The organism is Rhodococcus ruber NBRC 15591 (genome assembly GCF_001894945.1).
Classification (GTDB): Bacteria; Actinomycetota; Actinomycetes; order Mycobacteriales; family Mycobacteriaceae; genus Rhodococcus; species Rhodococcus ruber.
Genome location: NZ_BCXE01000002.1, coordinates 55,794 through 113,330, shown reverse-complemented (window position 1 = coordinate 113,330; position 57,537 = coordinate 55,794). Strand labels below are relative to the sequence as shown.

At 67.8% G+C, this 57,537-nt stretch carries 51 protein-coding genes and 1 pseudogene (2 of these 52 running past the window's edge); 27 read left to right on the top strand and 25 right to left on the bottom strand.

The features are described from left to right. The 5 genes from RR3_RS03325 to RR3_RS03305 form a co-directional block, all read right to left on the bottom strand. Positions 1-524: the 5' portion of an ESX secretion-associated protein EspG gene (locus RR3_RS03325; RefSeq protein ID WP_010595712.1), read on the bottom strand. Its footprint begins 235 nt before the window's first position; only the first 524 of its 759 coding nucleotides appear in the window; the start codon lies at positions 522-524; its stop codon lies beyond the left edge, outside the window. Then, a complete protein-coding gene (locus tag RR3_RS03320) occupies positions 521-1,816 on the bottom strand; it encodes a WXG100 family type VII secretion target (RefSeq protein WP_234420134.1) in 1,296 nt (431 codons plus the stop codon). The genes RR3_RS03325 and RR3_RS03320 overlap by 4 nt, the downstream gene beginning before the upstream one ends. A gap of 283 nt (positions 1,817-2,099) precedes the next feature. Further along, positions 2,100-2,426: a hypothetical protein gene (locus tag RR3_RS03315; RefSeq protein WP_010595710.1), complete on the bottom strand. Its 327-nt coding sequence runs from the start codon at positions 2,424-2,426 to the stop codon at positions 2,100-2,102. Positions 2,427-2,440: 14 nt separating this feature from the next. Beyond that, on the bottom strand, positions 2,441-3,013 hold the full coding sequence (locus RR3_RS03310) for a DUF3558 domain-containing protein (RefSeq protein WP_064066444.1): 573 nt from the start codon (positions 3,011-3,013) through the stop codon (positions 2,441-2,443). Between the two features lie 169 nt (positions 3,014-3,182). After that, positions 3,183-3,785 (bottom strand): TetR/AcrR family transcriptional regulator, encoded by a 603-nt coding sequence (locus RR3_RS03305; RefSeq protein WP_010595708.1) that lies wholly within the window; start codon positions 3,783-3,785, stop codon positions 3,183-3,185. Positions 3,786-3,894: 109 nt separating this feature from the next. Here RR3_RS03305 and RR3_RS03300 point away from each other — a divergent pair, with 109 nt between their 5' ends. The 4 genes from RR3_RS03300 to fabG all read left to right on the top strand — a co-directional run bounded on the left by RR3_RS03300 (position 3,895) and on the right by fabG (position 7,993). Further along, positions 3,895-5,040 (top strand): acyl-CoA dehydrogenase family protein, encoded by a 1,146-nt coding sequence (locus RR3_RS03300; RefSeq protein ID WP_003934461.1) that lies wholly within the window; start codon positions 3,895-3,897, stop codon positions 5,038-5,040. A 36-nt stretch (positions 5,041-5,076) separates the two neighbouring features. Beyond that, entirely contained in the window at positions 5,077-6,294 is a 1,218-nt protein-coding gene (locus RR3_RS03295; RefSeq protein ID WP_026137538.1) for an acetyl-CoA C-acetyltransferase, read from the top strand. Positions 6,295-6,442: 148 nt separating this feature from the next. Further along, on the top strand, positions 6,443-7,204 hold the full coding sequence (locus RR3_RS03290; protein ID WP_017679736.1) for an SDR family NAD(P)-dependent oxidoreductase: 762 nt from the start codon (positions 6,443-6,445) through the stop codon (positions 7,202-7,204). Between the two features lie 27 nt (positions 7,205-7,231). Then, positions 7,232-7,993 carry a 3-oxoacyl-ACP reductase FabG gene (fabG, locus tag RR3_RS03285; protein WP_064066443.1) on the top strand — a complete coding sequence of 254 codons (762 nt, stop codon included), beginning with the start codon at positions 7,232-7,234 and terminating at the stop codon, positions 7,991-7,993. Positions 7,994-8,074: 81 nt separating this feature from the next. On the opposite strand, the gene RR3_RS03280 is transcribed toward fabG, so the two are convergent. The 3 genes from RR3_RS03280 to RR3_RS03270 all read right to left on the bottom strand — a co-directional run bounded on the left by RR3_RS03280 (position 8,075) and on the right by RR3_RS03270 (position 11,461). After that, a complete protein-coding gene (locus RR3_RS03280; protein WP_064066442.1) occupies positions 8,075-9,484 on the bottom strand; it encodes an amino acid permease in 1,410 nt (469 codons plus the stop codon). After that, positions 9,477-10,742, bottom strand: coding sequence for a Glu/Leu/Phe/Val dehydrogenase dimerization domain-containing protein (locus RR3_RS03275; protein WP_010595703.1), 1,266 nt, complete (start codon positions 10,740-10,742; stop codon positions 9,477-9,479). The genes RR3_RS03280 and RR3_RS03275 overlap by 8 nt, the downstream gene beginning before the upstream one ends. 209 nt (positions 10,743-10,951) lie before the next feature. Beyond that, positions 10,952-11,461 (bottom strand): Lrp/AsnC family transcriptional regulator, encoded by a 510-nt coding sequence (locus tag RR3_RS03270; RefSeq protein WP_017679733.1) that lies wholly within the window; start codon positions 11,459-11,461, stop codon positions 10,952-10,954. A 184-nt stretch (positions 11,462-11,645) separates the two neighbouring features. On the opposite strand from RR3_RS03270, the gene hppD reads away from it, so the two are divergent. Beyond that, the gene (gene hppD / locus RR3_RS03265) at positions 11,646-12,851 is read left to right on the top strand and encodes a 4-hydroxyphenylpyruvate dioxygenase (protein WP_010595701.1); all 1,206 of its coding nucleotides are present in this window, start codon (positions 11,646-11,648) and stop codon (positions 12,849-12,851) included. Between the two features lie 47 nt (positions 12,852-12,898). Here the strand turns inward: hppD and RR3_RS03260 are convergent, their stop codons facing one another. Both RR3_RS03260 and RR3_RS03255 read right to left on the bottom strand, forming a co-directional pair. Then, positions 12,899-13,342, bottom strand: coding sequence for an SRPBCC family protein (locus RR3_RS03260; RefSeq protein ID WP_017679732.1), 444 nt, complete (start codon positions 13,340-13,342; stop codon positions 12,899-12,901). Positions 13,343-13,481: 139 nt separating this feature from the next. Continuing rightward, complete coding sequence (locus RR3_RS03255) at positions 13,482-13,925, bottom strand: SRPBCC family protein (RefSeq protein ID WP_010595699.1); 444 nt, start codon at positions 13,923-13,925, stop codon at positions 13,482-13,484. Between the two features lie 142 nt (positions 13,926-14,067). Here RR3_RS03255 and RR3_RS03250 point away from each other — a divergent pair, with 142 nt between their 5' ends. Further along, positions 14,068-15,195 carry an NDMA-dependent alcohol dehydrogenase gene (locus tag RR3_RS03250; protein ID WP_040274655.1) on the top strand — a complete coding sequence of 376 codons (1,128 nt, stop codon included), beginning with the start codon at positions 14,068-14,070 and terminating at the stop codon, positions 15,193-15,195. 250 nt (positions 15,196-15,445) lie between these two features. On the opposite strand, the gene RR3_RS03245 is transcribed toward RR3_RS03250, so the two are convergent. Together RR3_RS03245 and RR3_RS03240 are read right to left on the bottom strand one after the other, a co-directional pair. Then, entirely contained in the window at positions 15,446-16,510 is a 1,065-nt protein-coding gene (locus RR3_RS03245; protein ID WP_064066440.1) for a cation diffusion facilitator family transporter, read from the bottom strand. Further along, positions 16,507-16,917: an ArsR/SmtB family transcription factor gene (locus RR3_RS03240; protein WP_051009397.1), complete on the bottom strand. Its 411-nt coding sequence runs from the start codon at positions 16,915-16,917 to the stop codon at positions 16,507-16,509. The genes RR3_RS03245 and RR3_RS03240 overlap by 4 nt, the downstream gene beginning before the upstream one ends. Positions 16,918-17,036: 119 nt before the next feature. Between RR3_RS03240 and RR3_RS03235 the strand changes: the two genes are divergently transcribed. From RR3_RS03235 to RR3_RS03220, 4 genes are all read left to right on the top strand, one after another. Next, positions 17,037-17,657, top strand: a complete 621-nt coding sequence (locus tag RR3_RS03235; protein WP_010595695.1) for a TetR/AcrR family transcriptional regulator — start codon at positions 17,037-17,039, stop codon at positions 17,655-17,657. Between the two features lie 189 nt (positions 17,658-17,846). Beyond that, positions 17,847-19,064 (top strand): acyl-CoA dehydrogenase family protein, encoded by a 1,218-nt coding sequence (locus RR3_RS03230; protein ID WP_017679729.1) that lies wholly within the window; start codon positions 17,847-17,849, stop codon positions 19,062-19,064. Further along, positions 19,061-20,092 carry a phosphotransferase family protein gene (locus tag RR3_RS03225; protein WP_064066439.1) on the top strand — a complete coding sequence of 344 codons (1,032 nt, stop codon included), beginning with the start codon at positions 19,061-19,063 and terminating at the stop codon, positions 20,090-20,092. The genes RR3_RS03230 and RR3_RS03225 overlap by 4 nt, the downstream gene beginning before the upstream one ends. Then, positions 20,089-20,841 carry an SDR family NAD(P)-dependent oxidoreductase gene (locus tag RR3_RS03220; RefSeq protein WP_010595691.1) on the top strand — a complete coding sequence of 251 codons (753 nt, stop codon included), beginning with the start codon at positions 20,089-20,091 and terminating at the stop codon, positions 20,839-20,841. Before RR3_RS03225 ends, RR3_RS03220 begins: the two co-directional genes overlap by 4 nt. A gap of 4 nt (positions 20,842-20,845) precedes the next feature. On the opposite strand, the pseudogene RR3_RS03215 reads toward RR3_RS03220, so the two are convergent. After that, positions 20,846-22,122 (bottom strand): annotated as a pseudogene (locus tag RR3_RS03215) (GAF domain-containing protein). Positions 22,123-22,342: 220 nt separating this feature from the next. Here RR3_RS03215 and RR3_RS03210 point away from each other — a divergent pair. Next, complete coding sequence (locus tag RR3_RS03210; RefSeq protein ID WP_010595688.1) at positions 22,343-23,398, top strand: 2,3-butanediol dehydrogenase; 1,056 nt, start codon at positions 22,343-22,345, stop codon at positions 23,396-23,398. A 359-nt stretch (positions 23,399-23,757) separates the two neighbouring features. Here the strand turns inward: RR3_RS03210 and RR3_RS03205 are convergent, their stop codons facing one another. From RR3_RS03205 to RR3_RS03185, 5 genes are all read right to left on the bottom strand, one after another. Further along, complete coding sequence (locus RR3_RS03205) at positions 23,758-24,696, bottom strand: 3-carboxyethylcatechol 2,3-dioxygenase (protein WP_064066809.1); 939 nt, start codon at positions 24,694-24,696, stop codon at positions 23,758-23,760. A 135-nt stretch (positions 24,697-24,831) separates the two neighbouring features. Continuing rightward, positions 24,832-25,701: an alpha/beta fold hydrolase gene (locus RR3_RS03200; protein ID WP_040274628.1), complete on the bottom strand. Its 870-nt coding sequence runs from the start codon at positions 25,699-25,701 to the stop codon at positions 24,832-24,834. Then, positions 25,698-27,599 (bottom strand): FAD-dependent monooxygenase, encoded by a 1,902-nt coding sequence (locus RR3_RS03195; protein WP_064066098.1) that lies wholly within the window; start codon positions 27,597-27,599, stop codon positions 25,698-25,700. Before RR3_RS03195 ends, RR3_RS03200 begins: the two co-directional genes overlap by 4 nt. Before the next feature lie 4 nt (positions 27,600-27,603). After that, complete coding sequence (locus RR3_RS03190; RefSeq protein ID WP_052455342.1) at positions 27,604-28,980, bottom strand: MFS transporter; 1,377 nt, start codon at positions 28,978-28,980, stop codon at positions 27,604-27,606. A 627-nt stretch (positions 28,981-29,607) separates the two neighbouring features. After that, entirely contained in the window at positions 29,608-30,342 is a 735-nt protein-coding gene (locus tag RR3_RS03185; RefSeq protein WP_052455343.1) for a GntR family transcriptional regulator, read from the bottom strand. 342 nt (positions 30,343-30,684) lie between these two features. On the opposite strand from RR3_RS03185, the gene RR3_RS03180 reads away from it, so the two are divergent. The 3 genes from RR3_RS03180 to RR3_RS03170 all read left to right on the top strand — a co-directional run bounded on the left by RR3_RS03180 (position 30,685) and on the right by RR3_RS03170 (position 33,037). Further along, positions 30,685-31,185, top strand: a complete 501-nt coding sequence (locus tag RR3_RS03180; RefSeq protein WP_064066093.1) for an LLM class flavin-dependent oxidoreductase — start codon at positions 30,685-30,687, stop codon at positions 31,183-31,185. A 26-nt stretch (positions 31,186-31,211) separates the two neighbouring features. Further along, entirely contained in the window at positions 31,212-31,829 is a 618-nt protein-coding gene (locus tag RR3_RS03175) for a cysteine hydrolase family protein (protein WP_064066092.1), read from the top strand. Between the two features lie 98 nt (positions 31,830-31,927). Continuing rightward, on the top strand, positions 31,928-33,037 hold the full coding sequence (locus RR3_RS03170; RefSeq protein WP_040274634.1) for an alcohol dehydrogenase catalytic domain-containing protein: 1,110 nt from the start codon (positions 31,928-31,930) through the stop codon (positions 33,035-33,037). A 230-nt stretch (positions 33,038-33,267) separates the two neighbouring features. Here RR3_RS03170 and RR3_RS03165 read toward each other — a convergent pair whose 3' ends face one another. Genes RR3_RS03165 through RR3_RS03155 form a run of 3 tightly spaced genes read right to left on the bottom strand, consistent with a single transcriptional unit; the run spans position 33,268 to position 35,945 of the window. Then, positions 33,268-33,816: a flavin reductase family protein gene (locus RR3_RS03165; protein ID WP_064066091.1), complete on the bottom strand. Its 549-nt coding sequence runs from the start codon at positions 33,814-33,816 to the stop codon at positions 33,268-33,270. Positions 33,817-33,873: 57 nt separating this feature from the next. Continuing rightward, on the bottom strand, positions 33,874-34,677 hold the full coding sequence (locus tag RR3_RS03160) for an alpha/beta fold hydrolase (RefSeq protein WP_064066090.1): 804 nt from the start codon (positions 34,675-34,677) through the stop codon (positions 33,874-33,876). After that, the gene (locus RR3_RS03155) at positions 34,674-35,945 is read right to left on the bottom strand and encodes an LLM class flavin-dependent oxidoreductase (protein WP_040274637.1); all 1,272 of its coding nucleotides are present in this window, start codon (positions 35,943-35,945) and stop codon (positions 34,674-34,676) included. Before RR3_RS03155 ends, RR3_RS03160 begins: the two co-directional genes overlap by 4 nt. Before the next feature lie 193 nt (positions 35,946-36,138). Between RR3_RS03155 and RR3_RS03150 the strand changes: the two genes are divergently transcribed. Then, the gene (locus RR3_RS03150) at positions 36,139-37,080 is read left to right on the top strand and encodes a LysR family transcriptional regulator (RefSeq protein ID WP_052455346.1); all 942 of its coding nucleotides are present in this window, start codon (positions 36,139-36,141) and stop codon (positions 37,078-37,080) included. A gap of 175 nt (positions 37,081-37,255) precedes the next feature. Here RR3_RS03150 and RR3_RS03145 read toward each other — a convergent pair whose 3' ends face one another. Further along, the gene (locus RR3_RS03145) at positions 37,256-37,888 is read right to left on the bottom strand and encodes a hypothetical protein (RefSeq protein WP_064066089.1); all 633 of its coding nucleotides are present in this window, start codon (positions 37,886-37,888) and stop codon (positions 37,256-37,258) included. Positions 37,889-38,198: 310 nt separating this feature from the next. Here RR3_RS03145 and RR3_RS03140 point away from each other — a divergent pair, with 310 nt between their 5' ends. Next, positions 38,199-38,657, top strand: a complete 459-nt coding sequence (locus tag RR3_RS03140; RefSeq protein ID WP_048771527.1) for a hypothetical protein — start codon at positions 38,199-38,201, stop codon at positions 38,655-38,657. A gap of 48 nt (positions 38,658-38,705) precedes the next feature. Here the strand turns inward: RR3_RS03140 and RR3_RS03135 are convergent, their stop codons facing one another. Both RR3_RS03135 and RR3_RS03130 read right to left on the bottom strand, forming a co-directional pair. Beyond that, a complete protein-coding gene (locus RR3_RS03135) occupies positions 38,706-39,014 on the bottom strand; it encodes a hypothetical protein (RefSeq protein WP_040274642.1) in 309 nt (102 codons plus the stop codon). A 134-nt stretch (positions 39,015-39,148) separates the two neighbouring features. Then, entirely contained in the window at positions 39,149-39,994 is an 846-nt protein-coding gene (locus RR3_RS03130; RefSeq protein WP_159105357.1) for a ribonuclease H family protein, read from the bottom strand. 183 nt (positions 39,995-40,177) lie between these two features. Here RR3_RS03130 and RR3_RS03125 point away from each other — a divergent pair, with 183 nt between their 5' ends. From RR3_RS03125 to RR3_RS03085, 8 genes are all read left to right on the top strand, one after another. Further along, positions 40,178-42,250: a hypothetical protein gene (locus RR3_RS03125; RefSeq protein ID WP_064066087.1), complete on the top strand. Its 2,073-nt coding sequence runs from the start codon at positions 40,178-40,180 to the stop codon at positions 42,248-42,250. A 2-nt stretch (positions 42,251-42,252) separates the two neighbouring features. After that, the gene (locus tag RR3_RS03120) at positions 42,253-43,866 is read left to right on the top strand and encodes a class I SAM-dependent DNA methyltransferase (protein WP_026137534.1); all 1,614 of its coding nucleotides are present in this window, start codon (positions 42,253-42,255) and stop codon (positions 43,864-43,866) included. Beyond that, on the top strand, positions 43,863-45,050 hold the full coding sequence (locus RR3_RS24495; protein WP_234420133.1) for a restriction endonuclease subunit S: 1,188 nt from the start codon (positions 43,863-43,865) through the stop codon (positions 45,048-45,050). Before RR3_RS03120 ends, RR3_RS24495 begins: the two co-directional genes overlap by 4 nt. Before the next feature lie 113 nt (positions 45,051-45,163). After that, a complete protein-coding gene (locus tag RR3_RS03105) occupies positions 45,164-45,970 on the top strand; it encodes a hypothetical protein (RefSeq protein ID WP_017679722.1) in 807 nt (268 codons plus the stop codon). A gap of 108 nt (positions 45,971-46,078) precedes the next feature. Beyond that, positions 46,079-46,339, top strand: a complete 261-nt coding sequence (locus RR3_RS03100; RefSeq protein ID WP_026137532.1) for a type II toxin-antitoxin system Phd/YefM family antitoxin — start codon at positions 46,079-46,081, stop codon at positions 46,337-46,339. A gap of 197 nt (positions 46,340-46,536) precedes the next feature. After that, positions 46,537-48,156, top strand: a complete 1,620-nt coding sequence (locus tag RR3_RS03095; protein WP_043822198.1) for an alpha/beta fold hydrolase — start codon at positions 46,537-46,539, stop codon at positions 48,154-48,156. Between the two features lie 358 nt (positions 48,157-48,514). Continuing rightward, positions 48,515-49,465: an alpha/beta fold hydrolase gene (locus tag RR3_RS03090; RefSeq protein ID WP_010595676.1), complete on the top strand. Its 951-nt coding sequence runs from the start codon at positions 48,515-48,517 to the stop codon at positions 49,463-49,465. Between the two features lie 157 nt (positions 49,466-49,622). Continuing rightward, entirely contained in the window at positions 49,623-50,990 is a 1,368-nt protein-coding gene (locus RR3_RS03085) for an MFS transporter (protein WP_017679719.1), read from the top strand. Between the two features lie 20 nt (positions 50,991-51,010). Here the strand turns inward: RR3_RS03085 and RR3_RS03080 are convergent, their stop codons facing one another. Beyond that, positions 51,011-52,210, bottom strand: coding sequence for a PucR family transcriptional regulator (locus RR3_RS03080; RefSeq protein ID WP_234420132.1), 1,200 nt, complete (start codon positions 52,208-52,210; stop codon positions 51,011-51,013). A 27-nt stretch (positions 52,211-52,237) separates the two neighbouring features. On the opposite strand from RR3_RS03080, the gene RR3_RS03075 reads away from it, so the two are divergent. The 3 genes in view from RR3_RS03075 to RR3_RS03065 are tightly spaced (at most 54 nt apart) and all read left to right on the top strand, a layout consistent with a single transcriptional unit that may run on beyond the window. Beyond that, on the top strand, positions 52,238-55,771 hold the full coding sequence (locus RR3_RS03075; protein WP_010595672.1) for an indolepyruvate ferredoxin oxidoreductase family protein: 3,534 nt from the start codon (positions 52,238-52,240) through the stop codon (positions 55,769-55,771). Positions 55,772-55,794: 23 nt separating this feature from the next. Further along, positions 55,795-56,751 carry a 2-hydroxyacid dehydrogenase gene (locus RR3_RS03070; RefSeq protein WP_010595671.1) on the top strand — a complete coding sequence of 319 codons (957 nt, stop codon included), beginning with the start codon at positions 55,795-55,797 and terminating at the stop codon, positions 56,749-56,751. A gap of 54 nt (positions 56,752-56,805) precedes the next feature. Next, positions 56,806-57,537 carry the beginning of a dihydroxy-acid dehydratase gene (locus RR3_RS03065; protein ID WP_043805633.1) on the top strand. Its footprint extends 978 nt past the window's final position, so 732 of the gene's 1,710 nt are visible here — the first part of the coding sequence; its start codon is at positions 56,806-56,808; its stop codon lies off the right edge, out of view.

The window sequence follows — 57,537 nt, the reverse complement described above, 5'->3', positions numbered from 1 at the left end:
GTCCCGGACCGGGGATCGGTCAGCAGCCGTCGCAATCGGACTGCGGGCGGCGCCTGCGCGGTCCGCAGTACCTGCGTCGGGGTCGAGAACTCCGCCACCTCCGCGGTGGGCGCGGACAGCGCCGGCGCCGTGCCTGCGGGTGCGTCGGGCAGACACTGCACGACGGCGTCCGCCAAGGTGTACGCCGACGTGGTCGTGACGACGAAGTCGCCGGCACGCCCCGGTTCCTGTCGCACCAGGACCGCGGAGTCGTGCCTGATGCAGCCCCGCAGCCGCAGCTCGGAGTCGGCCGAGGTCTGCCCGTACGCCTCGACGGTGACCTCCGCGTGCCGCATCGTCGCCATCGCCGCCGCGAGCTGCTCGTCGGGATTCATGCGCCGCCACCGGTGGGCCGCCTCCACGTTCGCGGCGTGTTCGTCCTCCCACAGCGCGGTCGAGCGGTAGCGCAGGGGAAACGGGACCTCGTCGAGTCCTGTCGCGGTCCACAGCGCGAGGAACCGGTCGGGTGTGAGCCGCCACGTCATGCCGGATCGACCCCCAGTACCGGCGGCGCGGTGAGCGGCATCGGACCGATCAGCTCGTTCCCGTTGTCGATGCCCACGAGGTAGCTGGGCACCGTGCGGGCGGCGTCGTCGTCCCGTGCCGGGCGTGCGGGGGCGCCCAGCATGCCCGGGTACATGCCGCCCGCGCGGCCGGAGCCGGCGCGCGCGCCGGGACCCGACGTCGCCGAACCGGTCGTTCCGTTCGCCATCGGCACGCCGCCGACGGGACCGGGTCCGCCGAGTCCCGGAGCGCCGGCGCCGGTCCCCGCGCCGGCGCCTCCCGCGCCACCGCCCCCCGACGTCGCTCCGCCGGTTCCGCCCGGGAATCCCCCAGGGGAGCGCTCCGGGGTCGTGGTCGCGCCGGCCGCCGTCGTCGCGGCCGGGACGGTCGTCGAGGGCTCGGCAGCACCCGTCGTCGGGTCGCCCGGTGCCGCGTGACGGTCTGGGGCAGGGGCGTCTGGGGCTGGGGCGTCGGGGGCTGGGGCGTCGGGGGACGCGGTGTCCGTGACCGGTCGGCCGTCGCTGCCGGCTCCCGCGGGCCCGGAACCGCCACCTCGGCCGTTCGCACTATCCGCGGGGCGCTCCGCTGGGCTCGGTCCGAGCGGTCCCGATCCTGCCGTCGCCTCGTGCGGGGACGGCAGGATCGGGACCGCCGTGCCGGATTCGCGGTAGTGCGGGACGTAGAGCGACTCCATGACGCGCACGGCCTCGGTGCGTGCAGCCTCCGCCGCCCGCGCGAACTCCGCCGTGTCCTGTGGCACCACCACACCCGACGGCATCGGGATCCGTATCGGCGGTGGTTGCACATTGGTTCGGACGGCGGTGGCGATCTCCGATGCCGCAGCCAGCTTCGTCGACACCGCCAGCAGGGCGGCGACCAGTTGTTCGGCCGACGTCGCGAAGGAGCGGGTCGCCGCCACGGCCTGCTGTGCCGCCTCGCCGTCCCATCCCTCGGCAATCTTGTTGCAGATCATCTGGGTTCCGAAGATGAAGCCGATGCTCATGTCGGTCGCGATCGCGCGCCAGCTCTCCGCCAGGCTCCTCATCGCACCCGGGTCCATTCTCTGGACGTCCCGGTAGATGGCGTCGTGCTCCATGCTGTGGAAGTTCTCGAACACGCTGGCATAGTCCGGATCGAAGCTGCCGTCGAGCCGTGCAACCAGGCTGGTGTGCCAGTTCGTCAGGGCGTCGACCCGCTCCGGCACCGCGGGATCGAGCAGCGGATCGAGCATCGACCGGATCGGATTCTCGTTGTACGACAATTTATTCGGCACTTCCGCTCACGACCGCGACGTGTCGCGCCGCGCGTCTTCCGGTGCCGTGTGAAGCCTCGACTGACATGCCCATGGAGTCCCCCCGATTCCGTGGTAGTGCGCAGGATCGTAGCGGACCGGACAGTCCTGTGGCGAGTCGTGCCGGGCCGTGCAGGTGGTGCCGCGATCGCCCTCGTCGCATCCGCGCGGTCCCCAGTCGTCCGCGCCCTCGATTGCGTTCGCGGATGACTGGCGCCCGCGCGGATATCGCGTGACTCGTCGAGCGGTGCAAAAGTGCTGGCGTTCACGTGGAGTCGGTCGTGCCGAGACGCCGGACCCAGTCGTACTCGGCGTCGAGGAATCCCTGCCCGCCGGCGGCGAAGGTCTCGCGCATGCGGGTGAGGACCTCGTGGAACTGGGTGAGCCGCTCGTAGGCGGACTCCGGGGTGCCTCTGGCCTTGATGAGGAAGCCTCGGCGAAGTTGTTCCGCGGACTCGAATCCGCCGAAGCTCACGGCTCGGGTCAGGTCCTCGGATCGGTCGATCGCGTGGGACAGTGTCGCGAGCATGGTGTCGCATAGTGCGACGATCTCGTCGATCGTGTGGGGGTCGAGTCGCAGCGGTCTGCTCACCTTGTTCCTTCCGATCAGTTGCCGATGAGTACGGAGATCCGCGCGGCGGTGTCCTCGAGTCCGGCGCACCATTCCCCTTGCGGGACGCCGTTGCCGTGGTCGGGGTGGTAGACGCGCGAGATGATGAGGACCCCGAACGACGTCTCCACGTTGACGGCACACGCGTGGCGCAGGCTCGGGTCGACCTCGAGGAGGGCGCGTCGGCCGTCGACTTCGATGGGGGTCGCGTACCCGCCGACCTTCTCCTGCACTTCGGCGAAGGTGATGTTGCCGGAATTGAGATTGAGTCCGTAACGGCGGAGAACTCCGGGGATGCGTAACGTGCCCTGATAGCTGCACCCGAGGAATGTGTAGTGCGTCGCGGCGAAGTCGCTGATCTCCTCCGACTTCGGGTCGTAGCCGGCGTCGCGGAGTACCTGGTCGGGGATGTCGAGGCAGGGGTCGAACGTGACCGGGGGCCGGTCGGATTCGTCGACGATGCGCGGCACACGGGTGGTCGACGTGGCCGGCGGCTCCGCGGGTGCTGTGGGTTCCGGGGGTGCGACGGAGGTGCACGCGCCGGCCGTCGCCGCCGCGACGGCGACGATCCACCCACGCGTGCGTACCCGTCGTCGTTCTCGGTAGGTCGCGGCGCGAGCGTGTGGCCGACGCGCTCTCCGGTCACCCGCGACATCCGTTGCGTGCGCAGTCGGCCGATCGCCGCGCGAAGACGTCCCCCCGATCATGGACCCCCCGATCCGTCGTGTGGGGCAGATCCTAACGGACGGCGCCGACGAGGCGCAGGGCCAGATCGGAGTAGAGGTTCGCGATGGCATGGGGCTCGTTGTAGCGGCCGGAGGGGTACCAACGGCAGATGTCGACGCACAGCGACATCAGGGCCAGGGTGACGCCCTCGGTGTCGGGGACGGTGAACTCGCCGGAGGCGACCCCGGCGTCGACGATGGTGCGGACGACCTGGGTGGTGCGTCGGCGCAGGCCGGTGATGACGCGGTAGTGCTCCGGGGTGAGGGCGGTCAGTTCGTACTGGACGACGCGGGCGCGGCGATGGTGCTCGGCCTGCCACTCGGCGAACCGGGCGATGACGGTGGACAGACGCGTGGTGGCGTCCTCGTCGGGCAGGTCGGCGGTGCGCACCACCTCGAGGGCGAGATCGTGGCCCTCGTAGCTGATCGCGTAGAGCAGTTCTTCCTTGGACTTGTAGTGCGGGTACATCGCGGCCGGGCTCATGTCGAGGCGGGCGGCGATCTGGCGGGTGGTGGTGCCGCCGTAGCCGTTCTCGGCGAACACCTCGACGGCTGCCTCGCGTAGCCGGGCCGCGGCCTTCGATCCGCTGATCACCGCGTCCCTGGATGTGCTCACGTCGTGCTCCCGTTCCTGCTGCGGCCTGGTTGACAAGATAGCGGCCGCGGTTCACCATAAGCGCACGCTTAGAAAATAAGCAGATGCTTACAGATTTGAGGAGCGGTTGATGCGACGCACCCTGTACGGCCCCGATCACGAGGCGTTCCGCGAGTCGGCGCGCGAGTTCGTGAACCGGTTCGTCATGCCCCGTGCGGAGGAGCTCATCGAACGTCACGAGATCCCGCGTGACATCTGGATCGAGGCCGGTAAGGCCGGCTTCCTGGGGCTCGAGATCCCGGAGCGCTTCGGTGGCATGGAAGCGAACGACTACCGTTTCAACGCCATCCTCGGCGAGGAGTTCGCCCGGGCCAACATGGCGCTGTCCTCGTCGATGGGTATCCACTCGGACATCACCGTCCCCTACATCGTCCACCTGGGCAACGAGGAACAGCGCGAGCGCTGGCTGCCGCGCTGCGCCACCGGCGAGCTCATCTGCGCCATCGGCATGACCGAGCCGTCCGGCGGCTCCGACCTCGCCAACCTGAAGACCACCGCCGTGCGCGACGGTGACGACTGGATCCTCAACGGCGCCAAGACGTTCATCACCAACGGCTACAACTGCGACCTCGTCGTCGTCGCGGCCCGCACCGACCCGTCGAAGGGCGCGAAGGGCATCTCCCTGTTCGCCGTCGAGCGCGGGATGGAGGGCTTCGAGAACGGCCGCAAGCTGGACAAGGTCGGTCAGCCCGAGGCCGACACCGCAGAGCTGTTCTTCAAGGACGTTCGCGTCCCGCACGCCAACCTCATCGGCGAGGAGGGCATGGGCTTCATCTCGATGATGAAGATGCTGCCGCAGGAGCGACTCGGCTCCGCGGTCAACAATGTGCACCACGCCAAGCACATCCTGCTCGAGACCATCGAGTACGCGAAGGAGCGCAAGGCGTTCGGCCAGGCCATCGGCGCCATGCAGTACAACAAGTTCCTGCTGGCCGAGCTGGTCACCAAGATCGAGGTCGCCGAGGCGTACGTCGACCAGGCCGTCGAGGCGCATGCCGACGGCAAGCTCACCGCCGTGGACGCGGCCAAGGCGAAGTGGTGGAGCGCGCAGACGCAGTCCGAGGTCCTGGACGCGTGCGTGCAGATCCACGGTGGCTACGGGTTCATGAACGAGTACCGTGTGGCTCGTGCATGGAAGGACGCCCGCGTCACCAAGATCTGGGCCGGCACCAACGAGATCATGAAAGAACTCATCGGCCGCGATCTGGGCCTGTAGAGACTCGAAGCGTCAACACCGAACAAGGAGCGCGTGATGCCCGAAGCTGTGATTGTCTCCGCCGCCCGTTCGCCCATCGGGCGGGCAATGAAGGGGTCGCTCAAGACCGTGCGCCCGGACGATCTGGCCACCCAGATGGTCGCCGCCGCCCTGGCGAAGGTGCCGGAGCTGGACCCGACCCAGATCGACGACCTGTTGCTCGGCTGCGGCCAGCCCGCCGGCCAGTCCGGGTTCAACATCGCCCGCGTCGTCGCGGTGCAGTTGGGCTACGACTTCCTGCCCGGCGTGACCGTCAACCGCTACTGCTCGTCGTCGCTGCAGACCACCCGCATGGCGCTGCACGCGATCAAGGCCGGCGAGGGCGACGTGTTCGTCTCCGCCGGTGTCGAGTCCGTCTCGAGCTTCGTCACCGGCAACGCCGACGGCCTGCCGAACACCAAGAACCCGCTGTTCGCCGACGCCGAGGCCCGCACCGCCACGCTCGCCGAGGGCGGCACGGCGTGGACGGACCCGCGCAGCGAGGGTCTGCTGCCCGACGTGTACATCGCGATGGGTCAGACCGCGGAGAACGTCGCGTCGATGACCGGCATCTCCCGCGAGGACCAGGACCGGTGGGGCGTGCGGTCGCAGAACCGGGCCGAGGAAGCCATCAAGTCCGGCTTCTTCGAGCGCGAGATCAGCCCCGTCACCCTGGCCGACGGCACCGTCGTGACCACCGACGACGGCCCCCGGCCCGGCACCACGTACGAGGCCGTGAGCCAGCTCAAGCCGGTCTTCCGCCCCGACGGCACCATCACCGCGGGCAACGCCTGCCCGCTCAACGACGGCGCCGCGGCCCTGGTGATCATGTCCGACACCAAGGCCGAGGAGCTGGGCCTGACCCCGCTGGCACGGATCGTCTCGACCGGCGTGTCCGGCCTGTCGCCGGAGATCATGGGCCTGGGCCCGATCGAGGCGGTCAAGAAGGCCCTCGCGAACGCCGGCAAGACCATCTCCGACATCGACCTGTTCGAGATCAACGAGGCGTTCGCCGTGCAGGTGCTCGGCTCCGCCCGTGAGCTCGGCATCGACGAGGACAAGCTCAACGTCTCCGGTGGCGCGATCGCCCTCGGCCACCCGTTCGGCATGACCGGGGCGCGGATCACCGCCACGCTGCTCAACAACTTGCAGACCCACGACAAGCAGTTCGGCGTGGAGACGATGTGCGTCGGCGGTGGTCAGGGCATGGCGATGGTGCTCGAGCGCCTGAGCTGACCCCTCTCGACCGGAACGCGAACGAGGCGCGGTCGCGGGCCCGAAAGGGCTTGTGACCGCGCCTTTTTCGAAAAAACAATCTTGAACTCGAGCGCGAATTCAACTATACAAGTCGCGTAGGTACCAATTTTCGGAGGAGACTACCCCCATGTCCGTACTCGACAAGTTCCGACTCGACGACCGCGTCGCGATCGTCACCGGCGCGTCCTCCGGCCTCGGCGTCGCCTTCGCCCAGGCCCTCGCCGAGGCCGGAGCCGACGTCGTGCTCGCGGCCCGTCGCGCGGACCGGCTCGAACAGACCGCCGAACTCGTCCGTGCGGCAGGTCGCCGCGCGCTGAGTGTCGAGACCGACATCGCCGAGCCCGAGCAGGCGCAGCGGATGGTCGACGCCGCGGTCGAGCACTTCGGCAAGGTCGACATCCTCGTCAACAACGCCGGTATCGGCACGGCCGTCCCGGCCACCAAGGAGACTCCGGAGCAGTTCCGGCGCGTCATCGACATCAACCTGAACGGTTCGTACTGGGCAGCGCAGGCCGCCGGGCGCGTCATGCAGCCGGGCAGCGCCATCGTCAACATCTCCTCCGTCCTGGGCCTCACCACCGCGGGACTGCCGCAAGCCGCCTACGCCGCGAGCAAGGCCGGCGTGATCGGTCTGACCCGCGACCTGGCCCAGCAGTGGGGGGCTCGCAAGGGCATCCGCGTCAATGCCATCGCGCCGGGATTCTTCGAGACGGAGATGACCGACGAATACCAGCCCGGCTATCTCGACAGCATGAAGCCGCGAATCGTCCTGGGCCGCACCGGTGATCCCGCCGAGATCGCCGCCACCGCCGTGTGGCTCACCTCGGCGGCCGCCGGTTACGTCACCGGACAGACGATCGCGGTCGACGGCGGCCTCACCATCAACTGAAGTTTCCAACCACACCGGAGGTAAGCAGTGAGCGAAGCAAGCACCCGTACCGCCATCGTCACCGGCGCCGCGCGCGGTATCGGCGCCGCAGTGGCCAAGCGTCTCGCCGAGGACGGATTCCAGGTCGCGGTTCTGGACCTCGACGAGTCCGCATGCGCCGACACCGTCTCGGCCATCGAGTCGGCCGGCGGCAAGGCCCTCGCCGTCGGTGCGAACGTCGTCGACGAGCAGTCCGTCGCCGCGGCCGTGGAGAAGGTCTCGAGCGAACTGGGCGATCCCACGGTGCTGATCAACAACGCCGGCATCACCCGCGACAACCTGCTGTTCAAGATGACCGTCGACGACTGGGACGCCGTGATGAACGTGCACCTGCGGGGCGCGTTCCTCATGTCCCGTGCGACGCAGAAGTACATGGTGGAGGCCAAGTTCGGTCGCATCGTCAACCTGTCGAGCACCTCCGCGCTGGGCAACCGCGGCCAGGTCAACTACTCCGCGGCCAAGGCCGGCATGCAGGGCTTCACCAAGACCCTCGCGATCGAGCTCGGCAAGTACGGCGTGACCGCCAACGCGATCGCCCCCGGTTTCATCGAGACCGAGATGACCGCGGCGACGGCCGAGCGGGTCGGGATGTCGTTCGAGGACTTCAAGGCCGCCGCGGCGTCGCAGATCCCCGTCGCCCGCACCGGAAAGCCCGAGGACATCGCGCACACCGCGTCGTTCCTCGCGAGCGAGGGCGCGGGCTTCGTCTCCGGCCAGGTCATCTACGTCGCCGGTGGTCCGAAGGACTGACGGCGGAGACCGAACCACGACGACGCCGTGCGTCCTTCCCCCCTGCGGGAGGACGCACGGCGTCGTCGTCTGTACGGTCGGTTACGGCTGCCGGACCGCCTGCCGGCGGTGCAGGAGCCAGCACGCGCCCGCGATCGTCGCGGTGAGGGCGCCGGTCGCGACGAGCTGGGTGCGCGCGGCCGAGTCGAACAGTGCGAGCACGGCGATGCCGGCGAGCAGGCCGAGCGTCGCGTACGACAGGTACGGGAAGCCCCACATCTTCAGCGGCAGAGCATCTTCGGTGCCGTCGCGACGCGCCCGCTTACGCAGCACGAGGTGTGAGACCGCCACGAACGTCCACAGCACGAGGATGGTCGAGCCGACCGCGTTGAGAAGCAGCGGCAGGACCTTGTCGGGTCGCACGTAGTTGAGGGCGACGGTGACGAATCCGAACGCCACCGAGGCCAGGACGGCGTTGCGGGGCACGCCGTTGGCGGCCACCCGGCCGAACACCGGGTACGCCGAACCGCGTTGCGAGAGCGAGTAGATCATCCGTGAGGCGCTGAAGAGCATCGCGTTGAGCGAGGACAGCAACGCCACCACGACGATCACGGTCATCACGGCGGCGGCCCCCGGCACCGAGCCGGCGTTCAGCACCGCGACGAACGGCCCCGTGACCAGATCCTCGGACGTCCACGGCAGCACCGTCACCATGATCAGCACCGAGCCGATGTAGAAGACCAGGATGCGCCAGATCAGCGTGCGCACCGCGCGGCCGACGTTGCGGCGCGGATCCGAGGTCTCGGCGGCTGCGATCGCGATGATCTCGGTGCCGCCGAACGCGAACACCACGATGAGCAGTCCGGCGGCGATGCCGGCGATACCGGTGGGGGCGAAGCCTCCGTGTGCGGTCAGGTTCGCGAACCCGGTGCTGTCGAAGGCCGGCACCCAGCCGGCGATCATCGCGACGCCGATCGCGAGGAAGGCGACGATGGCGACGATCTTCAGTGCCGCGAACCAGAATTCGACCTCACCGAACCGGCGCACGCCGACGAGGTTCACGCCGGTGAGGACGACCATGAAGAACAGGGCCGCGGCCCACTGCGGGATCCCGGGGATCGAGGCGGCGGTGATGGCGGCGGCGCCGGTGGCCTCCGCCGCGATCACGATGACCACCTGGATCCAGTACAGCCAGCCGATGGTGCGACCGGCGACGGAACCGAGGGCGTTCTCCGCGTGCACCGAGAACGCACCGCTGGCGGGGTTCGCGGCCGCCATTTCGCCCATCATCCGCATGATGAGGACCACGAGGGCTGCAGCGGCGAGGAACGAGACGAGGATGGCCGGGCCGGCGACCGCGATGCCGGCGCCGGAGCCGACGAACAGGCCCGCGCCGATCGCGCCGCCGAGGCTCATCATCACCAGTTGCCGCGGTCGCATCGCCTGATGCAGCATCGCCCGTGGGGCGGGCGCGGCCGTGGTGGCCGGTGGGGTGGCCAAGGTGTCAGTCATCGATGCGCTCCCCCGCCGGCACCAGCTGGTCGAGGGCGATCTCGAACGCCGTGGCCGCGACGCCCGTATGGTCGGCGCTGCGCTCGTGGCAGCGCTGCAGCGCCCCGGCAACCGTGTCCGAGACGTCACCGAAGATCGCGGCGTCGGAGACCTCGACGTCGCCCTCCATGAGCTGCGCGAAGGCGCGGGCCATGCCGCTGTTGGCGATGAAGTCGGGGATCACCGAGACGGACTTGTCGGCGTGCTCGTAGGTGGGACCGTAGAAGATCTCGTCGTCGGCGAAGGGGACGTTCGCGCCGCTGGCGATCACCTCGAGGCCCGCCGCGACCATACGGTCGACCTGCTCGCGGGTGACCAGCCGGGACGCGGCGCACGGGAGGAAGACCTCGGCGCCGAGATCCCAGATCGCGTCGTGCACCTCGGTGAAGGGACGCATCCGGTCGCTGCGGAGCGCGTTGCCGTTCTTGGTCAGCAGCAGGGTGCGCACCTCGTCGAAGTCGAGTCCGTCCGTGTCGAGGATGCCGCCGTCGCGGTCGATGATGCCGACGACGCGGGCGCCGGCCTGTGCCAGGTAGTAGGCCGCGGCCGCCCCGACGTTGCCCCAGCCCTGGACGAGCACGCGCTTGCCGGTGAGCTCGCGGTTGCCGGCCGCGTCCCCGTAGATGCGGTAGTGGTGCCGCACCGACTCGGCGACGCCCCAGCCGGTGATGAGATCGGCCACCGTGTACTTCGCGTCCGGGGCGGGGGTGAAGCGGGTGTCCTCGACGACCTTGGCCACACCGAGCCGCAGCTGCCCGACCCGCTGGATGCGCTCGCGCTCGTCCGCGGCGAAGTGCCCGTTGACGACGCCCTCCTGGGGATGCCACAGACCGTTGCTCTCGGTGAGCGGCACGACCTCGGTCATCTCGTCGACGTTGAGGTCGCCGCCGGTGCCGTAGTAGGCGCGCAGCAGCGGCGCGACGGCCGCGAACCAGCGGCGCAGCACCCCGTCCTTGCGCGGGTCGGACGGGTCGAAGTCGATGCCGGACTTGGCGCCACCGATGGCCGGACCGGAGACGGTGAACTTGACCTCCATGGTCTTGGCCAGGGACTCGACCTCGCGGCGGTCGAGGCCGCGGCGCATGCGGGTGCCGCCGCCGGCCGCTCCACCGCGCAGGGAGTTGATGACGACCCAGCCGCGGGCAGTGGTCTCGGTGTCGTGCCACTCGAAGACGATCTCGGGGGCCTTGTCCTCGAAACGGGTCAGCAGGTTCTTCATGTCTTCTCTCGGGAGTCGGGACGGTGCGGTGCCCGGGTGCGGGCGAATGAAGAAGACTGTGACCGTGATTACAAACGCCGCGCAAGTGCGGCCTGCGCTACTGATCAGCCTGAAGAGCTGTAGCGCAGCGGGCTGCCGATTTTCTGTGCAGTGTGCAGAGCTGTGCCGCCGTTTTCTGCGGGGGAGGGCCGGTGGGCCGGTCGTCAGCTCTACCGGCGGTAGGCGGGCGCTTTGGCGGTTCTGCCCGGCTGGAGGGTGCGCAGCAGGGGCATGGCCCGGTAGCGGACCACCTCCGACAACACCATGACGCTGGTCGACCGGGCGACGATCGACGAGCGGTTCAGTTCGATCAGCGTCTGTTGCAGCCCGAGGTGGGAGTCCGCGGCGATCCGGCACAGGATGTCGCCGGCGCCGGTCGTCGCGAACGCCTCGAGCACCCCGGGAATCGCTTCGAGGACATCGGTGATGGCTTCGAGCGCACCCTGGACGATCTCCATCGTCACGAAGGCCTGGACCTCGAATCCGGCCGCCGCCAGGTTCAGGCGCGGTTCGTAGCCGGCGATGACGCCGGACTCCTCGAGCCGGCGCACCCGTGCCGAGACCGTCGCGCGCGCCACCCGCAACCGCCGGGACAACTCCAGCGCACCGATCTTCGGATCCGTGTGCAGCGTTTCCAGGAGCGCGAAATCCAACTCGTCCAGCTGCACGGCGTCACGCATGGCCGTTCCTTCCGAAGAGGCGGCGGAAACTGTACCGATTGTATAGCGGTGCGCCCGGCATCCCTCGTTTTCCAGTCAGGTGGGCCAGCTGAAAAGGGGGAGATTGCGCCGTCCTCGCGACAGGTTTTTCCTGGTGACACACGACACACCGATGGCGCCGCGTCCGGCGGCAGGAGGAATCGCCATGACTCTCGAGTTCACCCTTACCGACAGCGAGAAGCTCGCCCAGCTGAACGCCGAGGAACTGCGGCAGCTCGTCGGCCTCGTCGAGTACGACGCCGATCGGGACCCGTTCCCCGTCAGCGGCTGGGACGCGGTGGTGTGGGTGGTGGGTAACGCCACGCAGGCCGCGCACTACTACCAGTCCGCGTTCGGAATGGAACTGATCGCCTACTCCGGTCCCACCACCGGCAACCGCGACCACCACGCCTACGTCCTGCGGAGCGGTGCGGTGCGGTTCGTCGTCAAGGGTGCGGTGGATCCGGACAGCCCGCTCGTCGACCACCACCGCCGGCACGGCGACGGCGTCGTCGACATCGCGCTGCAGGTGCCCGACGTCGACAAGTGCGTCGCGCACGCCCGGGCCCAGGGCGCGACGGTGCTCGAGGAGCCGTACGAGATCAGCGACGAGCACGGCACGGTGCGTCTCGCCGCGATCGCCACCTACGGCGAGACCCGGCACACCCTCGTCGACCGCTCGCGGTACTCCGGCACGTATCTGCCCGGCTACGTGGACAAGTCGTCGACCTACCGCAAGCGCGACGGCGCTCCCAAACGGATCTTCCAGGCGCTCGACCACGTGGTCGGCAACGTCGAGCTCGGCCACATGGACGAGTGGGTCGACTTCTACAACCGCGTCATGGGATTCACCAACATGGCCGAGTTCATCGGCGACGACATCGCCACCGACTACTCGGCCCTGATGAGCAAGGTGGTCTGCAACGGCAACCACCGCGTCAAGTTCCCGCTCAACGAGCCGGCCGTGGCGAAGAAGCGCTCGCAGATCGACGAGTACCTCGACTTCTACCGCGGTCCCGGCGCACAGCACCTGGCGCTGGCCACCAACGACATCCTCACCGCCGTCGACCGGCTCCGCGAGGAGGGCGTGGAGTTCCTCGCCACCCCGGACGCCTACTACGAGGACCCCGAGCTGCGGGCCCGGATCGGCGAGGTGCGGGTGCCGATCGAGGAGCTGCAGAAGCGCGGCATCCTCGTCGACCGCGACGAGGACGGCTACCTGCTGCAGATCTTCACCAAGCCGATCACCGACCGGCCGACCGTCTTCTTCGAACTGATCGAACGGCACGGTTCGCTCGGCTTCGGCAAGGGCAACTTCAAGGCCCTGTTCGAGGCGATCGAGCGGGAGCAGGAAGCGCGCGGCAATTTCTGATCTCTTCCGCGCTGCGGGATCAGGGCTGCGGGATCAGGGCTGCGGGATCAGGCGTTCCGGACGACCTGGTCCCGCAGCGCGTTCTCGGTCCGCCGCACGATCGTGCCCACCAGGGGCTCGATGAGCAGCCCGGCCGCACGCCCGGCCGGGCCGCCGGGCAGCTGGTAGCCGAAGTCGACGGCGAGCCGCATGTCGCCGTCGCCCAGGTCGTCGAACTGCCACGCCGAGCGGGTGCGGAAGCCGGAGATCGAGCTCAGCACGATCCGGTGGTTGTCCTCCCACTCGACGATCTCGAGCCGGGAGGTGAAGGCGGCCGGACCGATCCGCATGCACGCGTCGAACACCGCGCCCACGCCGCGGACCTGCTCGCCCACGGGCTCGAAGCGGGTCACGCCGTACATCCACTCCGGGACCGTGCGGTGGTCGGCGACGTATGCGAAGGCGGTGTCGAGTTCGACGTGGGCCACCCCGTCGTGGCGCACGTGGATCATGCGGCGATCGTCAGTCATACGGCGGAACCTCCGCCGGGAACCTAGCGGACTTGCTCGCACCTTCGGAATCCGCCCAGGCAGCAGTGCGGGCGGATTCCGGACGAGCGCGCGAATTGCCCCGCCCGAGGCCGGCGCGCGCTCAGGCGACGTGGCCGAGATTCGAGCGCAGCGCCTGTTCCGTCTGGCGGATCGCGGTACTCACCACCGGTTCGATGAGCTTGCCCAGTGCCCGCCCGGCCAGCCCGCCGGGGAGCTGGTAGGCGAAGTCGACGTCGAGACGGACCCGGCCGTCGCCGAGGTCGGCGAGTTCCCACCACGAGGAGGTGCGGAATCCGGCGATGGAGTCGAGGACGATCCTGCGGTCGAGTTCCCAGTCGACGATCGCCAGGCGCGAATCGAGGCCCTTCGGCCCGATCTGCATGGTGGCGTCGAAGATCGCGCCGATGCCGTTGACCTGTGATCCCACCGGTTCGAAGCGGTGGACGCCGTACATCCATTCGGGGACCGTGCGGTGGTCGTCGAGGTAGGCGAACGCCACGTCGAGGGGGACCTCCGCGACGGCGCTGTGGCGGATGTGGATCATCTGTACCTCCGTGGGGACATTTCTGTTACCCAAGGTATCAGGTAACTCGCGTCCTGGGGAGATCCTCAAAGTCGTCCGTTCGGACGCTCGTCCTGCTCTACTCATGGTGACACAGTTCACAGTGGATCCGGTGGGAGGGTTCGTGAAGACCAAGGCTGCGGTGATCAAAGGGCTCAATCAACCGTGGGAGATCGAGGAGATCGACCTGGGCGATCCGGTCGCCGGCGAAGTGCAGGTACGTCTGGCTGCGTCCGGGCTGTGCCATTCCGACGAACATCTGCGCACCGGCGCGACGCCGATGCCGTCCTTCCCCGTCCTCGGCGGGCACGAGGGCGCCGGCGTGGTCACCAAGGTCGGGCCCGGAGTCACCAACATCCGGGAGGGCGACCATGTGGTACTCGCCTTCATCCCGGCCTGCGGGCGGTGCCGCGCGTGCGCGAAGGGCCTTCAGAACATCTGCGACGAGGGGGCGAACCTCCTCACCGGGCAGGCGATCGCCGACAAGACCCACCGGGTGACGCTCAACGGTGACCCGGTGATCCAGATGTGCCTGCTCGGCACGTTCGCGCCGTACGTCACCGTGCACGAAGCGTCGGTCATCAAGATCGAGGACGACATCCCGCTCGACAAGGCCGCCCTGCTCGGCTGCGGCGTCGCCACGGGCTGGGGCTCCGCGACGGCGATCGGCGGCACCAAGGTGGGTGACTCCGTCGTCGTGATCGGCATCGGCGGCGTGGGCATCAACGCGGTACAGGGTGCCGCACACGCGGGTGCCCGGCATGTCGTGGCGATCGACCCGGTGGAGTTCAAGCGCGATCAGGCCAAGAAGTTCGGGGCGACCCATACCTTCGCCTCGATCGAGGAGGCGCTGCCGGTGATCGGCGAGATCACCTGGGGGGCGATGGCCGACGTCACGATCATCACCGTCGGCGAGATCCACGGCGACATCATCGCCCCGTCCATGGCGCTGACGGGCAAGGGCGGTCAGGTGGTCGTGGTGGGGATGGGCAGCGCCGCCGACACCCAGGTGACGCTGAGCCTGTTCGAGCTGACCCTGCTGCAGAAGCGGCTGCAGGGTGCGATCTTCGGTGGTGTCGGACCGCGCTCGCAGATCCCGAAGCTGCTCGACCTCTACCGCAGCGGGCAGCTCGAACTCGACAAGCTGGTCACCAAGACGTACCGGCTCGAGGACATCAACGACGGCTACGCCGACATGCACGAGGGCCGGAACCTGCGTGGCATGGTGCTCTACGGCGACGACGACTACTGAGTGAGCGGGCGAACGAGCGGCGGATCCCACGACGGATCCGCCGCTCGTTCGGTCTTCCGGCGTCGTCGCATGCCACCGGTCCGGACTGTCGAGCGGACGTCGCCGACGCGCGGCCGGAACGTCCCGGAGGGGCCGCACGCGAACCGCACCCTCGACCTGTGCGACCCCCTGCGTCCACGGGCAACCCGGAACCGGCGTGTCCTGACCGGGGTTCGGTCCGTACTGCACGACGCAGGTCGAGCAACTGACCTCAGGTGGCGTGCAGTTCCGTTTCGTGAGGAGGATAGGCGTGCACCAGTGCCGTGGTGAGGTGCGGGACCGCGGAGATCAGTGCCTGCTCGGCTTCGTGAGCGACGGAGTGCGCAGCGCTCAGACTGAGCCCCGGATCGACGTCGAGCTCGACATCGGCGTGCAGACGGTGACCGATCCAGCGCATCTGGAGGCTGCGAACTCGGTCGACGCCGACCCGGCCCGACAGGACGCGTTCGGCTGTGGTGACGAGCTCCGGATCGACGCCGTCCATCAACCGGCGGAAGACGTCCCGGGCGGCGGTGCGCAGAACCAGCACGATGGCGACGGTGATGAGGATTCCGATCACGGGATCGGCGACAGGGTGACCCAGTGCGACCCCGCCGGCGCTGAAAAGAACTGCCAGAGAAGTGAATCCGTCCGTCCGGGCATGTAGGCCGTCCGCGACGAGGGCCGCCGAGCCGATGCGCCGGCCCACCCGGATCCGGTAGACCGCGACGAGTTCGTTGCCGATGAACCCGACAAGCCCGGCCAGTGCGACCCAGCCGAGGTGTTCGATGGGGACGGGATCGATCAGGCGCCGAATCGATTCGGTGCCGGCGATCCCCGCGGACAGGGCGATCATTGCCAGCACGAACAACCCGGCGAGGTCTTCGGCCCGGCCGTACCCGTAGGTGAATCGCCTGGTGGCGGCCCGACGTCCGAGCACGAACGCGATCCACAGGGGCACGGCGGTCAGTGCGTCGGAGAAGTTGTGCACGGTGTCTGCGGCGAGCGCGACGGAACCGGACGCGGCGACGATGACGACCTGTAGTGCCGCCGTCACGGCCAGGGCGACCAGGCTGATCTTCACGGCACGGATGCCGATGTTGCTTGATTCCAGGGCGGAATCGACCCTGTCGGCCGAGTCGTGGCTGTGCGGCGCGAACACATCCCTCAGGGCGCCGACGAGCCCCGAACGCCTGTGGCTGCTGTGCTCGTGGCTGCTGTGCTCGTGGCTGCCGTGCCCGGGGTCGCCGTGGCCGTGCCCGTGGTCGCCGTGGCCGTGGCCACGCCGGGAGGTCATGTGGCCTCCTGCTGCAGGCCGGCTCGACCGGAGCCTTCGTGCAGGGTGCGCAGTCCGGCGTCGGCGCGGTGGTGCCCCGGCACACCCGGGCCGGCGTGTTCCGCGTTGAACACGGCATCGGTCACCAACTGCTTGATGTGCTCGTTCTCGAGGCTGTAGTAGATGGTCGTGCCCTCGCGCCTGGTCCGCACCAGTCGCGCCATCCGCAGCTTGGCCAGATGCTGCGACACCGACGGGGCGGCCTTACCGACATGCTCGGCCAGTTCGGTCACCGACAACTCCCGGTCGACGAGGGCCCACAACAGTCGAACCCGGGTCCCGTCGGCAAGCATGCGGAACACCTCGACGACCAACCCGACCTGGTCGTCGTCGAGTCTCCGCCGACATGGTCCATTGTCTGCATGCATACGCAGATAATAGACTTTCTCCTGTGGTCGGCGGGAGGGGTGGGAAGTTCGGACCGGCAGCGGAAGTGCGAGAGCACGACTGGTGACGACGGCGCCGGGGGGTCGCCTACGGTGATGCCATGGAAACGCGTGAGGAAGCCGTCGAACCGGGGACGTGGCGGCAGTACGGGCCGTCGACCCTGCCGAAGCCCCTCGAGGCCGCCCTCGAGGCGTTCGCCGAGCGGGGGTACGACGGCACCTCGATACGGGAGGTCGCCGCCCGGGCCGGGCTGTCGGTTCCGGGTCTGTACCACCACTACCCATCCAAGCAGGCACTGCTGGTGTCGTTGACGACGCTGGTGATGCGCGACCTGCTCGACCGGAGCAAGCAGGCCCTGGCGGAGGCCGGACCGACACCGTCCGAGCGGTTCGACGCCGTTGTCGAGTCGCTGCTGCGGTTCCACATGTTCCGGCGCAACCAGGCGTTCGTCGCCTCCACCGAGATGCGCAGCATGGAACCGGGTAACCGGAAGGCGTACATCGCGTTGCGTGACGAGCAGCAGCGGATGCTGGACGAGATCGTCCGGGACGGGGTGGCGAAGGGGGAGTTCGGCACCGCGTTTCCGGAGGATGCGAGCCGGGCGGTGACCACCATGTGCGTGGCCGTCGCCTCGTGGTACCGGCCGGACGGACCGCTGTCCCCCGACGAGGTTGTCCGCCGCTACCTCGCGATCGCACGCTGCGCGGTAGGCGCTCGGTAGGCCCGGCGCCGCAGACGCCCGGTAGGCACGGCGCGGCAGACGCCCGGTAGGCACGGCGCGGCAGACGCCCGGTAGGCCCGGCGCGGTGGGCGCCCGGTAGGGCGCCCTGGGTTGACCCGGCGGGGTGGGGTATGTCACGGTTGAAGCAACCGAGCGATCGATCGGTCGGGGTGAGGAGGAGGAATCGCGATGGCTGTCGATCTGTCGTACCCGGAACACGTCCAGGCGCTGGTGGCGAAGACCGAGGAGTTCGTCCGGGAGCACGTGCTGCCCGTCGAGGACGCCCACAACGGTGACATCACTGCCGCGGGCGGCGACGACCTGCGGGTGAAGCTGCAGCAGGCGGCCAAGGAAGCCGGGGTCTTCGCGCCGCACGCGCCCGTCGAGTACGGCGGCCACGGTCTCGGCATGGTCGACCGCGCCCCGGTGTTCGAGGCGGCCGGGTACTCGCTGTTCGGACCGATCGCGCTCAACATCGCCGCGCCCGACGAGGGCAACGTGCACATGCTCGCGCACATCGCCAGCGCGGAGCAGAAGGAGCAGTTCCTCGCGCCGCTCGCCCACGGCGACGTGCGGTCCGGCTTCGCGATGACCGAACCGGCCCCCGGTGCCGGATCCGATCCCAACGCCCTGACCACCCGCGCCGAGAAGGCCCCCGGCGGTTGGAAGATCAACGGCCGCAAGTACTTCATCACCGGTGCCGACGGCGCGGGCTTCTTCATCATCATGGCCCGCACCTCCGGCGAACCCGGCCAGCGCGGCGGGGCGACGATGTTCCTCGCGCCCGCCGACACTCCCGGCCTGACCGTCGGCCGGCACATCGACACCATCGACCGCGCCATGATCGGCGGCCACTGCGAGGTCTTCTTCGAGGACCTGTTCGTGCCCGACTCCGCCGTCCTCGGCGAGGTCGACCAGGGCTTCGCCTACGCGCAGGTGCGGCTCGGGCCCGCCCGCATGACGCACGTGATGCGCTGGCTCGGCGCCGCCCGCCGCGGCCACGACATCGCCGTCGCCCGCGTCGCCGAACGCGAAGGATTCGGGAGCAAGCTCGGCGACCTCGGCATGATCCAGAAGATGGTCGCCGACAACGAGATCGACATCGCCGCCACCCGCGCCCTGCTGACGCAGGCGTGCTGGGAACTCGACCAGGGCTCCCACGCGTCCAACTCCACGTCCATCGCCAAGACCTTCGCCGCCGAGGCGGTGTTCCGGATCGTCGACCGCTCGATGCAGATGTGCGGCGGGCTCGGCGTCTCCGCCGACCTGCCCGTCGCGCGCCTGGCCCGCGAGGTCCGCCCGTTCCGCATCTACGACGGGCCTTCCGAAGTGCACCGCTGGGCCATCGCCAAGCGAGCCGTCGGCGCCGCGAAGAAGGCCGCCGCCGCGAAGGAGAGCCGGGCATGAAGACCGCACAGCACGAGGGGCTCGACCTGACCGCCCTGCAGCGCTACCTGGAGGACTCGGGCATCGCCCTCGACGGCGAACTGCGCGCCGATCTCATCTCCGGTGGCAAGTCGAACCTGACGTACGCGATCTCCGACGGCACGTCGCGGTGGGTGCTGCGGCGGCCGCCGACGGCGGGACTCACCCCGTCCGCCCACGACGTCGCCCGCGAATTCCGCATCACCTCGGCGCTCCAGGGCTGCGGTGTGCCGGTCGCCCAGACGGTCGCCCTCTGCGAGGACGACTCCGTGATGGGCGCCCCGTTCACCGTCGTCGAGCACGTCACCGGGCGGGTGATCCGCACGACCGACGACCTCGCCACCCTGAGTGACACCGAGATCGAAGCGTGCACCGGCGAACTCGTCCGTGTGCTCGCCACCCTGCACTCGGTGGACTACGAAGCCGTCGGTCTCGGGAACCTCGGTCGCCCCGACGGGTACGTCGCGCGTCAGGTCAAGCTGTGGGCCGGTCAGTGGGGCCGGGTCAAGACCCGCGACCTCGACGACCTCGACCGCCTGCACGCCGCCCTCGCCGACTCGATTCCGGAATCGTCCGCGGCGTCGATCGTGCACGGCGACTACCGCATCGACAACACGATCCTCGATCCCGGCGACGCCGGAAAGATTGCGGCGGTGGTGGATTGGGAGCTGTCGACGCTCGGCGACCCGCTCACCGACGTCGCCCTGATGTGCGTGTACCGCAACCCCGCGCTCGACCAGGTGCTCGGCGAGTCCGCCGCGTGGACCAGCCCGCGCCTGCCGTCGGCCGACGACCTCGCCCAGCGCTACGCGGTCGCGACGGGCCGCGAGCTCGCCCACTGGGACTTCTACATGGGACTGGCGAACTTCAAGCTCGCCGTCATCGCCGAGGGCATCAACCACCGCTGGCGCGTCGGCGCGACCGTCGGCGACGGTTTCGACAAGGCGGGGGAGGCCGTGCCGGTCTTCGCGGCCGCCGGACTCGACGCGCTGCGGGGAGGTGGCGCATGACAACCGATCTCGCCAACCCCAGTGCGCTCGTCACGGGTGCGTCCCGCGGCATCGGGCTCGGTGTCGCCACCCGCCTCGCGCAGCAGGGCTACGGTCTGACCCTCACCGCGCGCGACGAGGCGCGGCTCGGCGCGGTCGCCGCCGACCTGCGCGACGCGGGTGCGCCCGAGGTGCGCGTCGTCGCTGCCGACCTCGGCGATCCCGAGACCGCGAGCCGCGTCGTCGCGGCACACGAGGAGACGTTCGGCAGCATGCGGGCGCTCGTCCTCAACGCGGGCGTCGGCACCGCCGGCACCATCGCCGAGTTCCCGATGCGGCGGTTCGGCAAGACCGTGTCGGTGAACTTCGAGACCCCGTTCGCGTTCGCCCAGTCGGCGCTGCCGCTGCTGCGCAAGGCCGCGGCCGCTGTTCCGCGCCGCGGGGCGAAAGTGGTTGCGCTGTCGTCGATCACCGGTGTCTATGCCGAGGCGGGTCTGGCCGTGTACGGGGCGACGAAGGCGGCGCTGATCTCGCTCGTGGAGACGCTCAACGCCGAGGAGTCCGGCAACGGCATCAGCGCGTCCGCGATCGCGCCCGCCTACGTCGACACCGACATGTCCGACTGGATCAAGGACCGCATCCCCGCCGAGGAGATGCTCGAGGTGAACGACGTCGTCGAACTCGTCGACGCGGTGCTGCGGCTGTCGTCGCGCGCGGTGCTGCCGCGCCTGGTGCTCAGCCGCGCCGGGACGGACGCCTACCGGGCGTGAGCACTCACCGGCCGTCCGCCAGCGCGCGGACGGCCGGGCTCGCGCTGTGCCGGACGAACGCACAGTCCGAGAGCCGCTCGGCCGCACCGAGGGTGAGCGTCAGGTCGACCGAGTCGGCGAGCCGGTAGGGGCGGCTCTCGACGACGGAGCCGAGCGCGCGGCGCAGCCGGGACACCTCCGCCCGCACCGCGACGGCGTGGTCCGGGTCGCCGTAGATGCCGTTGCTGAGCTCGGTGACCGTCATCCCCTCGCGGCCCCGCAGGTGCAGCATCAGCATGATCTCCGCGTGCCGCGCGGACAGCGCGCTGCGCCACGTCGAGTCCGCGCCGCTGACGACCACCGTCGGCGCGCCGGACAGGTCGAGCTCCATCGTGATCCGCGCCGGGCCGCCGGCGGGCCGGATCAACCAGCCGTGCGCGAGCTGCTCCGGGACGCACATCCCCAGGCCCGGGACGCTCAGGGTGCGGTCGGCGGTCGGTGCCGCGACCCGCTTGGTGGCCGCGACGCCCGACGCGTGCGCCACCCATCCGTGTTCGTCGACGAGCAGCAGCGGACCGCTCATCGAGGCGAGCACCGGCGCCGCGACCGTGCGCAGCCGCTCGAGCCGGTTCTCGTGCAGCCGCCACAGCTGCGCCTCGGCCAGCCGCACCGCCGTCTCCACCAGCGCGCTGATCGTGGGATGGATCGTCAGCGCCGGGCCGCTGACGTCGACCACGCCGAGCAGCTCCCCGGTGCGGGGATCGTGGATCGGGGCGGCCGTGCAGTACCAGGGATGCTGGGACTGCTCGAAGACTGCTCGAAGTGTTCGGCGGAGAACAGCTGCACCGGGGCGGCCTCGGCGAGCGCCGTGCCGATCGCGTTGGTGCCCACGGTCGACTCCGTCCACCGGGCGCCCTCGCTGAACCCCAGGCTGTCCGCCCGGCTGCGGACCTTCGCCGACCCGGCCCGCCACAGCACGATCCCGTCCGCGTCGGTCACCACCATCAGCATGTGCGACGCCTCGGCCACCGAGCACACCACCTGCTCGAGGTCGCCGATCACCCCCGACAGGGGCGAGGCGCGGCGCCGGCGTTCCACCTCGGCGAGCGGCAGCAGGGCGCGGGCGTTGCTGCCGTCGGGGGCGAGACCGGCGCCGAGCACCCGCGTCCACGACCGCGCGACCACCGACCGCGGCCGCAGCGGCGAGCGGCCGCCACCGATCACCGCGTCGTGCATACGCGCCAGCTCGCGCGCGTATCGGTGCAGGTCGGTGCCCGGTTCGATGGCGCTGAAGTTGCCCACGGTCTCCGTCTCTCGTCGGTCGAGTTGTCGCGAGCATATGCCCTCGGGTGTGTCCGGCACCACACCCGGCGGTACGCGCAACGCGCTGCAACGTTTGCCGCGGCGGCGCGCTCGATGTGTGCTGGATCACGCGCCGACCTCGGCAGCGGCGCACCCGGATGATCCCGCGTCGGACTCGGCCGACCAAGATCCGACGCCCGTACAGCGAGGAGATCGACCCATGAAGGCAGCCCGCTTCCACGGCCCCGGGGACATCCGGGTCGAGGACATTCCCGAACCGGCCACCCGCCCCGGCACCGTCAAGGTCGAGGTGGAGTGGTGCGGCATCTGCGGCACCGACCTGCACGAGTACCTCGAGGGCCCGATCTTCGCCCCGCCCGCCGACGCACCGCACCCCATCACCGGCGAGACCGTGCCGATCACCCTCGGGCACGAGTTCGCCGGCGTCGTCGCGGAAGTCGGCGAGGGCGTCGACGATCTGCGCGTCGGCGACCGGGTCGCGGTCGAGCCGTACATCATCTGCGGACGCTGCGACGCCTGCCGCAACGGACGCTACAACGTCTGCGGCACACTGGGATTCGTGGGACTGTCCGGCTACGGCGGCGGGTTCTCCCAGTACGTCGTGGCCGAGCGGCGCTGGATCCACCCACTCGGCGAACTCGGCACCGACGTCGGCGCACTCGTCGAACCCCTCGCCGTGGCCTACCACGCCGTACGCCTGTCCGGAGCGCGACCGAGCCACTCGGCGCTCGTGTTCGGCGCCGGGCCGATCGGGCTCGTCACCACGTCGGCCCTGCGCGCCGCCGGTGTCGACCAGATCATCGTCGTCGAACCCGCCGACGTGCGGAAGAAGAAGGCCGAACCGGCCGGCGCGGACCACATCATCGACCCGCGCGACGGCGACGTCACCGAGCAGGTCCTCGAGCTGACCGGCGGACGCGGCGCCGACGTCTCCTTCGAATGCGCCGGCATCGACGCGGTGCTGAAGTCCGCGATCCTGTCCACCCGGGCGGGCGGCACGTGCGTCAACGTCGCGATCTGGGGCCACGAGGCGTCCGTCGCGATGAACGATCTGGTCTTCCGCGAGGTCAACCTGCTCGGCAGCCTGGCCTACGCGAACGACCATCCCGCGACGATCGAGATGATCGCCTCCGGCAAGGTCGACCCCTACCAGTTCATCACCGGCCGCATCGACCTCGACGACATCGTCGCCCACGGGTTCGAGGAACTGATCTCCAACAAGGAGGAGAACGTCAAGATCCTCGTCCGGCCGTGAGGCACCGCCCTGAGGGGCCGGGAGCCGGCTGCCGCGGTGTCGGCATCGACGCCGGGATCGTGGTGCTCGCGCGTCCGCCGTGGGTGGGTCTCCGCGACGAATCACAACCGGATGTCGAGGTCGATCGGCGGTCGATTCCTCGTACTCGTAGGCCACCTCCTACGTCGTCACCGTGCCACCCGGCGACGTGATGACCATCGGCACCACCTACGAGGCCGGCCGCCCCGCTGCATCGGCAACGGAGTGGCCGGTCGAGTGAGAGGCGACGCAGCCGTCGACGAGGCTGTGTCGCCACTGCGACACCCTCTGAGGGTGGCCCTTCGAGCGGGCTCGGGCGCCCGGCCTCGGGGAGGCCTCCGCTACGACAAGACGGCGGTGGTGATTCCGAATCCGGCGATCCACTCCGGGATTTCCCGGTAGAACGTCGATGTGACCCGATACGGGCCGCAGGCTGCGAGGGCGGCGTAGGCAGCGATCCACGTGCGTACCTCGTGGGAGGAGTGCCCGGCCTGTTCGACGAACCAGTCGTTGGTCCACTCGTCGATCTGCTCGAGGTCGCCGGAGGCGAGGACGTCGAGCAGGTGCCGGTCCCATTCGGGATTCAGTGGCTGGATCGTGGCGGTGCCGGCGGCGAAGTCCCGCCCGGCGGTGATGACGCGCTGTTCGCGGGCGTCGCGTTCGGCGGCGGTGGGGTTGCGGCCGTCGATCAACCGCTCGCGCACTTCCTCTGGCGCGGTGGTGAACTGCGGGACCGGCGGGTCATGGGACAGGCCGCCGGAACCGACGAAGAGCACACGCTTGTCCAGCTTGGCAGCGGCCCGCCCGACCGCCTCGCCGAGCAGCCGTACCCGGCTGACCGGGCCGAGCGGTTCGGCGACCGAATTGATGAAGATCGGCACGGTCGGCACGGCGGTGATCGAGCCGACCAGCAGTTGGAGTGCCTGGGCGAATCCGTGGTCGACGTGCATGCGTTCGGAGAATGCGACGTCGATGCCGCTGTCGAGGACTTCGCGGGCGACGGCGTAGGCGGCGTCACGGTCGACGTCGAGAGGGCCGGCTTCGGTGCCGTAGTCGCCGACGGACTGCGCGGCGGCGCCGATACAGAACGGCGGCAGCAGATCGTAGAAGACGCCGTTGTAGTGGTCGGGGGCGAAGATGACGATGAGGTCGGGGGCGAAATCGGCGATGAACCGGCGCGCGTGGTCGAACGCGGCGTCGACGGCGTCGATGACTTCCTGGTCGGGGTCGTTGCGTCCCATCAGGGGGGAGTGCGACATCGCGCACAGCGCTACGGGCATCGCGGCGGTCTCCTTGCAGCTGGTTCGGCGCTTCCTTTCCGGACGGCCCGGGCGAGAGCGCAATGGGTCGGGTGGGTGGGATCCGGCCGGCGCCGCCTCGGTTGCAGGAGGTTGGCGGCACCGGCCGGGTCCGGGTCAGCTGCGGTCGAGGAGGAAGTCCAGGTGCAGCTTGTTGAAGGTGTCGGGGTCCTCGTACTGGGGCCAGTGACCGCAGTTCTCCATGATCGCCAGCGTGGCGCCGGGGATGTGGGAGGCGATGCGCTCGGCTTCGTCGACCGGACCGGAGGGGTCCTTGGTGGTCCACAGCACCAGTGCGGGCACGGTGATGCCTTCGAGGGTGGCGTCCGTGATCATGTTCCGCTTGCGGGTTTCGAGGTCCTGTAGTGCCATGTTCATCTCGCACGCCTCGAGCCAGTCCGGTTGCTGGAAGATGGCCTGCCGGGTGCGGATGAGGTCGTCGGTGACCATGGTCGGGTCGGCCATGAGCCATTCGAGGCGGGCCTTGACCCGTTCCCAACTCGGGTCCTTCGCGGCTTCCATCGACAGGGTGTAGAGCCGCTCCATCACCTTCGGGTTGGCCATGGTGCCGCCCATGGTGTTGAGCACGATCCGCTCGACCTTCTCGGGATGGTCGTGCGCGAACTGGGCGGTGACCCACCCTCCGAGCGACTCGCCCGAGAAGGACGCCTTCTCGACGCCGATGGCGTCCATGAACTGCAGCACGTGATCGATGTAGTGCTTGATCTCGAGCGGGTGATCCGGCTTGGACGAGTAGCCGTGGCCGATGAAGTCGATCGCCCAGACGTTGAAGTGCTCGGCGTGCGACCGCAGATTGCGGACATAGGCTTCGGCGTGGCCGGTGATGCCGTGCAGCAGGATCAGTGCGGGCTTGGCAGTGTCGCCGGCGTGCAGGTAGCGGGTGCGGTAGGGGCCGGCCTGGATGAAGCCCTGGCTGAACTCGACCTGGTTCAGGTCGTCCCAGACGCTGGTGTAGGGGCGGCTCATGAATTTTCTCCTTCGACTGTGGTGGTGGCCGCCGGTGCTGCGTCTTCGGCGGTGACGTGTGGGACGATGATCGGCACTGCCCGGGTGCTGTATTGCGGCTCATTGGTGCCGCTCGCGTTCTGCTCCTCGCCCGGGGCGCGGTCGAGGATCGCGGTCAGTGCGTTCTCGAGGCTGGTGAGCGCTTCGGTGTCGTCCCACACCGGGGCGCTGTGTCGCCACGCGATGTAGCCGTCGGGCCGTACGAGCAGGGCACCGGCCTCGTCGATGTCGCGGACCTGTCGCCAGTAGCCGTAGGGATCGATGGCGCCGGGTTCGCCGACGACGACGGTCCGCAGGAACGGTAGGTCCAGCTTGGCAGCAGCACGCTTCCATGCCTGGCCGCCGATCCCGGTCAGCAGGGTCATCTGTCCCTTGCCGGTGACATCGAGGGTGGAGACTCTGGTGTCGTCGGCGCCGACCAGCCACGCGTGCGGCAGCTTGGCGCCGGGCCGGGTGGTGGCCTGCAGATACAGCTCTCGATCGCGTGCCCACACTTCCTCGCCGGCCACGGTGTCGGGAACGACCGCGCAGGAGGCGTAACGCTGGTTGAGTTCGACGCCCTGGGCATTGAACTCGCTGTTCTTGACCTCGAGTGCCTCGTACAGCCGCTCACGCAGCGCCACACCTTCGGGCGAGGGTTCCTTCAACTTTGCCAGCCCGGCGGTGACCGGGTCGTCGCTGTCGTGCTCGAACCACTCGCGCAGCCCGGCGTAGTCCTTGCGGGACTGGTTGGCACGAGTGACGATCTGTTTGCCGACCGGAACGCGCTCCGGGGAGTACGACTCGAGCAGACCCGGACCCGCGTATCCCTTGACGGCATAGGCGATCTTCCATGCGAGATTGAATGCGTCCTGCATGGACGTGTTCGATCCCAGCCCGCTGCTCGGCGGGTGCCGGTGCACGGCGTCGCCCCCGCAGAAGACCCGACCGGCCTGATAATGCTCGGCCCACTGTTGATTGACGTACCAGAACGACCGCGTCACGATCTCGATGTCCAGGTGCGGGTCGCCGACGAGGGTCCGGATCTGTTCGAGCACAACATCATCGGACACGTCGGGCTCGCCCTGTGCCATGTCGAAGCCCCAGCCGGCGATCCACTGGTCCCACGGCCGGATCGCGCGCAGCAGACCCATGCCGATCTCACCGAAACCGGCCTTGGAGTTGACGATCCAGTGCAGGATGCTCGGTCGATGAGCGACATACTTGCTCAGGTCCGCATTGAACAGGATGTACGCGGTGCCGGCGCGGGCGAGTTCGCCCTCGAAAGGCAGTCCGATCTGTTCGGCGATCTTCGATCGTGCACCGTCGAAGCCGAGCAGGTACCGCGCTCGCTGCTCGAATTCGGTGCCGGAGCGGACGTCGCGGAAGCGGACGGTCACTCCGTCCTCGTCCTGGGTGTGGTCGAGGTACTCGGTGTGGAAGCTGATGACCGCACCGCGTTCGGCGGCGTTCTTGATCAGCACCGGCTCCATCAGGGGCTGCGGAATGTCGAGCATCGTGCACGGGCTGCCGGACAGGTAGTCGCCGTGACGGAGATCGCCGGTTCCCCAGGTCTGCATCCGGACGATTTCCTCGCCGGCCAGGCTTGTGGTGAACAGCGTGTCTCCCATCTGGTCCCACGGCGTCGCGTACTTGCGTGCCTCGTCTTCGACGCCCAGGTCGCGCAGCACTTCGACGGCGCGCTGATTGGTGATGTGCGCGCGCGGCGAGTTCGCCACCCAGGGGAACATCGACACGGCGTGGACTCGGATGCCGTAGGTGGCGAGGGCGAGCGCCGCTGTGCCGCCGGCGGGTCCGAGTCCGACGATGACGACGTCGGTGTCGTAGGAGGTGGGGGCGTGGTCACTCATGTCTGTCATCACTTCACTTGTCGAGGACGCGCAGCGGTTCTGCGGAATCCGTGTCCGCAGCCGTCGGGGCCGTAGCCGTTGCGGTGTCCGGGCGGGTATTCGGGGTGGAGGTTGCTCGATCTCGAACCAGTTGTCGTGCAGCACCGTTGCGTCCCCATCCGCCCGGCAGGAGGACTACCGAGAAGATCGAGACGGCGGAGACGATCAGCAGGTACGTGACGATCGCATCGCTCGATCCGGTAGCGGTGTAGAGGGCGGCGGCGATGGTCGGGGCGAACGCGGAGCCCAGGATCTGTGACAGGGTGTAGCCGACGGAGACCCCGCTGTAGCGGACGTCCGCGTCGAAGATCATGGTGAACAGCGACCCGGTGACACCGGCGGCCGGCGCCATGGCGATGCCGAACACCAGCACCTGGGCGAGCAGGAACAACCACGGATTGCCGGTGTTGATCAGCGCGAACGCGGGACCGATCGTCACACCCATCAGCACGGCGCCGGTGAGGTACAACGTCTTGCGGCCGAACGTGTCCGACAGCGCCCCGAACACGGGATAGAGCACCACCGCGACCAGGCCTGCGACGAAGACGCCGGCGAGAGCCGAGGTCCTGCTGATCCCGGCGACGGTGGTGCCGTACGAGACCAGGTACGCCATGCAGATATAGGCGAACACGCCCTGGGACAGATAGGTGCCCGCGACGAGCAGGATCTCCTTCCAGTGCTTACGGAATGCCTCGGCGATCGGCATCCGCACCACCGCGCTGCGTTCTCTGACCGCCGCGAAATCGGGACTCTCGGACAGCGACAGGCGGATGAACAACCCGACGACGATCAGGACCGCGCTGAAAAGAAAGGGCAGTCGCCATCCCCAGGACAGGAACTGCTCATCGGGGAGCTGGGACACCACGAAGAACGCCAGCGTGGCGATGCTGGTACCGGCAGGTGCCCCCATCTGGGAGAACGAGCCGAAGAACCCCTTCCTCCTGCTCGGAGCGTGCTCGACCGCCATCAAGGTGGCGCCGCCCCATTCGCCACCGACCGCGAAGCCCTGCACCAACCGCAGGACTGTCAGCAGGATCGGGGCGGCGACACCGATCTGCGCGTACGTCGGCATCATGCCCATGAGCATGGTCGCTGCGCCCATGCCGACCAGGGAGATCACCAGCATCTTCTTGCGGCCGACTCGGTCACCGAAGTGACCGAAGACTATGCCGCCGAGGGGGCGTGCGAAGAATCCGACACCGAAAGTGGCGAACGACAACAGGATCCCGATCGCAGGGGAGACGTCGGGGAAGAACAGTTTCGGAAACACCAACGCGGCCGCGGTGCCGTAGATGAAGAAGTCGTAGTACTCGACGGTGGTGCCGATGAAGCTTGCCAGCGCGACGCGCATCGGACTGGTGTGCTTCGCCGGGATGGAGGGTGAGGTTGTCACGGCAGGATCGCTCCCGTCCAGCGGAGCGCCGCGGGAGTCGGGCGGGTCGAGGAAGAGACGGTCGACATGGCCGCTCCTTTCCGGTGAGGCTGCGGCGTGCCGCAACTGGAATGCTAGTCGTCTAGCAGTCAAGGTAGCCTCTCGACGAGGAGTGACGCAAGTCTCGATTCGGGCGCGGAGTATCGGGGGTGGTAGGGACTCCGTCCCGGCCGGTCGCTCGCGACGATCGGGCCGGTCGATCCGGGGGAGGGTCGGGAAGGCGACTGCGAGGTCTTGACCTCGATCAACCGTGCCGCACGACGAACCTCGTCGACAGGAGAGTCGAATTCGGTTGTGCGATGGGCGATGCCGGGCTCGGCGCGGCTCCGTCCATGCAGGGGGGAGAAGCGGGATCCGGCCGTTCTGCACGCGCGTCGGACCCCTACGGAGCGGCTGCGCAGGCTCGGGATCGCCGGCGACGACGCCTACTCCTGCCGCACGTACCTGCCCGAGGCGGGGGCACCGGGGGAGGGCAGGGTTCTCGGCGGGCGACGTCGTCCGCGCTCATGCGCACGGTCCTCGCCGCCTGCAGCGGCGGGCGCGGGCTCAGTGCCCGGTGCCGGCCTCGTCGCGGATGACCGAGATCGTCCCGACGATGTGACGTTCCATCGCTGCCCGCGCCGCGCTCGCGTCCCGATCGCGGATCGCTTCTGTGATCTCACGGTGGTCGTGTTGCCGTTCGGACAGCGCGCTCGCCAGGGGGTTGGTGATTCCGGTGGTGTTGATGAGGAAATCCGACAGGTCCCACATCCGTTGACTCGTCTCGGCCATGATCCGGGAGTGGGCCATCGCGTGGATGGTGGCATGGAACTCCCGGTTGTGTGCCCGGTAGCCGCGAGCGCGCACCTCAGGATCGGACGAGGTGATCAGTGCGTCGACCCGGCTCGAGATCAGATCCAGCTCCAACAGTTGGGCCTCGGTACGGCGAGTGGCGGCCACCGCGGCGATCGCCCCCTCGAACCCGCCGAAGAGCATGTAGAAATCTTCGACTTCGCGGGGGCTGTAGGAGACGACCTCGCAGCCGACTTGCGGCACGATGTGCACGAGCTTCTCGCTCGACAGTCGCCGCAGGGCGTCCATGATCGGTTGCTTGCTGACCCCGAATTCCTGGCGGATCGCCTCGACGACGATCTTCTCCCCGGCCGCGTAGTGCCCTTCCATCAGACGAGTCTTGATGACGTCGTACAGGGCGGCGGACAGCCGGGCGCCGGAGGTGCGGGCACTGGCAAGCAGCGCGGCGGACTCGCTTCCCTCGTGGGTTCTCGAAGAGGCGATACTCATCGGTCACGCTCCCTCAGTGGTCCGGTCATGGATCTCCTCGTCAACAAGCTACTCACGCCACTCGCATTCTAGTACTTGTGGCGTGAGTCACTGTGCGTTACATTGGTCTGGCACGCTAGCATTCCAATTTGAGGTGTGACCATGTTTTCGCAGGTAGCCACCTCCATACGCGAGCTCCCTGGAACCGTATGGGCCGTCTCGGAACGGGACTTCCGAGCATGCAGCGGTGATATACGGCCGACGCAACCGCCGCTCGACCCTTCGGCATCGCGCCGCCAGGAGCGTGACGGCAACCGGCGAAGGGGTTTCCGCCGCGTCGCGGGCCGCAGCAAGGAGAAGCGCATGGAACTCTGTATCGGCACCGCCGACAACGCACTGCGGTCGATGGGCGACCGCCCCGCCAAGATTTCCGAGTTCACCCATGCCGTCGAGGTCTCACGCGACTCGACGGCCGGCCGTCGCGTCACCCACCACTGGCTCGGGCAGTCCTGCGACGTCGAATTCCTCGACAAGGAGAGCGGCTTCTACAACGTCGCCGAACAGATCCCCATCTGGGTGGCCGCCGGTGGGCCCCGAGGACTGGCCCAGGCAGCCGAGTACGCCGACACCGTTGTCGACTTCCTCGGTCCCGAGACCGACATGATCGGCGTGATCCGGCGCGAGCTCGACAAGGCGGCCGCCGACGCCGGCCTGATGAACGCCCACCGCGACGAACTCGGCGACGCCACCGTCGACGCTTCTCTCGCCGCCGCCCCGCAGCATCTCGGCGACCCGCACGCCGCCGAACAACCGCACTACCTCGACGTGTGGGCCAAGTACCTGCGTGGCCTCGAGCCCGCGTAACACCCGATGCTCAAGAGGAGATTTCAATGGAACTCGATCCCCGCACCACCGCCGTCGTGGCAGTCCACTGTCAAGGCGACGTCGTCGGTCCACACGGTGCCTTCGCCGACTTCTTCCACCAGCAGGTCACCGAACGACAGATCATCGACCGTGTGGCCGGCGTCAACGACGCCGTGCGCCGCGCCGGCGGCACCGTCGTCTATACCCGCGTGGCGTGGAAACCCGACTACTCCGACCTGCACGTCAACTCTCCCCTGCTCGGTCTCGTCGTCCAGTCCGGCTGTCTGAAGGACGGGAGTGAACTCGCCGACATTGTCGAACCACTCGCCCCTCACGATCAGGACGTGGTCGTCACGCACCAGCGGATCGGTGGGTTCGCCGACTCCGACCTCGACGCGGTCCTGCGGGACCGGGGAATCACCACCCTGCTCTTCACCGGTGTGGCCACGAATGTCTCCGTCGAGGGAACCGCGCGCGTCGCAAGTGATCTCGGCTACCGCGTTGTCATCGTTGCCGACACCTGCTCCGCGGCAACACCCGAAGCGCACGAAGCCAGCATCAACTCGCTCAGCCTGCTCGGTGAGATCGCGACCGCCGACGACGTGCAGGACGCGCTCGAGGTCGCCGTCGGCGAGTCCGTCTGACGATCCGACTCCGACGGCTACCGCGCCTTCCCTCGCACGGGACAGCGGCATGCCGTGTCTTCCATCCATCAGCATTCGATCTACAGGAGTTCTCCGACATGACGTCGACCATGCGCGTTGCCCGCTTGCACGAGATCAACCAGCCTATGAGGATCGAGGAGCTCCCCGTCCCGGAGCCGCGGCCGACCGACGTGCTTGTCCAGGTCAAGGCATGCAACGTCGTCCCGAACCTCGGCAACGTCCTCGCCACCTACAGCGAGTGGTTCCCGTACCTGCCGCTGCCGAAGCTGCCCGCCGTCTTCGGTCTCGACTCCGCCGGTGTGGTCGCTGCGGTCGGCAGCCACGTCACCGATGTCGCCGTCGGGGATCGGGTCTACGTCAACCCCGGATTGTCCTGCGGTGCCTGCCGTGCATGCCGGCAAGGACGGGACCAGAACTGCGACTCCTACACGTTCATGGGATATTTCGCGTTCGGTCCGGACGGCCAGAAACTCTTCGATGCCTACCCGTACGGCGGTCTCGGGGAGTATCTCACCGCGCCTCAGCGCAACCTTGTCGCGTTGCCCGACACCGTGAGCTTCGAGGAAGCCGCTCGCTTCGGCTACCTCGGCACCGGATACGCTGCGCTCCGCAAAGCCGGAGTCGGACCGGGATCGACGGTTCTCATCGACGGGATCTCGGGCACCCTCGGGCTCGGGACCTGCCTGAGCGCTCTGGCCCTGGGGGCCACCCGAATCTTCGGCACCGGGCGCAACGCCGACCTCCTCGACGACGTCCGCGCGATCGCGCCCGACCGCATCCACGTATTCGCCGCCGGCTCCGGTGATCTACGCGCCTGGACCCGCGAACACAACAACGGGGAAGGTGTCGACGCCGTGATCGACGCCCTCGGACCCGGTGCGCCCGCCGAGTCCTTCCTCGATGCGCTCGCCACGCTGCGCCGCGGCGGCGTCGCGGTCGATATCGGCGGTATGATGGAACGCCCTGGCCTGGATATGTTCTCGTTGATGTGCCAACAGATCAGCGTTCTGGGAAGCCTGTGGTTCTCGACTGCGGAAGCGCAGGAGATGGCTGACCTCGCCGGCGCCGGCGTGCTCGACCTGTCCTTCTTCGAGCATCACACCTTCCCGCTCGAGAAGATCAACGAAGCCCTCGCCGACCTGCCTGCACGGCACGGCGGTTTCACGAACTTCATCAGCGTTCCGTGACGTGGTGAGTCGACGACGATAGGCGACGTGAGGCTGAGGGCCTTCGCAGGGGACTGCGAAGGCCCTCGGCCTCTTCGTGACGTCACGCGGGCGCAGCGCAATGAACGAGGACGGCATGTGAAACTCGTGGCGGGCCCTGACAGTTGCACTGTCCGACCCACCAGGAGTTCATCTGTTCCCGTTCACCTACTTCCGTCACCGACTGTGGGCGTGTCGGATGTACCTTCACTTCAAGGGTTGCACCGGTGGCCGTGGTCGTGCAGGTGCGAGGTTTGTCCGCGGTAGTACACCAAAGGCCGGTTGTCGCTGAATTCGACCTCGGTGACGCGGCCGATCATGCCGAGATGGTCGCCGGCTTCGAAGACGTGGTCTTGTTCGCACAGCACCGTGGCGACGGCGCCGTGGATGGTGGGGATCCCGTGGTGATACTCCCACTGTCCGAGGTCGAACTTCGCGCCGTCGAGCCGGGCGAAACCGTGACAGATCTCGGCCTGGTCCTCGGCGAGGACGTTGACACAGAATTGTCGGCACCGCCGGAGTTCGGCGAATGTCGACGAGCCGGAGAAGGCGAAGAACGCCACCAGAGGAGGATCGAGGGAGACCGAGGTCAGCGAGCCGATGGTCATGCCGACCGGTTCCCCGTCGCACAGGGCGGTGACGACGGCAACCGAGGTGGGCACGCGGCCCATAGCCCGCCGGATCGTGGCCGCATCGACTTCGAGGGCGTGCTCGTCGTGCGGCCGGGTATCGAGTGGGGTGTGTTGCAGCGTAGTGGGCATGGTCGGTCTCCTGGTGTGTCGGGGACCCGGTCGGAAGGGCATCGGTGCCTGCTCGGGTCAGAGGAGGAATTTGTCGACGGCTTCGACGGTCTCGTCGAGCTTTTCCACCTGGGGGATGTGGCCGCAGTCGTCGATGATGGTGACGGTGCTGTCGGCGACGAGCTTGCGGAACTGTTCGGCGTAGGTCACCGAGACGAGCCTGTCGTTGCGGCCCCACACGATCAGGGTGGGCGCGGTGATGCGGTGCAGGCGGTGACGCAGTCCGCGGTCGGGGATCGGCCAGGCGAATTTGCCGGTGCAACCGAACGCCCACACCATCGCGGCGGCGGCAGCCTGCTGCTGTTCGATGTCCTCGGTCGGCGCGAGCATCGCCTGGGCGGCCGGGCTTGCCGGATCGTGGAACAGCAGGGCCGGTAGTTGGTCGGGGGGTGTGGCGATCCAGTTCGCGACCGGGGCTTGTTCGGTCCACAATCCGATCGGGTCGAGCAGGACCAGCTTGTCGGGCAGGGTGGGGAAGGCGGCGGCGAGTTCGGCGGCGAGCATGCCGCCGAAGGACTGCCCGACCACCACGGGGCGCTCGAGCCCGAGGGTGCGGATCAGTTCCTCGTAGGCCAGCACCATGTCGCTGAGGGTGTCGATGGTGTGGATCGCGTACGGGTTGCCCTCGCTGGTGCCGGGGAATTCGGGGGCGTAGACGGTATACCGGGAGGCCAGATGGGTCAGGAACGGATCCCACGCCAGGCCGGCGGCCGGATGCAGATACAGCAGCGGTGCGCCGGCGCCGGCGACCTTGACGGTGAGGGTCAGTCGGCCGCCCCAGACGTCGACGGTCTGCTCGGTGATGGTGGGGGTGGTGCTCATCGTGCGTTCGCTCCTGCCTTCGTGGTGGCGATGGTGTCGTAGGCGATGGGGGTGCCGCCGAGTCGGCTCGGCCACCAGTGATGTTCGTGGTCGGTGTCGGACCACAGCGTGCGCAGCCGCGGCAGCACCTCTTCGGCGAACAGTTGGATGTTCTTCATCACCAGGTTCCGAGGCAGCGAGCCGAATCCGAGCATGGCGTGCAGATTTCCGATGCCGTATTCGCGGCAGAAGGCGAGCAGCTGTTCGGCTACGGTGTCGGGGCTGCCGACCACGACGACACCCGCGTCGACCAGGTCGCGGAAGGTGGCGGTGCGCATGCGGTGGTACAGGCCGAAGTCACCGGGATCCTTGATGAGGGCCTTGACGCCGTTGATGTCGATGGCCCCGGGCAGGCCGAGCTTTTCGATCGGGATCGAGCCCAATCCCTTGCGGAAGGCATACTCCGCATGGGGGCCGTATTCGACCTCCGCGCGTTCGTCGGTCTCGGCGACGGCGATGGTCTGCAGGAATCCGATGCGGTAGGGATTGCGGGCGACACCGGATTCGTCTGCCTGTTCCCACATGCGATCGAAGATTCGTTTGCCGGTCAGCTTGGCGCCGAACCAACTCAGATAGTTGAATCCGAAACCCCGGTCGAAGCACATCCGCATGGTGCGCGGGTTACCGATGCCGGTGATCCACACCGGCACGTTCTCCTGCAGCGGGCGCGGCCACATGTTCACCATCGGGTACTGGGTGTAGCGACCATTCCAGGCGAACGGTTCCTGCTCGCGCCAGGCGCGCAGCACCAGTTCCAGATTCTCGTCGAATCTGGGACGGACCTCGATGGGTGGAACGCCGTTGTTGATGTTGGCGTCGTAGCTCAGTCCCACGGTCAGTCCGGCGACCAGGCGGCCGCCGCTCATCACGTCGATCATCGCGTATTCCTCGGCGGCCCTGAGGGGTTCGCGGGCCTTACCGAGCGAGCGACCCATCGGATAGATCGCGACGTCGAGTCCTTCGGCTTCGGTCATGTAGGCCAGGGCGCTCGAGATCAGATCCGGGTTGGGCACCATGTCGTAGCTGCTCTGACCGTGTTCGGTGACGGCGACGCCGTCGTAGCCGCTGCGGGCGCCGAGCATGAGCTCGTCCATGAAGTCCCGGATCGAGGAGTACATCCCGTCGCGGGTGACCAGCGAGTACGGGATGCTGCACACCGACTCGTGCTTGGTTTCGAAGTCGTCGGGCAGGTACCGGTACGGCGCCTGCAGGAACAGGTTGATCTTCACGTGTTCTCCTCCACGAGTGCGACGAGGTGGGAAACGACCAGCCCGCGGGTCCCACCGGAGCGAGAAGCCCTTCACAGTCCGGGTCGGTGTGATCCAGCTCTCGAATCGAGCCTAGGGAGCGGATATCTAGATGTCTAACACCTTTTTCTTCATTGATTGAGATGTTTTCCATCTGGATGTCAGACTGGGAAGTATGGAACTGCGCCACATGAAGTACTTCGTCACCGTCGTCGACGAGGGCAGTTTCACCCGGGCAGCCGAGCGACTGTCCGTCGCGCAGTCACCGGTCTCCCACCAGATCCGCAAGCTCGAACGCGAACTCGGCGTGCGACTGCTCGAACGCACCACCCGTTCGATCTCGCTCACCGAGGCCGGCCGCGTGTTCTACGACCGCTGCGTCGCCCTTCTCGCCGCCGCCGAAGACGCGGTGGACTCTGCCCGCAAGGCCGACCGCGGAGAGGTAGGGTCGCTCTCCTTGGGGTTCACCGGTTCGGCCACCTACGACCTGATGCCCAACCTGGTCCGTGCCTACCGCGACCGTAACCCGCTGGTGGAGCTCACTCTTCGTAGTGAGATGCTCACCCCGGCCCAGGTTCAGGCCCTGCTCGACGGCACCCTCTCCGTCGGGTTGCTCCGACCCCCGGTGAACGCCCCCGGCGTCGTCGTCGAACTGCTGCGCAACGAACCCCTGCTGGTGGTCCTGCCCGTCCAGCACCCTCTGGCCGTTGCCACCGCGATCGACCTCCACGATCTCGCCGACGAGGCGTTCATCGGCTACTGTTCCCCGTCGACCATGCACGACACCCTGGTCACCGCGTGCAGGCAGGCAGGCTTCGTTCCCGCCGTCCGGCAGCAGGTGGCGGAGACCGCCACCCTGGTCGCCCTCGTCGCCGCCGGCCTCGGGGTCGCTCTCGCGCCTGAGTCGGTGCGGCACCTGCGTATGAACGGTGTCACCTACCGATCGCTGAGGTCTCCGACGGTCTCCGTGCCGCTGGCATTGGCCTACCGCGAAGACACCATCGGCCCACTCATCCGTCGCTACCTCGACACCGCGCGAACCGTTCTCCGCAGCAAGAAGCTCCTCGACACCATGTCCGATCTCGACGACCTGGGCCAGTACATCGACACGATCTGAAGCGCGTCCGATTCCTTGTCGTCGGGCGGCCGATCTTTCGCTCGGGCTGGCGTAGAAGGAATCACGACCTGCGCGTCCGGACCCCGTTAGCTGTCAGTTCCGATGACGCTCGGTCAGATGGCCAGTCTTCCACCGAGCAGAGCGCCGGACCAGCCGATGAGTGGCGGATCCGGGTTCAGTCGTCGTCGCCGTTCTCCTTGTCCTCGCCGCGACGGCGCAGGAAATTGAACCCCGGCACGCCGACGATCGCCTGCCGCACATCCTTCGCCACTCCGAGCAGCTCGTGGATCTCCGGGGCGACGGTCTCGAGCGTGCCGAGGATCGGCATCAGCGCCGTCATCCGGTCCGCGAGCTCGGGCAGCTGATCGAGCAGCACGACCGCCGCGTGCACCTCCTCGGCGCTGAGCTCGTCGATGAACTGGCCGGCGAGCGGCGCCGCCCGAGTCGCCATCGGGGCGTACGTGTCGAGCAGTTCGCCCGCCGAGTCGGACGTGCGGCCGGCCGACGCCACCACGTCCTGTGCGCGGCGGGCGACGGTCGCCGCCTCGCCGACCACCGCCGAACTGCTGTCGACGACCTCGCCGACCCGCCCGACGGTCGCGCGGGCCTCGGTGACCACGTCGTCGATCCGCGCGACGATCTCGCGGGCATCGGTGACGACGCCGTCGATGCGCCCCACCAGGGCCTCGGTCGTCTCGAGCAGGTTGACGACCCGGCCGGGGACGGACACCGCGAACTCGGCGACCTCCACGGTCCGGTCCAGGACGAGGCGGGCGGCTCCGACGGGCGCGGCGAGAAGCGACATCATGTGCTCATCCTGCCGGACCGAGGTACGTGGGCCGCGCGGGGACCGGCGAGAGTTCAGGGCGCGGTCGAGCCTCGCCGGCATCCTGGGGGAACGCCGATCGTCGGGGTGTGACATCGCGGTGGCGGACGCCGTATCGTTTGCGTCACCAGGTCTCCGGGCGAGCATCGGCCGTGTCGACCGGAGATCCGGGAGCGTGTCTCCGCAAGTGGCATTCGAACCTGCCGATTCCGAGCCCGGCCGCTGCGGTCGCGCGACACCGCGGTCGGGGGCAACCCGCGACGCATTTCGCTCGGATCGGGAGGTAGCAGTGATGAATGTCCTCGACAAGACCGCGCAGGCGGTCGTCGGCGTGGCAGACGCCACCACCCGCGCCGCCGGCGCCGTCGGCGGCGCCGCGCTGGGCGCACTGACAGGCAGCGTGCGTGGCGCCGCCGAAGGAGCTCGCTCCGGTCTCGGCAGCGGAGCCGAGTCGACGCCGACGGCAGCGGCAACGATCGTCGTGCTGGGCGCTACCGGCCTGGCAACCGGTATCGCCGCCGCGCCCGTGCTGGCCGGACTCGGCGCCACGGCCCTGGCCATCCGGCTGCTCACGCCTCGTCCCACCCCCACACCCGGTGCTCCCACGACCGAGCGTGCTCCGGCGCCGACCCCGGACACCACACCCACGAGCCCCGGTGCGCCCCCGATCGCGGCAGCGGCGAAGCCGTCGGCGGGGAAGTCGACGACGGGGGAGCCGCCGGCACAGAAGGCCCCGGCACGGAAGCGGTGATCGGAGGCTCGAGTGCACCGCCGCGAGGCCGGCGTCCGGTGCGCTCGACTACGTCGCAGGGACGACCGCGGCGCCCGCGTTGCCGTCCGTCGCCGCTCCCGGCGAGCCAGGACGTTCGGCGGCGGACTTGGCATGCTCGGTGACCAGGACCTGGCCCACGCCGATTGCCACCGCCACGGGCCACTCGATCAGATCCAACGCCACGAGCAGGCCGAGGCCGGCGAAGTAGGCGAGTTGTTCGGGCCGCGGGATGTCGAGCCGGCCCACCAGGGGCAGGCGCACCGCGAAGCGTTCGGCGTCGCGGGCCACACCGGCAAGGGTGCGGTGGGACTGCCAGAAGGACTGTTCGTCGGCCATGGCCATCTCTTTCGTGAGCTGTGCGCCATCGGACGCACTCCAGGCTTCCACCATCGATCCTAAGGCGGTCCCGTTCCGGCCGGCCTCGACCATTTCCCGGTTCGGCCGATTTCGCGCGTATAGGCGAGGGCGGCTCAGGCTGCTGCGGACGTAGGGGTGAGCAGCGAGGCGACGATGTTCGTGGCAATCGTCTGCCGGGCCGCGGAAGGAACCTGGGCCTCGTGAGCGCGCCGGGCGGCCACGGCGAGGCGATCGGCGACCTCGTTGAGCGGGTGCCCGCTGTGGCCGCGCACCCACGAGTAACGGATCGGCAGGCCGCGGGTGCGGTGCCGGATGCGGTCGGCGATCACCGTCGCTTCGGTGGTGAGCGGGGCTTCGCCGCGCAATCCCGCGAGCGCGTGCCGACTGTCACTGAGGATGTGCAGGGGCCGGTTCCGGTAGGTGGTGACGGCCAGTTCGATGGCGAGGAGCTCACCGGCCAGGATCGAGCGCGTGTCGGGGAAGATCTTCTGCCGGAAGTTGCCGTCGGCCCGCACACACGCCACTCCCACGCCGCGACGCGAACCCTTCGACGCGTCGGTGGCCACCGTCTGCTCGACCAGAGGGTTGGTCTCTGCCTCGCGGGCGGCGTCCTCGGCGGCCAACCGCTCGGCGACGTGGCGGCCGATCGCCTCGGCGGCGGCGCGGGCCAGCTCCCCCAAGGGGCCGTAACCGATGTCGATCAGGGTGATCGAGGGGAAGGAGCCCGCGACGGCGTGCAGTTCCCGGCGCAGGTCCGCGTCGGTCAGGTGCAGCCGCACGGACGTGTCGGCGGTACGGGCGCACAGTTCGGCGAAGGCGTCGAGGCCGACGGCGAAGCGGGCCTCGGCGCTGTGCTCCGGGCGGACGAACAGCGCGATGCCCGCGTCCGTGGCCAGGGCCGCGCAGCTGAGCGAGCCAGTAGCGGTGGTGGTCTGCCTGATGTGGATCGCTGCGAGCATGACGTCCTCCTCGTCCGAATCGGGTACGGACGAGAATGCCGCGACTGAGCCGCCATTCGCCAAGTGCATATTGATAACCGGGGTTATCGATCTTTGTGAAGGGCGTGTCGGAAACGTCGTCTAGATTGGGGAAACCGCGCCGATCGCGGGCGTCGAGGCAAGAGTAGAGGGGAGGGCCGACACGTGAGTACCGGTTCTGCGCTCCTGCTGTCCAAGGCGGACATCGCGGCACTCGCCCGCGTGCAGCGGCCCGTCGTCACCATGTGGGCGAAGCGGTATCGCGGCCCGGATCGGCCGTTTCCCGAGCCGGTGCGCGCCGACGGCCGACAACACCGTTACCGTGCGGACGACGTAGTCGCCTGGCTGTCGAGCCGCGGACTCGGCAACAATGCGTCCGTCGCCGAGGACCTCGCCGCGCACGCAGCCTTCGAGGATCCCGCCGGTGCGGACGCGGCCACAGCGTTCGCGGCGCTGACCGCCCTGCTGTGCGTCAAGGCCCGCACCGGGGAGCAACTCGCGGACCTCGACGGCGACGACCTGCTCGACGAGGCCGACGACCTCGACCCCGACGACGCGTACCTCTACCGCGAGATCGAGGCGCTCGGCGGGCGGCTACCCACTTACGCCGCGCACGCCGACCGCATGGCCGACGCCGCCTACACCGTCGAGCACGCCTTCGAGACCCTCATGGCGCAGCGGTTCCGCCTGCCCCTCGACGCGCTGGCCGATACGGCGCTCAGCCCTGCCGCGCTCGAGATGTGCGCGCGAGTCGTCGGCGCGCTGGCGCCCGACGACCGGGCCGTCTTCGTCGATCCGTCGCCGGACGGCAGCGATCTGTTCGTCGCCCTGCGGCAGCGCCTGCCGGAGTTCGTCGAGCCGATCGCGATGACCGGCCACGCCGACACCCCGACGGCGCGCCTGGCGCGGCGCCGGCTGTCTGTGCACCGATGGCGTCGCCGCCCCACGCCGGCAACGGGATTCGACGAGGACTTCTCGATTGACGGGCCCGCCGTGTTCCTCACCCAGTACCCGTCGCCGTCCACCCTCGGCTACTCCGATGCCCGAATCCTCGCGGAGATCGACAACATCACCGTGCAGATGGGCTCTGAGCATCTCGCGGTGATCGTTGGGCCGGCATCCGCGTTGACCGATCCCTTGCGCGACCGGGAGGCTGCCGCCGTCCGGGCCGACCTGCTGCGGTCGGACCGGTTGCGCGCCGTATTCCGCCTCCCGGAGGGACTGCTCGTCACGAAACCGGGGTCGTCGATGGCGTTGTGGGTGCTCGGAGCGCCCGACGACTCCGTCGCACCCACGGACCGGTGGACGGTGCTGGCGGACCTGCGGACCAGGGCGCTCGACGAAGCGGTGACCGACGGGATCGTCTCCGACGTGACCGCCGCGCTGGGGTCGCGCGAGCACCTGCGAGCCCACGCATTCGAGTTCGCCTCGGTGCACCGCACCTCCACGCTGCTCGCCGAGGACCGTCGCGGCCTGCTGCTACCCGCGCCCCGGCGCCGGCGTCGCCGCGTCGCGGGCAACGAGACCGCGGCCGAGGCGGCCGAGCTGGTGGGCGCGGCGAACCGGGCGGCGCGTGCGGTGCGGGACGACCTGCACCTGGGCGTCGAATACCGGCAGGCCCCGCGCCCGGCGCCGACCGCCGGCCGGCTCGCCGATGCCGGAGTGCTGAAGGTGATGCCCGGTAACCGCATCGATGACGACGATGTCGAAGTCGGCGGCGACGTGCGCGTCATCGGCACCGACGAGCTGCTCGGCCGCGCGCGCATCGGCGACCGCGGCATCGACCGCCTCGTCCTGGCGACTCGCTACCCGAGCGGACGCTACACCGAGCCGGGCGACATCGTCTTCTGCACGGCACCGGAATTCGGCGTCGTCGTCGACCAGGAGGGCGCCGCGGTCGTGCTGGCACCGGCGCGCGTGCTGCGGGTCGCCGACCCGCACGCCTCGGGAGTCCTGCCGGAACTCGTGGCGCGCACGCTGCGTCGCATGCCCGTCGCACCTAAGCCCGCCGGGGCCATCCGGTCCGGGCAGGTGTGGCGGGACTGGCCGATCCCGGTCGTGGAGGCCGACCGGATTCCCGCGGTGAGCGCCGCACTGGAGGAGCTGCGCGCGCGACGCGAGGCCGCACGGCAGCTGCTCGACACCCTCGACCGACTCACCGATACCTTGACCGACGGTGTGGGCCACGGCGTTCTCACCGTCACCGCAGGAGCCCGGCCCGGCCGGGAGGAAGGTTGACCATGCCACCGAGGAAGAAGACGGCGCCCACCGCGCCGTCGACGATGAAGGAGCTGAAGGACACGCTGTGGAAGGCCGCAGACAAGCTACGCGGCTCCATGGACGCCTCCCAGTACAAGGACGTGATCCTCGGGCTGGTGTTCCTCAAGTACGTCTCCGACGCGTTCGACGAGCGCCGTGAGCAGATCCGCGCCGAGCTCGTCGCCGACGGTCTCGACGAGGACGGCATCGCTTCGCTCATCGACGACCAGGACGAGTACCTGGGGTCGGGTGTGTTCTGGGTGCCGGAGCCGGCGCGGTGGTCGTACCTGGCGCAGAACGCCAAGGGCATCCAGGAGGCGGCCGGTGTCGAGGCCCGCACCATCGGCCAGCTGGTCGACGCGGCGATGCGGGAACTGATGAACGCCAACGAGACCCTCGTGGGCACCTTGCCGGTGATCTTCAACCGCGACAGCGTGGACCAGCGGCGCCTCGGCGAGCTGATGGACCTGCTCGGCGACACCCGCTTCACCGGTGAGGGCGCTCGTAAGGCACGCGACCTGCTGGGGGAGGTGTACGAGTACTTCCTGGAGAAGTTCGCCCGCGCCGAGGGTAAGCGCGGCGGCGAGTTCTACACGCCGGCCGGCGTGGTGCGGGTGCTGGTGGAAGTGCTCGAGCCGTACAACGGGCGGGTGTACGACCCGTGCTGCGGGTCGGGCGGCATGTTCGTGCAGACCGAGAAGTTCATCGAGCACCACGGCGGCAACCCGACCGACGTCGCGGTGTACGGGCAGGAACTCAACGAGCGTACGTGGCGGATGGCGAAGATGAACCTCGCAATCCACGGCATCACCGCGAATCTCGCCGACCGCTGGGAGGATACGTTCGCCCAGGACAAGCACCCGGATCTGCTCGCCGACTACGTGATGGCGAATCCGCCGTTCAACATCAAGGACTGGACGCGTAAGGACGACGACAAGCGCTGGAAGTACGGCGTTCCGCCGGCCGGTAACGCGAACTATGCGTGGATCCAGCACATTATCTCCAAGCTCGCCGAGAAGGGCAGCGCGGGTGTGGTGATGGCGAACGGGTCGATGTCGTCCAACTCCGGAGGCGAGGGCGAGATCCGGGCGCGGCTCGTCGAGGCCGACCTGGTCTCGTGCATGGTGGCGTTGCCGACGCAGTTGTTCCGTAGCACCGGCATTCCGGTGTGCGTGTGGTTCTTCGCGAAGGACAAGTCGGCCGGTGTGAAGGGCAAGGTCGATCGTCGCGGCCAGGTGCTCTTCCTCGACGCCCGCAACCTCGGCTACATGGTGGATCGCGCCGAGCGCGCGCTGTCGGACGACGACATCGCCAAGATTGCCGGCACCTACCACGCTTGGCGCGGAACGGAATCCGCATCCGGTGAGGAGTACGCGGATGAGCCGGGCTTCTGCTACTCGGCGACGCTCGCGGAGATCAAGGAAGCCGATTACGCACTCACGCCGGGTCGGTACGTCGGTGCGGCCCCGATCGAGGACGACGGCGAGCCGATCGCGGAGAAGATCGCGCGGCTGACGAAGGAACTGTACGAGCAGTTCGACGAGTCGGCGCGGTTGGCGGCTGTGGTGCGGGAGCAGTTGGGGAGGGTGGAGTGAATCCTCGAGGAATCCCCCGGCGACGACTGCGCTTGGGTGACGCGATAAGAATCAAGCACGGTTATGCATTTCCTGGATCAGGATTCTCGGATGAACCCATTTTTCCTACTCTGTTGACGCCCGGCAACTTTGCGATTGGCGGAGGTTTCAAGGAGGCAAAGACGAAGACGTTTTCTGGCCCCTATGACGACGCCTATAGATTGAAGCCCGGCGATATTGTGGTCACCATGACGGATTTGAGCAAAGAGGGCGATACGCTTGGGAATCTCGCAGCCATTCCGTCGGGGAAAATTTACCTTCATAACCAGCGTATTGGCTTGGTCGAAGTAACTGATAAGTCTGCGATCTTTCCCCAATTTCTGATTTATTTCTTGCGGGGTGCCGAATATCGCTCATATATTCTCGGTACTGCTTCAGGAAGCACTGTCCGTCACACAAGCCCCTCGAAGATTTGCGACTATGTAGCGCACATCCCTGATCTCGATGAGCAACGTGCCATATTCGAGGTCCTCGGCGCCCTCGACGACAAGATCACTGCAAACCGCAATCTTGCGCAGACATCCGACCGAATGGCGGCTGCCCTCGTTCGTCAACGAGTCGTCGAGGACGAGGTGATCCTCGTTGCTGATGTTGCATCGGTGACGATGGGATCTTCGCCCCCCGGCGACTCGTACAACGAGGATGGCAATGGGATGGTGTTTTATCAAGGCAATCGGGACTTTGGATTTCGGTCACCGACTAACCGGTTGTGGACCGTTGACCCGAAGCGAGTAGCGGAGGCTGGCGACACCCTGTTGAGTGTCCGCGCGCCCGTCGGGGAGCTGAATGTTGCGAATGAGAAGACCTGCATAGGTCGAGGTTTGGCGTCGCTTCGCTCGAAAGATGATTCGCCGTCGCTGCTATTCCATCGACTCAAAGTTGCGCCCGGATTGTGGGATCGGTTCGAGAGCGGAGGAACGGTTTTCGGGTCGATCAACGGCAAGGAACTGAACTCGTTACCAATTCCTCGAATTGACGACGGGCAATCGCTCGAGCCGAAACTTGCAGAACTGGACAAGGGCGTCGCCTCGGCTGAGGCGGAATCGAAAACTCTCGCCGCGCTCCGCGACACCCTCCTCCCGCGCCTCATGTCCGGTGAGCTCCGCGTCAGGGACGCCGAGGCAGTCGTCGCCGACGCCGTCTGACCGAAGCTGTCATACGGTCGAGTCCCATCGCGCGGATACGCGCACACCGATTCGTGCGGTGGGACTCGTGCAGCGTGCACATGGACACCGGTGCGATCCGAGAGAGGTCACCCATGAAACGCATCGCGCCCTACCTGCGTGTCGTCGCAGGCATGTTCGCCGCCATCTTCGTGTGGATGGCGTTTCTGTACGTCATCCACGGCGACGTCGCCGGCTTCCTCCTGATGCTCGGCATCGGGTTGGGGCTCGGCTACTTGGCTGTCGGGAAGTTGATCCGCGACCGGCGCGCCCGGCTCGAGGCCGAACGGGCCGCCTTGGCGGCCAGGGCCGAGGCCGGCCACCGGGCCTACCTTGCCGGGGATCCGGCAGCCTTCGCGCCGCCGCCCGACCCGACGTCCCGACCGCCGGTCCGCAGGGGAGTGGTCATCGCCGCCGCGGTCGGCGCGCTGTTCGTGGTCTTCGGGATCGTCACCGACATCCAGGATGGACTCGAAGACCCCGGCGAGCCGGACCCCACGACGTCGGCCGTCCCGTCTGCCGGTGCACCGGCGCCGCGCACCACGTCGACGACCCCGCCCGCCCCGTCGACCACAGTCGCGGCGGCGGCCACAACAACAACGACGCCCGTGACGTCTCCGACCACGTCTACGGCGGCACCGACGACGAACGTCGCCGACACCGCCCCGACCGCCGTCATGCCGGACGTGACGTGCATGGACCTGCAAGCCGCGCAGGACACCATCCAAGCCGCCGGGGTCTTCTACTCCCGCAGCATCGATGCCACCGGACGGGGACGGGCACAGATCCTCGACCGGAACTGGGTGGTGGTATCCCAAGCGCCGGCTTCGGGCGTGCTCATCGGTGAAGGCGACGTAGTGCTGTCCGTCGTCAAGGACGGGGAGCCGGGCGACTGCTCCTGACGACGGATTCGTGGCGTTGCTGGGAGCAACGTGGATTCGTCGACCGCTTCGGACAGACCACCCATCTCGGCTGGGACGTACGATTTTCTGTAAAGGACAGAGGTCGTCATGCGAACCATGAGTTACAGCGAATCGCGCGCCCGGTACGCCGAGGTTTTGGACTCAGTCGTCAACGACCGGGAGGAGATCGTGATTACCCGCTCGGGCCACGAACCGGTCGTGATCGTCTCCTTGGCGGACTTCGAGTCGCTGCGTGAAACGGCCTACCTGACGCGTTCACCGGCGAACGCTCGACGTCTGCTCGATGCGATGGAACGGTTCGAAGCAGGCGAAGGGCAGGTGCACGAACTGATCGACGGTGATGACTGACCGTGCGGCTGGTCTGGGACGTCGATGCCTGCATCGCCACGTGCCGGTATCGCTGCGGCCGGTACGAGGGCTCGGCGAGATCGCCGAGCCCAGTCCTTCGAGACACGCGAGGCTGCCGGGTGGTCGGCGGCTGAGTTGCGCTGACGAGGGCCGGTGGTCCCTTGTGAAGCACCAGGCACTCGGCGCACGCTGGACACATGGCAGTCGCACCGAAGGTGGCGGTAGCAGGCGCGGCGGCAGCCGTGGTCTACGGACGCTTCGTGCGCCCGCGGCTCGTGCGGTGGGGCGCCACCGACGAGGAGGTCAGCGGGCCGTTCCCCGGCGCCGATCTGGTGCCCGACGGGGAGAGGTCGGGCGCCATGGCCGTCACCATCGACGCGTCACCGGAGGAAGTGTGGCCGTGGCTGGTGCAGATGGGCTGGGACCGGGGCGGCTGGTACTCGTGGGATCACCTGGACAACGCCGGTCGCCCGAGCGCCCGGGAGGTGCACCCGGAATGGCAGGACATCCGGCCCGGCGACCAACTGAAGTACTGGGCGCCCGGGGCGGGAACCATGGACGCGTACAAGGTCGCGCGGATCGAGCCGAACCGTTTCCTCGGACTGCACGGGCTGATCGATCTGCGGGGCGGCACCCCCGGCCCCGGTCAGTCGCGCCCGTCCGCCTATCTGGAAGGACTGTGGGGTTTCCAGCTGAAGGAGCTGCCCGGCGGGCGCACCCGCCTCGTCGTCAGCGGGTATCAGGCGGGCCGACCGCGATGGGTCGCGCGCCTCGTCTACTCCGGAATCTTCCCGCCGGTCGTGTGGATCATGCAGGCACGCATGCTGGCAGTCCTCAAACGCAACATCGAAAATTACTCGTGGGCAACGGGTTCGAACACGGCGACCGGCGAGGTACGACGACGCGACTCTCGTGGTCTTTCGTCGGCAGCGGTGAAGTGGCGCGGCAGCCTGCACCGCGTCCGGCCCGGCCGGGTCCCGATCCGGGACACCTCCCTCTATGTCGACGTGGTCGGGCAGGGACCTCCGTTGGTGGTCATGCACGGCGGACCGTCGGCGGACCTGTGGACGATGCAGGCCTTCCGGCAGTGCGCGGACCGGTTCACCCTGGTGTTCTACGACCACCGTTGCAACGGACGCTCGATCGGGCCACCCGTCGAAACGATGACGTGGGAGAACCTCACTGCGGATGCCGACGCCCTGCGCGAGCGGCTCGGGTTCGAGCGGTGGGCGGTGCTCGGCCACTCGTTCGGCGGGCAGGTCGCGCTCGAGTACGCTCTGCGCTACCCCGAGCGGGTCACGCACCTCGTGCTGCTCGACACGGGCGCCGACAGTCACTGGGAGCGGCAGAACGCGTCCGAGGTACTGCTCGCACGCGGCTACGGCCGGGAGAAGGCGGAGCTGGCGCGGCGGTGGTTCAACGGAGAATTCACGCCCCGCGAGTACTTTTCGATCTTCTCGCAGATCGGGGACGCGTACTTCCACGGCTCTGGCCTCGCCATGCTGGCGCGCGAACTGAGCAGCGGGTCGTGGCGCTCGAGGCCGCGGGCGGAGCCGCTGATCTTCGCGGGCCGGCACCTGATGAAGGACTGGACGGTCGTGGATCGGCTCGGCGAGATCACCGCCCCCACGCTCGTCGTGGCCGGGCGCGACGACTTCGTGTTCCCGCCGCAGTGCCAACTGGAGCTGGCCGCCGGCATTCCCCATGCGCGCCTTCGGATCGTGGACCGGGCCGGGCACAGTCCCCAGGACGAGCAGACTGCCGAGGTCGTACAGGCGATCGAGGACTTCCTTGGTGCCGATGTTCCCACCCGATAGAGCGTGCGCATCGGTTCTGATGCTGCGTAAATATCGGGCGCGCAGGACAACTCGATGAGGTGACGACGTCCGGGCGGATGTCTCGATCCGACCGGGATCCTTCGGATTGCTGCCGCCGGCGGATGAGCACATTCGACGGAACGTATGCCGTACCTCGAGCGGTGTTTCTGCGTCATGGGCCGGGCATGGAGAAGTCCACGCGCAGGATCGGAGGTCCCGAGCCCTTCTGGGAAACCGCAGAGTTTCTGTGCCGACTCTTCGTATTTCTCAAACTGCTCCGGAGGGGCTGCATGGCAGGCTCGTGGTGCAGATCACGCTCAGGAAGTCGGAGCGTGGGACAGAGGAGATGCAAGTGAGCATGGTGACACTGGAACTCTTTCCGGGTTTCGAGTCTTTCGATGTGGTGACCGGCGACGGCATCAGCATCCACGGGGTGAAGGCAGGAACCGGAGCGCCGATTCTGCTGTTGCACGGGTTCCCGCAGTCGCATGTCATGTGGCACCGGGTCGCACCCGTTCTTGCGGAGCGGTTTACCGTCGTGGCGACGGATCTGCGGGGGTACGGTGACTCGACCCTTCCCGACCCCGACGACAGCCACGCGCCGCACTCCTTCCGTGCCATGGCGTCAGATCAGGTCGCGGTGATGCAGGCCCTCGGGTTCGACGCGTTCACCGTCGTCGGGCACGACCGGGGTGCTCGCACCGCGCATCGGATGGCTGTCGACTACAGCGATGTGGTGTCCGGGATCGTCTTGCTGGACATCATGCCGACCGAATGGGTGTATGCGAACGTCGACTTCGAGCTCGCTCTCGCCTACTACCACTGGTTCATGTTCCCGCAGCTCAACGGACTGCCGGAGAGTTTCCTCGCTCATGATCCCACCGCCTATCTGCATTCGGTGCTGGGGGTCTCCGGATCGAGCGCGGTCGGGGCCAAGGGGGACGTGTATCACCCGGCAGCGCTGGCCGAGTACGAGAGGCTGTTCGGTGACCCTGCGCGCCGTCTCGGCACGATCGAGGACTATCGAGCAGCAGCCACGATCGATCTGCAGCACGACGCACAGAGTCGCGAAGCCGGCCACCTCATCGACTGTCCGTGCTACGTCATGTGGGGGGCGAAGGGCATGGTCGCCCGGTCCGGACGCTCGCCGCTCGAGGTCTGGCGTGAACGTTCCCGCCGTCCGGAACTGGTGGTGGGCCGTGAGCTCGCCGACGCCGGTCATTTCCTCGTCGACGAGTTCCCCGAGCAGGTAGTGGAACTGGTCGCGGATTTCGCAGCGTCCGTGGCACCTGCCTCTCCGCGCGACTGAACCGGCCCGGCCGAGCCGGATCGTAAAACCCAACACACACCGGACGCTGCGATCTCGAGGCGTGCGGTGCGGTGCGCGGCGCCCGCGAACAGCCGGTCGGGCGCCTGTCTGCTTTTCGTAAGGCTTCAGTGCCGTCCACACAACAGGAGGGTGGGTAGTGACCCATCACATCGACGCCGCTCAGGGTGAGGCAATCGAGAAAGCGACCATCGGGCGTATCACCCGGCGTCTGCTTCCGTTCCTGATCCTGCTCTACTTCCTCAACTTCCTCGATCGAGTGAACGTCAGTTTCGCTGCCTTGCAGATGAACTCGGACCTCGGCATGAGTCAGGCCGCTTTCGGTTTCGGGGCAGGCCTGTTCTTCGTAGGGTACTTTGTGTTCGAAGTGCCCAGCAACATGATCCTCCACAAGGTCGGAGCGCGGATCTGGATTGCTCGCATCGCCGTCTCGTGGGGACTGGTCTCTGCTGCAACGGCGTTCGTTCAGAACGAGATTCAGTTCTTCGTTGCGCGGTTTCTGCTCGGCTTCGCCGAAGCGGGCCTACTGCCCGGACTCATCCTGTACCTGACCTACTGGTATCCGGAGCGCCACAGGGCACGGATCGTTGCCCTGCTGTACGTGGCCGTTCCCTTGTCGTCCGTGATCGGCGGACCCCTGTCGACCGCGATCATGCAACATTTCGACGGATTCCTCGGGCTCGCGGGTTGGCGAGCCATGTTCCTGATCGAAGGGTTGCCGACGGTCGTACTCGGTGTCGTCACCTTCTTCTACCTGACCAGCCGGCCCTCACAAGCCGAGTGGCTGACCGAAGACCAACGACGTTGGTTGGAAAACGAACTGGCTGCCGACGGTCCGGAGAGGGTCGAGGGGCACCAGGGGAGTCTGCGCTCGCTCAAGGACGTTCGTGTGGTGAGCATGAGTGTGGTGCTCTTCGGCATCTTCTACGGGTTCTACGGCGTGTCGTTCTTCCTGCCGCAGATGATCTCGGGAATGTCCGAGAGTTGGGGACTGGAATTCTCCCTCGTCCAAGTGGGGCTGATCACGGCGTTGCCGTTCGTTGTGGGCACTGTCGCGATGATCCTCATGAGCCGGCACTCCGACCGCACCGGCGAGCGCATCTGGCACACCGGGATCTCCATGCTCGTCGCCGCGGCCGGCATCACGATCGCGGTAGTGGGTAACTGGTCGCCGTACATCATGCTGGTGGGGATTGCGCTGCTGCTTTCGGGAGTGCTCAGCGCAACATCGACAGCGTGGTCCATTCCCCCACGATTCCTCACCGGCATGGCCCTCGCCGCGGGGATCGGATTGATGAACTCGTTCGCGAACCTGAGCGGATTCATCGGACCGTACGTCGCCGGTTACATGAAGGATGTGACCGGAAGCTTCGACACTCCGATGTACATCATCGGTGCCGTCCTCGTCGGGGCCGCGATCGTTCTGCTCGCGATGCGCCGTGGGCTCGACGACGCGCCTGCGGTCGCCGAAGCGGCGAAACCGGACGAGGTCGTGTCAGGACGATGAGTGTGTGGTGCCCGCAGTCCTCAGCCTTCGAGGCAGCGCAGCGACGCCACGAGACCTTCGACGTCGTGCACGTCCCATCCGGTCAGCTCCCGCCACCGGTCGAGTCGATACTTCACCGTGTTCGGATGCACGCGTAGTTCCCGCGCGCACGCCGACAGGGAGAATCCGCTGGTGGCGAATGCCCGCAACGTTTCGGCGAGCCGATCGTTGCGGGCCGCCACCTCGGTGCCGTGTCGCAGGAGCGGACGCAGGTGAGCAGCCGAGTTGTCGAGAATCGCCATGAGCCAATCCTCGGCCAGCGTGATGCTGCGGCCGAGCTTGCAGGCCCGGGTCAGGACAAGCTGCGCGTCCTTCACGCTGTCCGTCGCCCCCGACAGTCCGGTACGGGTATGACCGACTCCGGCGATCGCGGTGGAGGCGAGCGCGTGCAACCGCTCCAGGAACTCCGGTGCCGCAACATTCTGCAGGACCACCACCGTGCGTTCGTCGTCGAACAGTACCGCGCCACCATTGCCGGCGAGTTCCTCGTCGAGGCGAGCAGACAGGTGCCGGGGGAAACCTTCGATACAGGCGACTTGAAAGGGTCCGTCCGGGTCGAATCCGAGGGAGGTGGCGAGCGCGCGATGCTGCAACGCTGTTCCCGAAATCAGGGCATGGAGAAACTCCCGCTGAATCACCGCGCGGGTTGTCGAGTTCGAGCGCAGTTCGTCGGAATGACCCTCCGCCACAGCAGCACTCAAGCGGTGGAACCAGTTCCACAGCAGTGCCACGACGGACAGCAGCGGTTCGCTGGTGCCGGCATTCTCCGCGCGCGACAGCTCGAGCAGTTCGTTCCAGATCTCCCGGTAGGCAATGTGATACGCTTCGATCACATTGCCGAGCGCGATACCCTGTGCGGCACGTCGGCGTCCCAGTTCTCGGGCCCCGGAAATTTGGGACGGACTCGGGGTCCTCTGCTCCTGCAATCCGGCAAGGATTCCTGCCACCTGACCTGCCACCACTTCGCGGTGAGAAGCCGGTGGCACCACCGAGTATTGCGGTACCTCGGATCGGATGCGGTTCACCACGAGGTCGGAGAGCTGCGAGCCTTTGTCGGTGATCTGCGCGAGCAGCGCAACGAGGTGCACCTGGCTCTTCTGCGTTTTGCCCAAATCCGAGGTCTCCTTCTGCGGGATTTCGTCATGGAATTCCGGATCAGACCACTTTAACTTCGTGTTCACGTCCAGTCTTAGGAGAGTGCTACACCGATGTCGTCGATGCCCGCCGCCGAGGCTCTTGCCCGCCGAGTCGATCTCGCCGATCGATTCGCGGCCGCCAACGGCCCAATTCTGCTGACCGGGGTGCAGGCAGTGTGTCGGGTGCCGCTCGACATGCGCCGGATCGACGCGCGCAACGAACTGCGCACCCGAGCCTTCGTCAGCGGCTACCAGGGATCGCCACTGGGGACGCTCGATTTCACCATGCGACCCATTTCGGGGCTGCTGGCGGAGCACGGCGTCGACTTCGTGCCGGGGATGAACGAGTTTCTCGCTGCGACTGCGGTGCAGGGAACTCAGTCGGTGGGGCAGTTGGGTTCGCCGTATGCCGGAGTCTCGGGCTACTGGTACGGCAAGGCACCTGGGGTCGACCAGGCGCTCGACGCGATCCGGCACGGAAACCTGATGGGGACGAGTGCGGACGGCGGGGTCCTGGCCTTCTGCGGTGACGATGCGACGGCGAAATCCTCGACGGTACCGTGCGGTTCGGAAACGGTTCTGCGGTCGGCTCTCGTTCCGACCTTGATGCCGGCCGATGCGCAGGAGGTGCTGCACTGGGGCCTGCACGGTGTGTCGATGTCGCGGGCGAGTGGTGCGTGGGTGGCCATGAAAGTCGCCACCCACGTCGCAGATTCGTTGGCGTGTGTCGAGGCGGACACGGACGGATTCGACCCTGTGTTTCCCCTCGTCGACGGTCGTCGCTACGTCCACGAGGTGATGACCAAGCCGGTGGCAGCGGCCGCGGTGGCCGCGGAACGTAACCTTCTGGAAGTTCGACTGCCCCTCGCCCTCGAATACGCACGACTCAACGGCTTGAACCGGATCGTGGCCTCTGGACGCGATGACGTACTGGGCATCGCCGTTGCGGGGCAGCCGTACCTCGAAGTACGGCAGGCGTTGTCCGACATGGGTCTCGGCGACGACGAAGCGTTGGCCGCGGCCGGCATCCGCCTCCTCAAGATCGGTATGATCTGGCCTCTGGACGAGCAGATCGTGCGTCAGTTCGCCGATGGGTTGAACAAGATCCTGGTGGTCGAAGACAAAGGTCCGTTCCTCGAGACTCTGGTCAAGGAGGCGCTGTACGGTGCCGGGGCCGGCCCGATCGTGATCGGCAAGACCGACCAGCACGGGCATGCCGTGCTGCCGAGCCACGGCGGTGTCGACGCGGACGCGATCACCGGGGCGCTCGCCCCGATGATCCTTGCGAACAAGGATGTCGCTTCGGTGCGCGATCGGCTTCGTCGGCTGGCTCCGCCGTCGAAGCTTCTTCTTCCTCTCACGATCGCCTCCCGCACCCCGTACTTCTGCTCGGGATGCCCGCACAACAGTTCGACGAAGGCGCCCGAAGGGTCGCTGATGGGCGCCGGGATCGGTTGCCACGGTATGACGACGTTCATGGACCCCGAACAAGTCGGCAATGTCACCGGGCTCACACAGATGGGAGGCGAAGGTGCCCAGTGGATCGGACAGCAGGCGTACGTCCACGCAGATCACATCTTCCAGAACCTCGGTGACGGGACGTTGTCGCACTCGGGATTGATGGCGGTCCGGGCCTCGGTCGCCGCCAGGACCAACATCACGTACAAGGTGCTGTACAACTCGACGGTGGCGATGACCGGCGGCCAGGATGCTGTCGGGGAGTACACCGTGCCGAAGCTCGCCGGCACCTTGGCGTCGGAGGGGGTCGAGCGGATCTGCATCACGACCGATCATCCGGAGAACTACAAGGGTGTGCGGCTTCCGGCCAGGACCACCGTCCACGACCGAACCGAACTGCTGACCCTGCAGGAAGAACTGCGAACAGTCCCCGGTACCACCGTGCTCATCCATGACCAGCCCTGTGCTGCAGAACTGCGCCGGCATCGCAAACGCGGCAAGGCGCCGCAACCGGCGGTGCGGGTGGTGATCAACGAGCGGATCTGCGAAGGATGCGGTGACTGCGGCCGCAAATCGAACTGCCTGTCCGTCGTCCCGGTCGACACCGAGTTCGGCCGCAAGACACAGATTCACCAGGCCTCGTGCAATTCCGACCTCACCTGCATGACCGGTGACTGCCCGTCGTTCATGGAGATCGTGCCCGACAAGGACTATGCGGGGCCGCAACGCCCGGCCGCCGCGCCCCTGAGCCACGATGCGCTGCCCGACCCGGCCGGTTCCACCGACGCGCCGGAGGAGTTCAACATCCGCATCACGGGGATCGGCGGTACCGGCATCGTGACGGTCGCGCAGACGCTGGCTGTCGCCGGATACATGGACGGGTTGATGCCGCGCAGCCTCGACCAGGTAGGGCTGTCGCAGAAGGCCGGTCCGGTGGTCAGCGACGTGAAGTTCACACGCGCCGCGCATTCGCTCTCGCCCAAGGTCTCGACCGCGACATGCGACCTGTATCTGGGCTGCGACATCCTGGTCGCGGGCCACCCGGACAATCTGGCCGTCGCGGATTCGCAGCGCACCGTTGCGGTGGTGTCCACAGCCGAGGTGCCGAGCGGCGCGATGATTCGTAACCCGGAGACAGCATTCGTCGATCAGGGTCCTCTCACCGGGCGGATCGATGCCCGCACCCGCGCCGACCGCAACACCTACGTCGACGTTCAGCGGTTGTCGCTCGAGCTGTTCGGCAGTGACCAGTACGCGAACATGATGCTCGTCGGAGTGGCGTACCAGGCGGGCGCCTTACCGCTGTCGGCTGCAGCGATCGAACGAGCGATCGAAATCAACGGTGTCTCGGTCGAGACGAATCTGCAAGCGTTCCGGCGGGGGCGTCAGTCGGTCAGCGATCCGGCCGGACTCGACGACGCCCTCGTGCAGCTGGACCCCGCCACCGAGAATCGGAAGACGCCGAGCGCTACCGCGGTGCGACTGGCGGACTCGACCGGTGTGGAGCGCGACACCGAACTGTGGCACACCATCGCGCGCTTCTCCGAGGATCTCATCGACTACCAGAACGCCGAATACGCGCGTCGCTACGTCGACGTGGTGGCCCGAGCCCATACCGCGGAGCGCGACGCCACTCCGGGCGTGAACGACTTCACCGCGGCCGTCGCAGCGAACCTGTATCGGCTGATGGCATACAAGGACGAGTACGAGGTGGCGCGCCTTGCGCTCGATGCAGTCGAACGCAGCAGGATCACGCGAGACTACGGCCCCAAGGCGAAGATCACCTGGAAGCTGCATCCGCCGATCCTGCGGGCGATGGGCATGAAGAACAAGATTTCTCTCGGACCGTGGTTCTCGGTCGTGTACGTCGCGCTTCGCGCGGCGAGAAAGGTGCGCGGTACACGCCTCGACCTGTTCGGCTACACCCGGATGCGACGGCTGGAACGTGAACTGGTCGACGACTACATTCGCGTGATCGACGAACTCGGCAATGCACTCCGCACCGACAACCACGCAGCGGCCGTGGAGGTCGCTTCTGCACCGGACGTGGTGCGCGGCTACGAACACGTCAAGCTCGCCAACGTCGACGAGTACAACGCCCGGCTCACCTCGTTGCGCAGCGGGTTCTTCGAGGGGGTCGCATCGTGACACCCGTTGCACGCCCGGTTCGGGTGCTGGTGGTCGAGCCCTTCCCGGCAGAAGTCGCGGCCGCACTGTCCGCACGGTTCGACGTGGCCGTACTGTCCGACGGTGCCGCACGCGTCGACGACGCCGACATCGTCGCGTGCTCCTCGCTCGGAACGGTCGACGCGCCTCTGATGGACCGGCTGCCACGTTTGCAGGCCGTGGTGAACCTCGGTGTCGGCATCGACAACATCGACGTCGACCACGCGGCGCAGCGGGGTATCGGGGTGAGCAATACCCCGGGCGTGCTCGACGAATGCGTCGCAGACACCGCGGTCGGACTGCTGATCAACGTTGTGCGCCGATTCCCCGCGGCGGACCGGTACGTTCGGGCCGGGCGGTGGGCAGAAGGCCTGTTCCCGACAACCCGCAACGTCAGCGGAATGCACATCGGCATCGTGGGACTCGGCCGCATCGGTCGTGCCGTCGCCACACGACTGTCGGCGTTCGGGTGTCCGGTCGCCTACCACAATCGTCGTCCCGATCCCGACGTGGCGTACCCGTACGTCGACGATCCGATCGAGCTGGCGTCCCGGTCGGATGCGTTGATCGTCGCCGCGTCCGGCAGCCCCGACAACACCGGGATGATCGACCGCGCAGTGCTGCAGGCCCTCGGCCCGAACGGATACCTGATCAACATAGCCCGAGGACATCTCGTCGACGAGCAAGCTCTCGTCGACCTACTCGGCACCGGCGGGTTGGCAGGTGCCGGCCTCGACGTGTACGTCGACGAACCGAACGTGCCGGAACCGCTGCGCCGGCTCGACAACACCGTGTTGCTGCCGCACGTCGGAAGCGCAACGGAGCGAACCCGCGCCGCGATGGGCGAACTGTTCCTCGACAACCTTCGGCAGTTCCTCACCGACGGCACGTTCGTCACACCGGTCGTCGCGCCCCGCGGCGGTGCGACCGCACAGTTCGAACCGTCGCCGATCGACCGGTGAACGGTGGGCTGCACAGCCCGTCGAATCACATCTTCGTCACTGGATTGGAAAAACATGCCTGACTACAGATCTCGGATCGTCACTCGCGGTGTGGAGCGGACCCTGCACCGTTATCAGTTGCGGGCGACCGGCCTCGACGACCGGGCCATCGATCAGCCGTTCATCGGTGTCGCTCATACGTTGGGCGAGGTCAGCCCGTGCTCACAGTCACTGAAGTCCCAGGTCGACGCCGCCAAGCTAGGTGTCGAGGTCGGTGGAGGCACCGCGCGGGAGTTCTCCACGATCTCGGTGTCCGATGTGCTCACGCAGAATCACGAGGGCATGCGATATTCACTGATGTCGCGGGAAGCCATCGCCGACTCCGTGGAGATCGTGATGCGCGCCCAGCAGTACGACGCGCTGGTCGGCGTGGGGGCGTGTGACAAGACCATCCCCGGCATGCTGATGGCGATGGTGCGGTTGAACGTGCCGAGTCTGTTCCTGCACGGCGGCACGATGCTGCTCGGATTCGTCGACGGTAAGCCGACCAATCCTCTGTCGGTCCTCGAAGGCATCGGAAAGGTACAGGCGGGCCTGATGGCTGCCGACGAGTTGGAGCGCATGGCGCACGACGTCCAGTCGACCGTCGGCTCGTGCCCCGGTCAATTCTCGTCCGGAACAGGTGGTGCCTATGCGGAGACCCTGGGTCTGGCACCGCTGGGAACCACGACCATTCCCGCGGCATACACCGAACGTCAGGCGGTGGCCCGCCGTGCCGGTGAGCAGCTGATGGAAAACCTGCGCCGG

Coding starts and splice junctions, on each gene's coding strand:
- RR3_RS03300 (WP_003934461.1), top strand. CDS start 3,895: ATGCGACGCACCCTGTACGGCCCCGATCACGAGGCGTTCCGCGAGTCG.
- RR3_RS03295 (WP_026137538.1), top strand. CDS start 5,077: ATGCCCGAAGCTGTGATTGTCTCCGCCGCCCGTTCGCCCATCGGGCGG.
- RR3_RS03290 (WP_017679736.1), top strand. CDS start 6,443: ATGTCCGTACTCGACAAGTTCCGACTCGACGACCGCGTCGCGATCGTC.
- RR3_RS03280 (WP_064066442.1), bottom strand. CDS start 9,484: ATGACTGACACCTTGGCCACCCCACCGGCCACCACGGCCGCGCCCGCC.
- RR3_RS03275 (WP_010595703.1), bottom strand. CDS start 10,742: ATGAAGAACCTGCTGACCCGTTTCGAGGACAAGGCCCCCGAGATCGTC.
- RR3_RS03270 (WP_017679733.1), bottom strand. CDS start 11,461: ATGCGTGACGCCGTGCAGCTGGACGAGTTGGATTTCGCGCTCCTGGAA.
- hppD (WP_010595701.1), top strand. CDS start 11,646: ATGACTCTCGAGTTCACCCTTACCGACAGCGAGAAGCTCGCCCAGCTG.
- RR3_RS03260 (WP_017679732.1), bottom strand. CDS start 13,342: ATGATCCACGTGCGCCACGACGGGGTGGCCCACGTCGAACTCGACACC.
- RR3_RS03255 (WP_010595699.1), bottom strand. CDS start 13,925: ATGATCCACATCCGCCACAGCGCCGTCGCGGAGGTCCCCCTCGACGTG.
- RR3_RS03245 (WP_064066440.1), bottom strand. CDS start 16,510: ATGACCTCCCGGCGTGGCCACGGCCACGGCGACCACGGGCACGGCCAC.
- RR3_RS03240 (WP_051009397.1), bottom strand. CDS start 16,917: ATGCATGCAGACAATGGACCATGTCGGCGGAGACTCGACGACGACCAG.
- RR3_RS03235 (WP_010595695.1), top strand. CDS start 17,037: ATGGAAACGCGTGAGGAAGCCGTCGAACCGGGGACGTGGCGGCAGTAC.
- RR3_RS03230 (WP_017679729.1), top strand. CDS start 17,847: ATGGCTGTCGATCTGTCGTACCCGGAACACGTCCAGGCGCTGGTGGCG.
- RR3_RS03225 (WP_064066439.1), top strand. CDS start 19,061: ATGAAGACCGCACAGCACGAGGGGCTCGACCTGACCGCCCTGCAGCGC.
- RR3_RS03220 (WP_010595691.1), top strand. CDS start 20,089: ATGACAACCGATCTCGCCAACCCCAGTGCGCTCGTCACGGGTGCGTCC.
- RR3_RS03210 (WP_010595688.1), top strand. CDS start 22,343: ATGAAGGCAGCCCGCTTCCACGGCCCCGGGGACATCCGGGTCGAGGAC.
- RR3_RS03205 (WP_064066809.1), bottom strand. CDS start 24,696: ATGCCCGTAGCGCTGTGCGCGATGTCGCACTCCCCCCTGATGGGACGC.
- RR3_RS03200 (WP_040274628.1), bottom strand. CDS start 25,701: ATGAGCCGCCCCTACACCAGCGTCTGGGACGACCTGAACCAGGTCGAG.
- RR3_RS03195 (WP_064066098.1), bottom strand. CDS start 27,599: ATGACAGACATGAGTGACCACGCCCCCACCTCCTACGACACCGACGTC.
- RR3_RS03190 (WP_052455342.1), bottom strand. CDS start 28,980: ATGCGCGTCGCGCTGGCAAGCTTCATCGGCACCACCGTCGAGTACTAC.
- RR3_RS03185 (WP_052455343.1), bottom strand. CDS start 30,342: ATGAGTATCGCCTCTTCGAGAACCCACGAGGGAAGCGAGTCCGCCGCG.
- RR3_RS03180 (WP_064066093.1), top strand. CDS start 30,685: ATGGAACTCTGTATCGGCACCGCCGACAACGCACTGCGGTCGATGGGC.
- RR3_RS03175 (WP_064066092.1), top strand. CDS start 31,212: ATGGAACTCGATCCCCGCACCACCGCCGTCGTGGCAGTCCACTGTCAA.
- RR3_RS03170 (WP_040274634.1), top strand. CDS start 31,928: ATGACGTCGACCATGCGCGTTGCCCGCTTGCACGAGATCAACCAGCCT.
- RR3_RS03165 (WP_064066091.1), bottom strand. CDS start 33,816: ATGCCCACTACGCTGCAACACACCCCACTCGATACCCGGCCGCACGAC.
- RR3_RS03160 (WP_064066090.1), bottom strand. CDS start 34,677: ATGAGCACCACCCCCACCATCACCGAGCAGACCGTCGACGTCTGGGGC.
- RR3_RS03150 (WP_052455346.1), top strand. CDS start 36,139: ATGGAACTGCGCCACATGAAGTACTTCGTCACCGTCGTCGACGAGGGC.
- RR3_RS03145 (WP_064066089.1), bottom strand. CDS start 37,888: ATGATGTCGCTTCTCGCCGCGCCCGTCGGAGCCGCCCGCCTCGTCCTG.
- RR3_RS03140 (WP_048771527.1), top strand. CDS start 38,199: ATGAATGTCCTCGACAAGACCGCGCAGGCGGTCGTCGGCGTGGCAGAC.
- RR3_RS03135 (WP_040274642.1), bottom strand. CDS start 39,014: ATGGCCGACGAACAGTCCTTCTGGCAGTCCCACCGCACCCTTGCCGGT.
- RR3_RS03130 (WP_159105357.1), bottom strand. CDS start 39,994: ATGCTCGCAGCGATCCACATCAGGCAGACCACCACCGCTACTGGCTCG.
- RR3_RS03120 (WP_026137534.1), top strand. CDS start 42,253: ATGCCACCGAGGAAGAAGACGGCGCCCACCGCGCCGTCGACGATGAAG.
- RR3_RS03105 (WP_017679722.1), top strand. CDS start 45,164: ATGAAACGCATCGCGCCCTACCTGCGTGTCGTCGCAGGCATGTTCGCC.
- RR3_RS03100 (WP_026137532.1), top strand. CDS start 46,079: ATGCGAACCATGAGTTACAGCGAATCGCGCGCCCGGTACGCCGAGGTT.
- RR3_RS03095 (WP_043822198.1), top strand. CDS start 46,537: ATGGCAGTCGCACCGAAGGTGGCGGTAGCAGGCGCGGCGGCAGCCGTG.
- RR3_RS03090 (WP_010595676.1), top strand. CDS start 48,515: ATGGTGACACTGGAACTCTTTCCGGGTTTCGAGTCTTTCGATGTGGTG.
- RR3_RS03075 (WP_010595672.1), top strand. CDS start 52,238: ATGTCGTCGATGCCCGCCGCCGAGGCTCTTGCCCGCCGAGTCGATCTC.